Source organism: Nocardiopsis sp. CNT312, assembly GCF_000515115.1.
Classification (GTDB): Bacteria; Actinomycetota; Actinomycetes; order Streptosporangiales; family Streptosporangiaceae; genus Nocardiopsis.
The window spans coordinates 1-56,960 of record NZ_AZXF01000033.1; the positions used below are offsets into that span (position 1 = coordinate 1).

55 protein-coding genes and 1 CRISPR repeat array are annotated in these 56,960 nt (G+C 69.1%); of the genes, 34 read left to right on the forward strand and 21 right to left on the reverse strand.

All coding sequences use genetic code 11. The features are described from left to right. Positions 1-935: 935 nt before the first annotated feature. The 11 genes from B042_RS0115065 to B042_RS0115120 form a co-directional block, all read right to left on the reverse strand. Positions 936-1,520 carry a hypothetical protein gene (locus B042_RS0115065; RefSeq protein WP_028649009.1) on the reverse strand — a complete coding sequence of 195 codons (585 nt, stop codon included), beginning with the start codon at positions 1,518-1,520 and terminating at the stop codon, positions 936-938. A 70-nt stretch (positions 1,521-1,590) separates the two neighbouring features. Next, complete coding sequence (locus B042_RS25115) at positions 1,591-2,109, reverse strand: hypothetical protein (RefSeq protein ID WP_197024327.1); 519 nt, start codon at positions 2,107-2,109, stop codon at positions 1,591-1,593. A 359-nt stretch (positions 2,110-2,468) separates the two neighbouring features. Then, the gene (locus tag B042_RS23350; protein WP_036555204.1) at positions 2,469-3,566 is read right to left on the reverse strand and encodes a DNA cytosine methyltransferase; all 1,098 of its coding nucleotides are present in this window, start codon (positions 3,564-3,566) and stop codon (positions 2,469-2,471) included. An 80-nt stretch (positions 3,567-3,646) separates the two neighbouring features. Next, positions 3,647-4,666 carry a C40 family peptidase gene (locus B042_RS23355; RefSeq protein WP_051415717.1) on the reverse strand — a complete coding sequence of 340 codons (1,020 nt, stop codon included), beginning with the start codon at positions 4,664-4,666 and terminating at the stop codon, positions 3,647-3,649. 96 nt (positions 4,667-4,762) lie between these two features. Beyond that, positions 4,763-6,802: a type IV secretion system protein gene (locus B042_RS0115090; RefSeq protein ID WP_028649010.1), complete on the reverse strand. Its 2,040-nt coding sequence runs from the start codon at positions 6,800-6,802 to the stop codon at positions 4,763-4,765. 9 nt (positions 6,803-6,811) lie between these two features. Further along, complete coding sequence (locus tag B042_RS0115095; protein ID WP_028649011.1) at positions 6,812-9,316, reverse strand: ATP-binding protein; 2,505 nt, start codon at positions 9,314-9,316, stop codon at positions 6,812-6,814. Between the two features lie 2 nt (positions 9,317-9,318). Continuing rightward, entirely contained in the window at positions 9,319-9,849 is a 531-nt protein-coding gene (locus tag B042_RS0115100; RefSeq protein WP_028649012.1) for a hypothetical protein, read from the reverse strand. After that, positions 9,846-10,115, reverse strand: a complete 270-nt coding sequence (locus B042_RS0115105) for a hypothetical protein (protein WP_028649013.1) — start codon at positions 10,113-10,115, stop codon at positions 9,846-9,848. Before B042_RS0115105 ends, B042_RS0115100 begins: the two co-directional genes overlap by 4 nt. Before the next feature lie 41 nt (positions 10,116-10,156). Then, positions 10,157-11,047 (reverse strand): conjugal transfer protein, encoded by an 891-nt coding sequence (locus B042_RS0115110; protein WP_231494105.1) that lies wholly within the window; start codon positions 11,045-11,047, stop codon positions 10,157-10,159. Next, positions 11,044-11,325 carry a hypothetical protein gene (locus B042_RS23360; protein ID WP_051415718.1) on the reverse strand — a complete coding sequence of 94 codons (282 nt, stop codon included), beginning with the start codon at positions 11,323-11,325 and terminating at the stop codon, positions 11,044-11,046. Before B042_RS23360 ends, B042_RS0115110 begins: the two co-directional genes overlap by 4 nt. A 70-nt stretch (positions 11,326-11,395) precedes the next feature. Next, a complete protein-coding gene (locus B042_RS0115120) occupies positions 11,396-12,169 on the reverse strand; it encodes a hypothetical protein (protein WP_028649015.1) in 774 nt (257 codons plus the stop codon). Between the two features lie 740 nt (positions 12,170-12,909). Here B042_RS0115120 and B042_RS26595 point away from each other — a divergent pair. Together B042_RS26595 and B042_RS0115125 are read left to right on the forward strand one after the other, a co-directional pair. Continuing rightward, positions 12,910-13,152 (forward strand): hypothetical protein, encoded by a 243-nt coding sequence (locus B042_RS26595; RefSeq protein WP_231494106.1) that lies wholly within the window; start codon positions 12,910-12,912, stop codon positions 13,150-13,152. Between the two features lie 329 nt (positions 13,153-13,481). Continuing rightward, positions 13,482-14,513, forward strand: a complete 1,032-nt coding sequence (locus B042_RS0115125) for a hypothetical protein (RefSeq protein ID WP_028649016.1) — start codon at positions 13,482-13,484, stop codon at positions 14,511-14,513. Between the two features lie 40 nt (positions 14,514-14,553). Here B042_RS0115125 and B042_RS0115130 read toward each other — a convergent pair whose 3' ends face one another. Continuing rightward, positions 14,554-15,222, reverse strand: a complete 669-nt coding sequence (locus B042_RS0115130; protein WP_028649017.1) for a helix-turn-helix domain-containing protein — start codon at positions 15,220-15,222, stop codon at positions 14,554-14,556. Positions 15,223-15,231: 9 nt separating this feature from the next. After that, positions 15,232-15,516 (reverse strand): hypothetical protein, encoded by a 285-nt coding sequence (locus tag B042_RS0115135; protein WP_155989114.1) that lies wholly within the window; start codon positions 15,514-15,516, stop codon positions 15,232-15,234. A gap of 98 nt (positions 15,517-15,614) precedes the next feature. On the opposite strand from B042_RS0115135, the gene B042_RS0115140 reads away from it, so the two are divergent. Next, positions 15,615-16,376, forward strand: coding sequence for a Scr1 family TA system antitoxin-like transcriptional regulator (locus B042_RS0115140; protein ID WP_028649019.1), 762 nt, complete (start codon positions 15,615-15,617; stop codon positions 16,374-16,376). Next, positions 16,373-16,552 (forward strand): DUF397 domain-containing protein, encoded by a 180-nt coding sequence (locus B042_RS0115145; RefSeq protein ID WP_028649020.1) that lies wholly within the window; start codon positions 16,373-16,375, stop codon positions 16,550-16,552. The genes B042_RS0115140 and B042_RS0115145 overlap by 4 nt, the downstream gene beginning before the upstream one ends. 191 nt (positions 16,553-16,743) lie before the next feature. Continuing rightward, a CRISPR array of direct repeats spans positions 16,744-17,505; the repeat unit is 38 nt; unit sequence TCCTTCAACGGAGACGGCTCCTTGGGAGCCGTGGACAC. 130 nt (positions 17,506-17,635) lie between these two features. Here B042_RS0115145 and cas3u read toward each other — a convergent pair. From cas3u to cas7u, 3 genes are read right to left on the reverse strand one after another with little or no spacing between them, the layout of a single operon-like run. Beyond that, complete coding sequence (gene cas3u, locus B042_RS0115150) at positions 17,636-21,709, reverse strand: type I-U CRISPR-associated helicase/endonuclease Cas3 (protein ID WP_028649021.1); 4,074 nt, start codon at positions 21,707-21,709, stop codon at positions 17,636-17,638. Next, positions 21,696-23,150: a type I-U CRISPR-associated protein Csb2 gene (gene csb2 / locus B042_RS0115155; protein ID WP_028649022.1), complete on the reverse strand. Its 1,455-nt coding sequence runs from the start codon at positions 23,148-23,150 to the stop codon at positions 21,696-21,698. The genes cas3u and csb2 overlap by 14 nt, the downstream gene beginning before the upstream one ends. 3 nt (positions 23,151-23,153) lie before the next feature. After that, a complete protein-coding gene (gene cas7u / locus B042_RS0115160) occupies positions 23,154-24,314 on the reverse strand; it encodes a type I-U CRISPR-associated RAMP protein Csb1/Cas7u (protein WP_028649023.1) in 1,161 nt (386 codons plus the stop codon). 1,767 nt (positions 24,315-26,081) lie between these two features. Here cas7u and B042_RS26600 point away from each other — a divergent pair. Further along, positions 26,082-26,933 carry a phosphotransferase gene (locus B042_RS26600; protein ID WP_028649024.1) on the forward strand — a complete coding sequence of 284 codons (852 nt, stop codon included), beginning with the start codon at positions 26,082-26,084 and terminating at the stop codon, positions 26,931-26,933. A 58-nt stretch (positions 26,934-26,991) separates the two neighbouring features. Here B042_RS26600 and B042_RS0115170 read toward each other — a convergent pair whose 3' ends face one another. Beyond that, positions 26,992-27,558 carry a GNAT family N-acetyltransferase gene (locus B042_RS0115170; protein WP_036555221.1) on the reverse strand — a complete coding sequence of 189 codons (567 nt, stop codon included), beginning with the start codon at positions 27,556-27,558 and terminating at the stop codon, positions 26,992-26,994. Positions 27,559-27,665: 107 nt separating this feature from the next. Between B042_RS0115170 and B042_RS0115175 the strand changes: the two genes are divergently transcribed. After that, positions 27,666-28,391 carry a hypothetical protein gene (locus tag B042_RS0115175; RefSeq protein WP_155989116.1) on the forward strand — a complete coding sequence of 242 codons (726 nt, stop codon included), beginning with the start codon at positions 27,666-27,668 and terminating at the stop codon, positions 28,389-28,391. Continuing rightward, positions 28,388-29,068, forward strand: a complete 681-nt coding sequence (locus B042_RS23365) for a hypothetical protein (protein ID WP_051415719.1) — start codon at positions 28,388-28,390, stop codon at positions 29,066-29,068. Before B042_RS0115175 ends, B042_RS23365 begins: the two co-directional genes overlap by 4 nt. A 478-nt stretch (positions 29,069-29,546) precedes the next feature. Here the strand turns inward: B042_RS23365 and B042_RS0115185 are convergent, their stop codons facing one another. Both B042_RS0115185 and B042_RS0115190 read right to left on the reverse strand, forming a co-directional pair. Then, entirely contained in the window at positions 29,547-30,452 is a 906-nt protein-coding gene (locus B042_RS0115185) for a phosphotransferase family protein (RefSeq protein ID WP_051415720.1), read from the reverse strand. A gap of 25 nt (positions 30,453-30,477) precedes the next feature. Beyond that, the gene (locus tag B042_RS0115190) at positions 30,478-31,857 is read right to left on the reverse strand and encodes a helix-turn-helix transcriptional regulator (RefSeq protein ID WP_036555210.1); all 1,380 of its coding nucleotides are present in this window, start codon (positions 31,855-31,857) and stop codon (positions 30,478-30,480) included. 246 nt (positions 31,858-32,103) lie between these two features. Between B042_RS0115190 and B042_RS0115195 the strand changes: the two genes are divergently transcribed. The 12 genes from B042_RS0115195 to B042_RS0115250 all read left to right on the forward strand — a co-directional run bounded on the left by B042_RS0115195 (position 32,104) and on the right by B042_RS0115250 (position 41,247). Next, positions 32,104-32,517: a 6-carboxytetrahydropterin synthase gene (locus tag B042_RS0115195; protein ID WP_028649029.1), complete on the forward strand. Its 414-nt coding sequence runs from the start codon at positions 32,104-32,106 to the stop codon at positions 32,515-32,517. Continuing rightward, entirely contained in the window at positions 32,514-33,236 is a 723-nt protein-coding gene (locus B042_RS0115200; RefSeq protein WP_028649030.1) for a 7-carboxy-7-deazaguanine synthase QueE, read from the forward strand. The genes B042_RS0115195 and B042_RS0115200 overlap by 4 nt, the downstream gene beginning before the upstream one ends. Positions 33,237-33,281: 45 nt before the next feature. Next, entirely contained in the window at positions 33,282-33,923 is a 642-nt protein-coding gene (gene folE / locus B042_RS0115205) for a GTP cyclohydrolase I (RefSeq protein ID WP_028649031.1), read from the forward strand. After that, a complete protein-coding gene (locus B042_RS0115210; protein WP_081748806.1) occupies positions 33,920-34,450 on the forward strand; it encodes a phosphoribosyltransferase in 531 nt (176 codons plus the stop codon). Before folE ends, B042_RS0115210 begins: the two co-directional genes overlap by 4 nt. Next, positions 34,440-35,231: a thymidylate kinase gene (locus B042_RS0115215; protein ID WP_231494107.1), complete on the forward strand. Its 792-nt coding sequence runs from the start codon at positions 34,440-34,442 to the stop codon at positions 35,229-35,231. The genes B042_RS0115210 and B042_RS0115215 overlap by 11 nt, the downstream gene beginning before the upstream one ends. Next, entirely contained in the window at positions 35,221-36,255 is a 1,035-nt protein-coding gene (locus tag B042_RS0115220) for a radical SAM protein (protein WP_028649034.1), read from the forward strand. Before B042_RS0115215 ends, B042_RS0115220 begins: the two co-directional genes overlap by 11 nt. Next, positions 36,252-37,364, forward strand: a complete 1,113-nt coding sequence (locus tag B042_RS0115225; RefSeq protein ID WP_051415722.1) for a DegT/DnrJ/EryC1/StrS aminotransferase family protein — start codon at positions 36,252-36,254, stop codon at positions 37,362-37,364. The genes B042_RS0115220 and B042_RS0115225 overlap by 4 nt, the downstream gene beginning before the upstream one ends. A gap of 36 nt (positions 37,365-37,400) precedes the next feature. Next, positions 37,401-38,174, forward strand: a complete 774-nt coding sequence (locus tag B042_RS0115230; RefSeq protein ID WP_028649036.1) for a thymidylate kinase — start codon at positions 37,401-37,403, stop codon at positions 38,172-38,174. Next, the gene (locus B042_RS24420; protein ID WP_197024328.1) at positions 38,171-38,836 is read left to right on the forward strand and encodes an HAD family phosphatase; all 666 of its coding nucleotides are present in this window, start codon (positions 38,171-38,173) and stop codon (positions 38,834-38,836) included. The genes B042_RS0115230 and B042_RS24420 overlap by 4 nt, the downstream gene beginning before the upstream one ends. A gap of 34 nt (positions 38,837-38,870) precedes the next feature. Then, on the forward strand, positions 38,871-39,836 hold the full coding sequence (locus B042_RS0115240) for a phosphoribosylaminoimidazolesuccinocarboxamide synthase (RefSeq protein ID WP_028649037.1): 966 nt from the start codon (positions 38,871-38,873) through the stop codon (positions 39,834-39,836). A gap of 76 nt (positions 39,837-39,912) precedes the next feature. Next, positions 39,913-40,575: a PolC-type DNA polymerase III gene (locus B042_RS0115245; RefSeq protein WP_028649038.1), complete on the forward strand. Its 663-nt coding sequence runs from the start codon at positions 39,913-39,915 to the stop codon at positions 40,573-40,575. Positions 40,576-40,614: 39 nt separating this feature from the next. Next, positions 40,615-41,247, forward strand: coding sequence for a DSBA oxidoreductase (locus tag B042_RS0115250; protein WP_028649039.1), 633 nt, complete (start codon positions 40,615-40,617; stop codon positions 41,245-41,247). Between the two features lie 36 nt (positions 41,248-41,283). On the opposite strand, the gene B042_RS0115255 is transcribed toward B042_RS0115250, so the two are convergent. Next, entirely contained in the window at positions 41,284-41,847 is a 564-nt protein-coding gene (locus B042_RS0115255) for an NUDIX hydrolase (protein ID WP_028649040.1), read from the reverse strand. A 256-nt stretch (positions 41,848-42,103) separates the two neighbouring features. Between B042_RS0115255 and B042_RS0115260 the strand changes: the two genes are divergently transcribed. The 15 genes from B042_RS0115260 to B042_RS0115330 all read left to right on the forward strand — a co-directional run bounded on the left by B042_RS0115260 (position 42,104) and on the right by B042_RS0115330 (position 55,652). After that, entirely contained in the window at positions 42,104-42,949 is an 846-nt protein-coding gene (locus tag B042_RS0115260; protein ID WP_028649041.1) for a class I SAM-dependent methyltransferase, read from the forward strand. 631 nt (positions 42,950-43,580) lie between these two features. Continuing rightward, positions 43,581-44,138, forward strand: coding sequence for a hypothetical protein (locus B042_RS0115265; protein WP_051415726.1), 558 nt, complete (start codon positions 43,581-43,583; stop codon positions 44,136-44,138). Beyond that, the gene (locus B042_RS0115270; RefSeq protein WP_028649043.1) at positions 44,132-44,848 is read left to right on the forward strand and encodes a hypothetical protein; all 717 of its coding nucleotides are present in this window, start codon (positions 44,132-44,134) and stop codon (positions 44,846-44,848) included. Before B042_RS0115265 ends, B042_RS0115270 begins: the two co-directional genes overlap by 7 nt. A gap of 55 nt (positions 44,849-44,903) precedes the next feature. Continuing rightward, complete coding sequence (locus B042_RS0115275; protein WP_231494108.1) at positions 44,904-45,593, forward strand: SAF domain-containing protein; 690 nt, start codon at positions 44,904-44,906, stop codon at positions 45,591-45,593. Beyond that, positions 45,593-46,360 carry a hypothetical protein gene (locus tag B042_RS23375; protein WP_051415723.1) on the forward strand — a complete coding sequence of 256 codons (768 nt, stop codon included), beginning with the start codon at positions 45,593-45,595 and terminating at the stop codon, positions 46,358-46,360. Before B042_RS0115275 ends, B042_RS23375 begins: the two co-directional genes overlap by 1 nt. Beyond that, positions 46,353-47,693 (forward strand): CpaF family protein, encoded by a 1,341-nt coding sequence (locus B042_RS0115285; RefSeq protein WP_028649045.1) that lies wholly within the window; start codon positions 46,353-46,355, stop codon positions 47,691-47,693. Before B042_RS23375 ends, B042_RS0115285 begins: the two co-directional genes overlap by 8 nt. After that, positions 47,690-48,529, forward strand: a complete 840-nt coding sequence (locus B042_RS0115290) for a type II secretion system F family protein (protein ID WP_028649046.1) — start codon at positions 47,690-47,692, stop codon at positions 48,527-48,529. Before B042_RS0115285 ends, B042_RS0115290 begins: the two co-directional genes overlap by 4 nt. Then, a complete protein-coding gene (locus B042_RS0115295; RefSeq protein WP_036555213.1) occupies positions 48,529-49,401 on the forward strand; it encodes a type II secretion system F family protein in 873 nt (290 codons plus the stop codon). Before B042_RS0115290 ends, B042_RS0115295 begins: the two co-directional genes overlap by 1 nt. A 13-nt stretch (positions 49,402-49,414) precedes the next feature. Next, positions 49,415-49,615, forward strand: a complete 201-nt coding sequence (locus B042_RS0115300; RefSeq protein ID WP_028649048.1) for a hypothetical protein — start codon at positions 49,415-49,417, stop codon at positions 49,613-49,615. Further along, positions 49,615-50,007 (forward strand): TadE family protein, encoded by a 393-nt coding sequence (locus B042_RS0115305; protein WP_028649049.1) that lies wholly within the window; start codon positions 49,615-49,617, stop codon positions 50,005-50,007. The genes B042_RS0115300 and B042_RS0115305 overlap by 1 nt, the downstream gene beginning before the upstream one ends. Further along, positions 50,004-50,432, forward strand: coding sequence for a TadE/TadG family type IV pilus assembly protein (locus B042_RS0115310; RefSeq protein ID WP_036555215.1), 429 nt, complete (start codon positions 50,004-50,006; stop codon positions 50,430-50,432). Before B042_RS0115305 ends, B042_RS0115310 begins: the two co-directional genes overlap by 4 nt. After that, entirely contained in the window at positions 50,429-50,833 is a 405-nt protein-coding gene (locus B042_RS0115315) for a TadE/TadG family type IV pilus assembly protein (RefSeq protein ID WP_028649050.1), read from the forward strand. Before B042_RS0115310 ends, B042_RS0115315 begins: the two co-directional genes overlap by 4 nt. Further along, entirely contained in the window at positions 50,830-53,928 is a 3,099-nt protein-coding gene (locus B042_RS0115320) for a BTAD domain-containing putative transcriptional regulator (protein ID WP_028649051.1), read from the forward strand. Before B042_RS0115315 ends, B042_RS0115320 begins: the two co-directional genes overlap by 4 nt. 135 nt (positions 53,929-54,063) lie before the next feature. After that, positions 54,064-54,399 carry an Lsr2 family protein gene (locus tag B042_RS0115325; RefSeq protein WP_028649052.1) on the forward strand — a complete coding sequence of 112 codons (336 nt, stop codon included), beginning with the start codon at positions 54,064-54,066 and terminating at the stop codon, positions 54,397-54,399. 263 nt (positions 54,400-54,662) lie between these two features. Then, positions 54,663-55,652: a hypothetical protein gene (locus B042_RS0115330; RefSeq protein ID WP_155989118.1), complete on the forward strand. Its 990-nt coding sequence runs from the start codon at positions 54,663-54,665 to the stop codon at positions 55,650-55,652. A gap of 307 nt (positions 55,653-55,959) precedes the next feature. On the opposite strand, the gene B042_RS25135 is transcribed toward B042_RS0115330, so the two are convergent. Continuing rightward, entirely contained in the window at positions 55,960-56,529 is a 570-nt protein-coding gene (locus tag B042_RS25135) for a DUF2637 domain-containing protein (RefSeq protein ID WP_255342349.1), read from the reverse strand. Positions 56,530-56,960 lie beyond the last annotated feature (431 nt).

Sequence of the window (56,960 nt, forward strand, 5' to 3'; positions counted from 1 at the left end):
ATGAGTCTATTGATATAAGGCAAATTCGACTGAACTTCACTCATCCGCTACGCAACGGGAAAGGATACAAATATCAACAAGTTGGAAGATTCGCGATGGAGACTGTCAGCCAACAGGGCCGCTGCATGTCCGTGTCCGACCTGTTTGATCAGGGCATTCTCCGCAGCAGCCTCAGCACTTTTCTTCAGGAGCTACATCCTACAAAAAGAGGTGGTCCACAGGCTCCCACTCACAGGCGAGAAGAGGTTCTACTTCCACGGGTTGTTACCACCAGGCCTGAGTACAGTGGTGGGGGCCTCTTCCTTGACTGGACTCTCGGAAGGCGGCACGGCGCGCGCCGCTCTCCCATACATACGGTGCGCGCCCCTTGGTTCTCATGCTGCACGAAGTGGATAGCAATCACGAGTTGCTACCCCTGACAGGGTCAATGAGGACGCGGGACGCCTGGTCCGAGGACCCCACCGCATGACGTTGCTACCCCTCGCAAGGGCGATGAGGACGGCACATGGGACCGCAAACTCGGGGTCCTGCTCATGTTGCTACCCCTCGTAGGGGCGATGAGGACCCGACGGTAAAGCCGCTGGCCACAGGCCATGTGGCGCATCGATCTGAGTCGGAACTTTCAGCGACCCTCCGGTAGTGCGGAGCACCCCGGCGTGTCGCTGAAAAACATCCTCGGACTCAACCACACCCACCATCCAACACCACTCCCCCGACAGGCCGTTGAGCTGAACAGGACCTCCGAACTGAAGTCCCTGTCGCGGTCCTCCGGTCCTTGGCAGCGTCTCGTGATCCTCGCCCTGCCTGGATCATGGTCCGCCCCCGCTGCTGGCCGCCAGGAAGCCTCACCGCCCAGGTGTTGTCTCCCTGCCTGGGAACACGGAAGAAGCGTGCCCCGCGGTGGACGACCGCGGGGCACGCTGCATCGGGGCAGGTTAGGCCAGAGCCGCCAGCTCCAGGGTCTTGCGGCTGGTGACGATCAGCCGCAGGGCGCTCCAGTCGGGGGTGCTCGGACCGCTGTCGAAGTCGAGTTCCTGCATCACCATGGTGACCAGAGCGGCCTGGGCCTCCATGAACGTGCCTGCCTTGGCCTCGACGTGCGAGGTCGGCACTCCCGACAGGATCTCCATGATGAGTCGTCGCTCCCGTTCCTCCGGGGACGCGGTGAGGTGTCCGGTGAGGGTGCGGGCGACCCACCCTTCGGCGGTGCGGTCGGCGAAGGCAGCGACCTCGATCGCCGCCCCCTGATGCGCTCCGGCGCGCGCGTGTTCGGTCACCAGGTGGGTGAACAGGCGGATCCGGTTGATCTGCACGCCGCTGGGGTCGTTGTCGACCCATTCCTGGACGGCTTGCTTCACCTGCATGGCCAGGCCGGTGCGTACCGCGGAGACGCTGGCACCGTTCGTCGTCGGGCCGTCGATTCCCAGTACGCCGTGCCAGCCTTCGGCGGTGGGTCTCACGCTGATTTCCGTTTCGGCCATGTTGGGTTCGGTGCTGGACATTTTCCAGAGGTGGTTCATGCGCTCTCCTTGATGCGAAGGACTCTCGGTTGCGCCCGAATCTCCCTTTCGGACATGAACCATTTTATCTTCACCCTGGGGATTGTCCAACCTCGGCGGAGTTTCCTCCTTCGCCTTCCTCTGGGCTCGCGTGGGGAGTTTTCTCCTCCGACCCTAATTCTCCTCCTCCGGCTTTTTCTGGGAACACTTCGACTCCGTCGAACAAACGGCCTTCGATGATCGAGCGGGCGGATTGGGGGCCTTCCAGGCGGTATGTGAGCATCCCGCCTTCCTCTGTGGCGAGCCTCACTCTTACGGCCGCCCCGGGGGCGGGGGCCGCCGCCCACAGGGCCGGGCGGGTGCGGGTGAGGCGCCGGGCGGCGCGGTGCACCTCCTCGGCGGAGGGGTCGAACTTGGTGACGGGAAGGTGGCGTGCGGATACTCGGTTTTTTAGTTGTCGTTTGATGAGTGCTTTTCTGGTGTAGAGGACCGCGATCATGGTGGTGACGCTGATGGTGGCGAGCAATGCTATGTGGATCACGGTTATGTTGGGGATGAATTCGAGCACCTTCGGTGCCAGTGTTTGTTTGATATCTCCCGGGCTGGGCATGGCTGGATCCTTAGTGTTCTTATGGGTTCAGGTGTACAGGTAGGTAAGATGTCGGAGTTTGCCGGCACCCGGGATCGCACCAGTGGCAGGGGTTGAGGGTTTCTTCGCGCGGCGTTCTTGTCAACCAGCGTGTCAACCCCTGGGTCAACCTATGTGTCAACCCATAGGTCAACCCATGTGTCAACCATTGCGTCAACCCATGTGTCAACCCCTGTTTCGGGTTTGGAGAGGTGAACTGCGGCGTTTCTTTTCTGAGGGTCGGGGCTCCCGTACTGCTTGCGGGAAAGCACTGCGGGAGCCCCGGTTCGGTCGCAACTCCTTCGGCGCTGGTGTTCCTATGCGGTGGGCGTGGTAGGGGGTTAGCGCAGGAGCGTGAACGCCGTGGCGGCCTGGGCCGGGACGACGCCGTTGCCGAGGGCGCGTAGTTGCTGGGGGCGGGTGAGGCCGCAGTCGGTGACCCACCCTTCGGGCAGGCCCATCAGCCACTCGACCCACGGTGGGCTCAGTCGGGGGCGGCCGCGCTGTCCGGTCTCGTGGGGTCGGGGTGAGGGGCGTCCGAGCACGTGTTCCCATCGGTGGATGGCTGGGGCGTAGGCGCCCCAGTCGAGGCTGGGGTGTCCGTTTCCTGGCTCGTGGCGGTGGGTTCGACACCCGGTGGAAGCGCTACCTGGCTGAGGGGCGGCTGGGATCCGGCACCGGCACGTCTTCCCGGGGTTGCGGTGTCCGAGGCTGGCGGTGTGGGCGGCAGTAGGGGTTCGCTGTCCGGCAGCGGGCGGTGCGGGGCTGCGGCGGTGGGTGCCGTGCAGGGGCTGGTAGCGCTCGTGCGCGTTGCCGGTGCGGGCCACACGGTGATGAGGTCGGTGAGGTTGACCTGCCGCCCGGCGGCGCGTCGTCGCGCGGGGTCGGTGCCGCCCCGGTCGCTGTCGCGGGCCTGGGGTGTGGGAAGCAGGTGCGGCGAGGACGAAGATCCTCTCCCTGCGGTGGGGTGCGCCGACGTCGCTGGCGCGTAGGCATGTCCATCGTGCGTCATACCCGATCGAGGCCAGGTCGCCGAGTACTTTGTCGAGTCCTCGTCCGTGCCATCGGAGGGCTTCGACGTTCTCCAGGAAGACGAGTGGGGGTTCCAGGTGGCGAACCGTCTCCAGGACGTTGGTCCAGATGCCACTGCGTGCTCCTCTCTCCACCCCTGCTCCGCGTCCCGCGCTGGAGACGTCCTGGCAGGGGAAGCCTGCGGTGATGATGTCGACGGGTTCCAGGGCGTGGGGGTGGAGGCGGGTGATGTCGCCGAGGTTGGGCGCGCTGGGGAACCGCTGGTGGAGGATGGCGGCGACGTGGGGGTCGGGGTCGGCGCACCAGGCGGTGCGCACGTGTGCCAGGGCCGTGGCCAGGCCGAGTTCGAGGCCGCCGTAGCCGGTGCACAGGGAGCCCACGGTCCAGGGCCGGTCGGGGTCGGTCATGTTCTCCTTCCAGGTGCCGCCGTGAGGCTGTGGGGCGGTACATCAGTGAGAAGTCCTGGCAGGGCAGGTGTGTGACGGGCTCAGCGCAGTCCGACAGCGCCGTAGTAGTTGATCCGGCTCCGCCAAGTGGTGATGCGCACGTTCAGGCCGGTGCGGGGGGCTTCGATCATGCGGTCGTCGTCGATGTAGAGGCCCACGTGTCCGATGCCCTGGGGTGCGTGGGTGCCGAAGAAGAGCAGGTCGCCGGGGCGCAGGTCCTGGGGCCGGTTGGGGGGGATGCGGACGAAGCGGGCGTCGGTGTCGGGCAGGAGGACTTGGTCGTAGGTGGTACGGGGCAGTTCGATGCCGGTGGCGTGCCGGTAGGCGTAGCGCGCCAGGCTGGAGCAGTCGCACCGGTCGGTGGCCGGGTCGTTGCAGGCGCCGCCGTACAAGTAGGGGGTGTCGAGCCAGTCCTCGGCAGCGGTGATGATGTCGTCCTGGCTGCCGCTGCGTGTGAGGGCCTCTGCCGGTTCGCTCATCTGGGTGTAGGTGTCGATCCATCCGATGACGTCTTCGGCATAGACGGTCGACTGGTTGTAGCGCCATAGGGCGTCTTCGAGGTCGTGGGGGCTGGACAGGTCGGTGGGCTCGGTTCCGCACAGGTAGATGGCGGCGGTCAGGGTCGCGTCGTAGGCGTTGTGCGGGTCGGGGTCCGCGTTGTCGCGGGTGGTGGTGCCGGTGGAGACCCATGTCGCGGGGATGAACTGCATGGGGCCGACCGCGGCGTCGAGGTCGTCGTCGCCATCCCACTGGCCGTCGTCAGTGTCGGTGTGCGTGGTGGTGTTGCCGCCCGCGCCAGAGCCGTCCAGGGTGGGGCCGATGATGCGTGGGGTGATGGTTCCGTCCTCGTCGACTTCGGTGCCTGCGGCGTGGTTGGATTCGACCTTGCCGATACCGGCGAGCACGGCCCAGGTCATCCCTTCGCAGTCGGGGGCGTGCTCGGTGACCTGGGTGGCTGCCTGCTGGTAGGCGTCCAAGAGCACCTCGGGGATACCATCGATGTCTGCGGGGGCGTCGGCTCGGTCGGGTGAGGCGGAGGTCATGGCGATCAGGCCGATCATGGGGGGCAGGGCGCACGAGGCGAGCAGCAGGATGGGTGCAGCGGTCGCGCAGAGGATCCACCCGGTCTTCTTCTTGGTTTCGATGGGTACCTACACCTACCTGCGGTCGCTCCTACGGTCGGTCTCTTGTCGTCGCTTGAGGTGAGCGCGGATCTGTCCGCGCAGCCGACGGTTGCCGTGGTTGCCGTCCATGGCGACAAGTTGGTCGTCGGCAAGAGGGGGCCCGGTCAAGTTGTCGAGGTCCGTCTCCGGGTTGCCGGCTCCTTGCCGGGGTGGGTTGCCGAAGTCGTGGTCGTAGCGGGTTCGCTGTGCGTGGCGTTGCCGGAGGGCGTCCCGGGTGCGGGTGGCGTCACGGTCGTCTTCGAGAGCGGTGCGTACTGCGCGCGCGGGGGCCGTCTGTTTCCAGGCGTTGGTGAGCTGCTTGCCGGTGCGGGTTGCCGAGACGACGTGTCGGGCGAGCTTGGTCTTGGTTGCGGCGGAGCGGGCTTTGGCGGCGGTCTTGACCACGGCGGTGGCCTTGGGCAGTGCGATGGGCGCGCCGATGGTGGAGCCGAGGGCGACCTTGCCGATCATGCTGGCGGCTTTGGCGGTGCCTAGAGCGAGGCGTCCGCCGCGGCTCTGGCTCAGGCGCTGGTGAAGGCGACCGGCGCCGGGCGGGGCGGGTTTGCCGGCTCTGGGGTGGCCCTTCCAGGCTTTGGTCGCCGCGGCGCTGACTCGGCGGACTGGGTCGGCGACACGGTTGAACTCGGTGCGGGCATCGCGCAGGGCGCCGGTGGCGGAGATCGGGGACAGGCCCGGGGTGCCGCGTGCGGGGCCCAGCCAGCCGGGGCCGCGTGTGCCGCCCAGGCGTGCGGTTTCGAGTCTGCGGGAAAGGCGTTGGCTGGCGCGGTTGCCGGCGTTGATGAGTTTGCGGTGGCCGATGAGTCCGCCGAGGGCGACCAGGTCTACGAGTGCGAAGCGGGCGACCAGGGGCAGGTCGGTGGAGGCGTCCATGAAGGCGCCAATGATGACGGTGAAGATCGCGATGAAGACGCAGATGGCGATGATCGCCAGCAGGGTCTTGACGACTCCGCCGATCCAGCGCCACAGCAGTTGTCGGCCGCCGCCGGGTAGGAGGGCTGCGACGAGGACCAGGGGGCACAGGACCACGTAGATGCCCATGGCGATGACCGCGATGAGCAGGACGCAGACCAGGATGAGCAGGAGCAGGTTGACGATGAGCGAGGCTGCCAGAAGCAGGACCGTGCCGAGGAGGCGGTCCATGGTGGGGGACGCGTTGTACTCGGCGAGGTCCTCGCACCCGGCGTCGTTCATCATGTCGCGGGGTGTGTCGTCGTCCCCCCACGGGCCGTCTTGGACGACCTGGCGGTAGGTGTCCCAGCAGGGGTGCGTCTCATCCAGGACTTCGCCGTAGTTGAGGGCCTGGTGGGGTTGGACGATGAGCACGTCGGTGAGGGCGTCGGTGAGGGGCTGGGCGGCCTGCTGGGGATCGGAGCTGACCGATGCGCCCTGGGTGACGGTGACCGAGGTCAGGGCCATGGCGGTGTCGCGGGTGTGCATGAGCATGCCGTCCTCGCCCAGGAGCACGTCGGCCGGGTGCGCCAGCACGGTCGTGGCCAGGGCGGAGATGAGGAGGGTGACGGCCAGTTCGCCCGCGCCCATGGCGACGCGGCCTCGCATCATCTGGACCCCGCACCAGGCTGCCCCCAGCAGAAGGAAGAACGCGGGTAGGCCGAGGCGGTCGATGACCTCGGTCTGGTAGGTCTGGCCGACGGTGTGTGCGGGTTCGGTGATCAGGCTTGCGACCTCGAACCGGAACGCCCAGTCAAGGAGCCACAGGGCTCCGCCGACGATCGTGCGGTTGGTGGCCATGACCGAGTCCGACAGCCACAGGTTGAGCTTGAGGTGCCAGTCCTGCCAGCCGCCGGTGTCAGCGGTGATGTCGTAGTGGTCGTAGGGGACGCCGTGCGGGTCGGTGAGGGTGAAGGGGGCGAGTAGCCCTTCAGGGGTGTCTGTGGTGGTGGGTTCGGTGGGGGCGGCGGTGGCCGTGCCGGAGCCCAGGAGCAGCAGCGCCGTGAGGGCGGTCAGCAGCGCGGCAGCGCGGCGCTGTGCGGGGCTCCGGCGTCGTGCGCGCATCGGGCTCTCCTAGTCGGTCGGGGTGGTCAGGATCGAGGTGGCGACGCGGTCCACGGGCGGGATCATCACGCGGATGCGGCCGATGCGGCGGCGGGTGTCGAGGTAGAGGGCTTCGCCTTTGCGGGTGGGGTCGCCGGTGGGTGAGAGGTTGGTGGTGACCAGGTCGACCATCGCCTGGTCGTCGGGGTCCAGGCCCAGGAAGTCCAGGCCGTGGCGGGCGAGGGTGGTGTCGCGGTGGCGCAGCAGGAACTTGTTGCCCAGCAGGCCGCGGACGATCTCGTCACCGAAGTCGCTGGGGTCGTGGGAGCCCAGGAGCGCTCCGGCGGCGTGTTTGCGGCCGTCGCGCACGAGTTCGAGGACGAGGTCTTGACCCTCGGTGGAGCTGGTGAGCCAGTGGCATTCGTCCAGGGCCAGAGCGGTGAAGCGGGTGTCGGCGAAGGCCAGCTCGCGGGCGATGGCCGCGATGACATAGAGGACGGCGCGCCCGATGAGCGTCTCCAGGGGCTGGCGCTGCATATGCCACTCAGAGCCGAAGATCTCCTTCTTGGGCAGGGTCAGGCCGCTGGTGTGGAAGACGGTGAAGGCGGCCTCATCGTGGCCGGAGTCCAGGCTCAGCGGGGGAAGGTCGCCGAAGATCAGATGGCCGAGCTTGTCTTGGGCGACCGCGGTGAGCAGACCGGCCAACTGCCGTGCCTCTTCTGCTCGCGCTGGTGTTGACGTCTCAGCGGTGTTCTCCAGTTCGGTGATGACGGCGTTCATGTTGGGGTTGGCGGTGGCGGTGACGGTGTCGACGGCTTGGGCCAGGGCCAGGCCGCCGGGGGACATGGGGGCCACGCCCAGTTGCAGGGACAGGTAGGACTTGGCGTAGCGGGCGCCCACCTGTGGGGGGAAGACGCGCAGCGGGTCCAGGCACACCTGGGCGTCGGTGTCGGCGCGGATGATCTGGTGGCGGTCGGGGGCTGCCTGGGCGGCGAAGCGTGCCCACTCCCCCATGGGGGTGCGGTCGATGGCGATGACGCGTTCACCGCGGTCGACCAGCCCGATTTGGAGGGCTTTGAGTAGGACGGACTTGCCGGCGCCGAGTTCTCCGACCACGCCGAGGGAGGCGCTGGCGTCCTGGCGGGGCGCTTGGGCCAGGTCGAGTAGGACGGGGCGGGCGGTGCCCCCGTCCATGGACACCCCGAGCAGGGCGCCGGTGGGGTCGCCCACGTCGGTGCTGGCCCAGGGCATGGCCATGGCGTAGTCGGCGGCGAGCTGGTGTTGGGTGCATTCGGTCAGGACCGACGGGGTGGGGGTGCCCGGGAGCATGGCGGTGAACAGGGCGAGTTGGCCGCCGGTGGGGCGCACGAGCTGGTAGTCGGCGGCCGAGAGGGTGGTGCGCACCAGTTCGGCGTGCCGGTCGGCTTCTTCGGGGGTCTCACCCCATACGCACAGGGCGGTGGCGGACTGGATCTCCACTTCGGTGCGTGAGGACTGCAGGCGGCCCCGCTGGTCGTCGAGGTCGGCGGCGGCTTCGAGTAGCGATTGGGGGACGCCGGCGCTCTCCCCGTCGTACTCGTCGACTTGGGCGGTGAGTTCGCGGGCTTTGCGGCGGGCTTTGGAGTCGGCTTCGGCGTTGGGGACGATGCGCAGCCGCGAGCACCAGTCGACGGGGACGGGGAAGGCGTCCAGGGAGGCCAGGAATTCGCTGCCGGGGAAGGCGAAGGCGGTGGGCATCTCGGCCAGGGTGAGGAAGGCCTGGTAGGCGGTGCCGTGGTCGGCGGTCTCCACCTGCAGCCAGCGGCGGCGCAGCGGTGAGGGGCCGGGGGTCGTGTCCTGGGGGGTGCCGCCTTCGGTGAGGCGGGCCTCGCCGAGCCCGGCCAGGCAGGGGCCGCGCAGGCGGCCCGTGCCGGAGCCGGTGAGGGAGCGGTCGGCGTGTGCGGTGTCGCTGAGCAGGGGTTCGGGCAGTCCTCGGCGCAGGGAGTGGGCGAGGATCCACACGAGCTCGGCGGGGGTGGCCGGACGCAGGGCGGGCTGTCCGTCGAGTTGGCGCATCAGGCGGGCGGCCTTGGTCGCGTAGGCCTGGGCCTGGTGCGGGGTGGGCGGGGCGGGGGGCAGTCCCAGCAGTGCGCCCAGTGCGGCGGCGGCGCTGACGGCCAGGGACCGCAGCTGCAGGGCGGGCCGGTCGGTGGGCAGGGGGAGGGCGAGCCAGTGGGTGCGCTCGCTCATGTCCAGGTCGTCGAGCCAGTCCAGGGTGGCGTCGGCGACCTCGGCCCATTCGGGGTGGGCGTCCAGGTCGACGCCGGTGATCATCGCGTCGATGGTGTCGGCGGCGTGGGTGCGGGCGCACAGGGACAGCAGCATCGGTTCGCCGGTGAGGCGTTTGAGCAGGGCTGTGGTCTGGGCGTGCTGGTCGGCGCGCGAGCGGGGGCTGGAGTGCAGGTAGGGGGTGGGGGTGACCTTCCACAGCGCCCACACGCGGCCACTGGCGGTCCAGGCCAGGTTGCCGACGATGCTGGTGATCGGGAGACGCATGGCTACTCCTGTTCCTGGTCGTCAGAGGTGAGCAGGTCGCGCAGGGTGGTGGGGCGGGGCCGGGGTGCTGGGCGCAGGCCCGGGTCAGGGGGCGGTGGCTCGTGTTCGGGTCGGGGGCTGGTGGCGGGTTCGATGGTGAGGGCTCCGGTGAGTCGGGTGGGGCGCGGGTTGAGGGCGGTGGCGGGTCGGCCGCCGATGGTGCCCTGGCGGGGTGCGGTGAGCAGCGACAGGTATCCGGCCAGGGCGTGCAGCGGCGGGCGGCCTTCGATGTGGGCGTGGCGCACCGCCCAGGTGGCGGCGATGGGCAGGCACAGGGGGAGCACGGCCAGGGGGCCGAGCCCGCTCCACAGGCGGGCGGTCTGCACCAGCAGCCACAGTGAGGTGACCAGGACGCCGATTTGCAGGCCGGTGAAGGGGCCCAGCGGCAGGGTCCAGCCCTGGATCTTGCCGATCATCCACGGGTAGCGGCGGGCCTTGGTGTAGGAGCGTCCGAGCAGGCCGTGCTGCTCGGACGCCCCTTGGGGCGGTGTCACGCCCGCTGGTGGTGCTCGGTGGGCGCGCCGGTGGCGAACTCGCCTTCGACCATGTCGGACAGTCCGGTGACCGAGTTGACGATGGCGATGACGATGGCCATGCCCAGGCCGGCGATGGCGGCCTTCTTCCAGCTGCGGTACATCAGGTAGGCGACCAGGACGACGAAGACGCCGATGATCCACAGGGTGGGGGTGACCAGCGCGGTGACCTCGGACAGTTTGGTGTCGTACCACTCCAGCACACTGGCGTGGGCGGTGTCGGGCACGGTGGGGCTCCGTTCGTTGCGGGGACGGTGCGAGGTGGTGGTCAGGTCAGGGGCGGGTGGGTGAGGGCGCTGACCTCCCACCGCTGGCCGCGCGAGGTCAGCTCCAGGGCGTAGGACATGGGCCAGGTGAGACCGTTGTGGTCGGTGGCGACCAGGTCGGCGCGCACCGACACGGTGGCGCCTTCACCGGGCGGTGCGGCGGCCCGTTCCTGGTCGTGTTCGGCGGCGTGGACCCCGGTGACCTCCACCCGGGCATAGGGCGCCACGGGCGGGTGGGCGGTGTCGGGGGCCAGGTAGCGGTCGAGTTCGCCCTGGCCGGTGAGGTAGGCCGCCGCCCACCCTGCGACGGTCTCGGTCAGGGGCGAGTCGGCTAGCCGCCCCGGCGCGTAGGGCGGGGCGGGCAGCTCGCCGACCGTCCAGGTGCCCGCTTCGGCGGGAAGGTCCAGCGCGGCCCAGGTGGTGCCCTGGCCGTGGGCGGTCAGGGTCAGGTAGCGGACCGCGGTGGCGGCGGGGTCTGTTCGCGGCGGGTAGAGGGCGACGGTGGCCTGCCACCACTGCTCGCCCAGGCGTTCGACGGCCACGGTGCCGACCCGCACCGGGGCGTCGGGGGATGCGGGCAGCTCGTCGAGCTGGCGGTCGGTGACGGTCGGGTACAGGACGCGGACGGTGTCGAGGTCTCCTTCGGCGTAGGCGGCGATGGCGCGTTCGGCCCACCCCGCGACGGCGACCGCGGCGGGCCCGTGGTCGGTAGACCGTTCCGGTCCGGTAGCGGTTTCACTTGGTCCGCCCTGGTTGAGCTGGGCGAACAGTGCGGCTGGTCCGCTGAGGAGGGCGAGCCAGACGATGAGCTGGACCGTGATGGTCCGGGCGCGCCGGGGTCGGACCGGGCTGAACCAGGGTTCGGCGCGCACCTGCTCGGGGTCTGTGTTCACTGCCACTCCCCCGCCTCTGCGGCCGGGTCCAGTGCGTCGAGGCGTTCGCTGAGGTGGGTGGTGCCTGTCTCGCGGAGCCGGTTGAAGGCGTCTACGGCGTCATAGGCCGGGCCGTCGAGGTAGGCGCGCAGGTCGTCGTAGAGGCGGGCGTGGAAGGGCTGGTCCTGCAGGGCCTGGAGCAGTGGGGCTAGGCGCAGGTAGGCCAGGCCCACGGTGCGTTCGTCCTCGGTCAGCAGGTCGGCGCCGCCCAGCGTGAGCGGATCGTCGAAGTCATTCATGCGCACAAGAGGCCTTCTGTCGTGGAAACACGGTCATCAACGGCAAGCCCGATCCGGGCAGGCCCGTGACTCAGCGCATGTCGTGGTCCAGGTAGCGGGAGGAGGCTGCGGCGAGGCGGCGCGCGGCCCGACTGCAGCGCTGCCGCATGGCCGCAGGGCTGACGCCCGCCCGGTCGGCGACGGAGCGGGGGTCGGCGATGCTGACCCACGAGGGCCGTCCCGGGGACTCGTCGCCGTAGCGGTGCGCCAACAGGGTGGCCTCATCGGAGCTGAGCACGTTCTCGGCGACCGACCAGGTCAGGAGCCGCGCCAGTTCCTCGCTGGGGTGCGGTGCGGGCTCGTCCTCGGTGGTGCGCTCCACGCCCACGCCCGCCATGGGGATCTCTCTGGAGCCGACCCTGGCCAGGTTCATCGCGGTGCGGTGCGCCGTCCACGCCAGGTGGGGGGTGAGGTAGCGGTCCTTGTCTGTGGGACAGGTGCGGATGGCGTCGTACATCGCCACGACCGCGAGCTGGGTGCGCTCGTCGGCGTCACGGATGTAGCCGGTCATGGCTCGGGAGGTGTGGATGACGCGGCCGATCATCAGTTGCAGGACGGTGCGTGAGGCCAGTTCGCCCTCGGCTCCGGTGAGGGCGGCCTTGTCGAGCAGCGCGCGGAACAGTTCGTCGGTGTGTGCGGTGATGGGGCCGCGGGCCAAGTTCTCGATGTCGTGGAGGGTCTGGGCGCCGCGCAGGCGCGGGTCGGCGGCCGACCAGTTCTGCACCGTGTGCTGTGCCGGGGTGTCCTCGGTGAAGTCGTCCCACTGGTGGATGAGCCGGTCGATGATGTTGAGGGCACTACCCACGTGTTCTCCCTGGGTGAAGCGGTTGCTGTGGGTGCCACTCCAGGAGAAGGGGTTTGCCGCCTCCGGCTGCCGAAGATCACGCAGAGGCAACGATCGCGGGTGGGTTGGGATGGGGCTGTTGCTCGGTCAGTGGTGTTTGCGCAGTTCAAAGCCCGAAATCAGGTACTTCACAGGCTTTGGGGTCGGTCGTTCCCCAGTCGATGTTTCCTGACGAGAAACGCCAGCCCTTTAATGTGGACGGCCCCATCGGAGCCGTGGACACCTGCATGACCCAGTCCGCGTGGGATCGGCCGAACCTCCTTCAACGGAGATGGCTCCCAGGAAGCCGTGGACACGTGTACGCCGAGGCGGACTTCAAGTCCGCTTACGCCCTTCAACGTGGACGGCTCCCAGGAAGCCGTGGACACCACCCGTGCGCCCCCTAGTGCTGCGCGACCAGCAGCAGCCTTCAACATGGACGGCTCCTATGGAGCCGTAGACACCCGGGCGACGGTCCGCTACCTCGGCCCGGACCTCCACCTTCAACGTGGACGGCTCCTATGGAGCCGTAGACACAGCATTTGAGCTGGAGAAACGCTGAAATCTCGATGCAACTGGCCCTAAGTCGTCCTTCTTTCTGGGTGTTTTGTAGTGATTCAGAGTTAAGAACCTCCCCGGGATTCCATGGGCACTCATGGTTCGCGGTGGCAGAACCCGGCCAGTTCTCCCCGAAACCCATCGGCCCCGTGCGTCCTCAGGCGATGCTGGATGCCCAGGTGCCCCGCCTTCGCCGATTGTCACCATCGGCTTCTAAGGTGCCGCATATTGTCAGCGAACCGGGTGCAGTCTGCCACCTGGCGCCGACAACCAGCCACCTGCTCGGTGCCCAGGTCCAGTTCCTCACCGAGCTGCTGCTCGTCGAGGTCGCATCACCGCAGGTCCACCGAGTCCCAGACCCCGACCTCTACGATATTCCGCTCCTCCATTTCGGAAGCGGCGGCTGAAGTCCCTGTGTAGGACACAGGCGTATGGATCCAGACGGCACTCGAAGGGGCCTTGTCGGCCTCACCGCCTGGTCAGCCGCGACGAGGGAAACCAAGGGAACGCGGCGTGTTGGCTTGATGCTGGGCATCACCCTCCCTCATGCTCGTGCGTGGAGAGGGACTCCCGGTACTCGCGGAAACCGTCCCCGTCGGTCTTCCCGGCAAAGGCCAACCACGGGGTGAAGGGGCCTCACACCCCACCCGCACGACGCAGGACCGAGCATCGGTGATCCACGTCATGTCGGTACTTCGAACGGCGCTGGCCGGGCAGCGCGAGAGTCGGAGACGTCATGGCCAAGAACAGGCTCGCCAGGCGCCGGAAACGCTACACTCACCAGGCCCACGCGCACGCACTGGAATCGATCCGGCGAGACGGCCGTACGTGCGGCGCAATCCCTGTCGCCGTCGGTCCCCAAGCGTTCCTGGAAGCGCACGCCCTGGAACGCATCGGCGAATGGAACCCAGCATGCTGGCACCACGACATCCTGGGCTTCGGGATCACGTGGGTCGACCCTTCACCGACCAGTATCGCCCTCGGCATCCCCACCCGCTTCCTGCCGGACATCATCAGCGCGCTCATTCCCATGTCCAGTCCGGACGAGCTCGCAGACTCTGCCGATGACGGATACGTCGAAGTCTATGGGCTGCCCGGCCTGCGGTACCGAACAGTCGGTTGCACCGCCATCCTCTCCGTGCCAGGGATTCCCGGCAGGATCGAGATCCCGGTGGCCAGTCCTGAGATCTGGGAAAAGGCCGTCCTGATCGCGAAGGCGTCCTGGGACGAGGGCTCCGTCTTCTTCTGGGATGAGTGCCCCACGGACTGGCACACCGCCGAACGGGCGTTCACTGAAACCTGGCCCAGACGGTACGGGATCGGCAACAGCTACTACCGGACCAGCCGTCTTGCATCCGACGTGCTGCGCCGACTGCCAGCAATCTGCGCCCCCTTTGCCGCCCACGACATGTGGTTCAACTCCTGCAGCGAAGACGGCTATGCGATCGAGTTCGAATGGCAGAACAGCGGCCCGCCCCGCAAGATCCTCGACCTCCTCCTCGACCGCAAGGACGGCTTGCGCGTCCAGCTCAAGACTTGCTGGGATGAGCAGCCGATCAGCCACTTCTACAGCGATGACTGCACCTACGTTGATCTGGTCAGCGACTTGGGCGGTCGCCTCGACTTGCGGCATCTCAGGTACCCGCAACGCCTGAGTAACAACACGAGGCCTACCGTGTTTGATGTCGTACGGCAGCACCGACTCGAATTGGAGCGCCAGTACGGTTACCCGTCTTCGGAGAAGTTCCTCAGCTCCTCAGCCATGTAACACAGAGCGGGGGGTGTTCGGCGACACATGAATACTGGATTCACCCCGCCGTCGTGTCGGTCTGTGGCTGGGGCTCAGGGCTGGAAGAACCGGACTCTAGTGCGGGTGTGGCGGAAGGGTCCAGGGCGAACCAGGCGGTGGCACCGCTGGGGGTGCTGTTCACGCCCCAGGTGGTGTCGCGGGTGAGGATCAGCCGCGGACCGGCCTCATCGGCCACGAAGGCGATCTCGCCCCGGTGCCGCGGCGGCTGGGCCCCGGGGTCGGTGCTCGGGTCGACCACCTGCACGTAGACGGGGACGGGGCAGGTGATGACCACGCACGGCACCCCCGGATCCGAAGACGGCGCCTGCGGGTGCGCGGGCCGGCGGTTGCCGCGCGGTCCGGGCCGGTCCTCATCGGCCGCCCTCGGTGCGCCCAGCGCCTCCAGTGCCTCGACGCAGCGGCGGATGTTGGTGGCGTGCCCGCCGCTCTCCAGACGCGAGACGACCGATGGAGACAGGCCGCTGATGTTGGCCAGAGCCGACTGCGGCAGGTGCTCGGTGTCCGGGTGGCGGCGCAGGAAGCGGATCACCGCCGACAGGTTCAGCGTGCGCACGGCCTGGGCCATTCCGGGGTCCTCCCACACGTGGGAGGGGATGCAGGTGCATCGGTAGGCGGGCGACCCGCCCTGGCGCGGGCTGCCGCAGTGCCTGCACAGGAAGAACGTCATCCCCACTCCTCACACGGGCCTGGCCACGCGCCCGGCGCGCTCGGTGATCAGTCGGTTAACGCACTCGCCGGGCCGGTTGACGGGCACCCTCACCCGGGACGTGGTGACGCCGAGGAATGTGAACTGGTCGTCCTCGACCCGGACGGCGACCTGGCCCAGGTAGGGGTCGCAGCACAGGGTGGGGGTCAACTCGCCCTGATAAAGGGTCTGGGCGAGCTTGCTGCCCAACTGCCGGGCGGTCAGGGCGTTCTGGAGGTCGCGCAGGTAGGTGACGCGCGTGTCTTCAAATTCCATGCTGCCAGCGTGGGCCGAACAGGGCATCTTACTCCAGAACTCGCACGATTCTTGTAACTTCCTGACAGGAAATGGGAGCGGCGCGTAATATTGCGCGTATGAGCGAACCCCCCTTCCATGAAGTGCTCACCACCTACCGCGAGCTTGCGGGGCTGACCCAGCAACAATTGGCGAATCACCTGGGGTGCTCGGCGGCGTCGGTGTCCCGGTGGGCGTGCGGGCATGCCCTGCCATTCCGAGAGACCGTCGAGCAGTTGGAGCAGCTCCTCAACGCCGGGGGCAAGATCATCTCGGCGTGGCGGATGGGCAAGTCGGGCAAGTCGACGCCCGAGTGGGCCCGGCCGCTGCTGAACATCGAGGCGCGGGCGCGGTACGTCCAAGCCGCCTCTCCTACGCTGGTGCCCGGGTACCTGCAGAGCCCTCTGTACGCGGGGGCGGTGTTCCGGGCGTGGCACCCCGCCGCCTCGGATAGCGAGATCGAACGTCTGGCGCAAATCCGCACGCAGCGACTGGGCCAGTTGCCCGAGCTTCGCATCACCGCCGTGTTCCCCGTGTACGGGATCACCGGCTTCGACGGCGCGGTGCGCGCCGAGCAAGCACGTCATCTGGTGGAACTGACCGAACAGGGGCGGCTCCGGGTCCATTTGGTGCCGGAGGGGGCGATCCTGCTGAGCGTGACGTCGCCGGTGCTGGTGTTCCGCCTGGATACCGGGGAGACCGTGATATCCAGCGATCACATATACGGTAACGTCGTCTACGACGCCGACCGCAATGACCAACTCGCCGCACTGGTCACGGGGGCTATGGCGGAGGCGCTTCCCGCCCGGCTCTCCCTCCAAGCCTTGAAGGAACTCGCATGAACACCGACTGGCACAAGAGCACCTACAGCAACACCGGGGGCCACTGCGTGGAGGTGCGCGAGCTGGCCACCGGGACGCTGGTACGCGACACTCAGAACCGGGCGCTCGGCCACCTGGAGTTCCCCGCCGACCAGTGGGCTGGACTTCTGGCCTCTGTGCGCACTGACCAGCTTTAGCGAGCCGACCATAGCGAGCCGCGAAAAGCCTTGTGTATGCGGTAGACACAAGGTGCTGATCCCCTAGCGCAGCCCAGTCCCGTCATCCCCTCACTCATAGGGGGTCAGCATTCGCGCGTCGCCGAGATGGATGACTCCGGCAGATTCGTGTACATCCGCCGACTGCTGCCCCTGGACACCATCCGGCTGACCCTTCAACGGAGACGGCTCCTTGAGAGCCGTGGACACCGCCTATGGCCTGGCCCTGCACGAGACCGCGGGCGGCCTTCAACGTGGACGGCTCCATCGGAGCCGTGGACACGCCGCCGTCTCTATCCGCACACGCCGCCACCGGGACCTTCAACATGGACGGCTCCATCGGAGCCGTGGACACGAGATGCCCCCGCCAGCGTCCGCTCCGGCGGCCACCCTTCAACATGGACGACTCCATCAGAGACGTAGACACGCACAATCCGGACCGCGCCGGAGGCGTGCAACACCCTTCAATGTGGACGACCCCGTCGGACCCGTAGATACACCCGCGTACCGCCTCTGGCCTCGGCGTTGTAGGACCTTCAACACGGACGGCTCCTATGAAGCCGTAGACACGGCCACCCGCCCCCACGTCTGGGGCTCCAGGATGTGCCTTCAACGGGGACCACTCCTTGAGAGCAGTGGACACAGCGACGCGAGCATGACCAGGAACATCGTGGAGCCCCTTCAACGGAGACAGCTCCTCAGGAGCCGTGGACACGGCGTCCATCGCCAGGAACGGGATGCTGCGGGTGGTCCTTCAACGGAGACGGCTCCTTGGGAGCCGTGGACACCGTTTCGGGGCGGCACGGCGAGTTGTAGCCGTCCTCCCTTCAACGGAGACGGCTCCTTGAGAGCCGTGGACACTTCCGGTGGCTGACGCGCGCGGCCTGATGACCGAGCTCCTTCAACGGAGACGGCTCCTTGGGAGCCGTGGACACAGCATTTGAACTGCGAAAACGCTGATAGTGCTTTGCGCTTGGTTGCTCGGCAGCCAGCTTCGTGGGTGTTTTGTGGTGATTCGTGGTTGGGAACCTCCCTGGGATTCGGCGTGCACTCAAGGTTCGCGCTCTAAACGACGGTGACGCCGGTAGGGGTTAGAACCCCCGCCGAAGAGCTACCGGGGATGGGGCGCCGGTGTGCCGCCCCGGCGGTCAGCACCCCCAACGGGGACAACCTGGCCCGGCTCACCCTCAGCCCCACAGACCCATCTTCCTCCGCGACAGACTCAGGCACCAGAGCCGGGTGGTCAAGCAGGGCACGTACCGCGTCGATTCCCAGCTCATTGCGCCACACCGGCCAGAGCATCACCTGTCTGCGGCCACGGCGGTGCCAGAGCACGGACCGTGCCCGACACCCGTCGCCGCCCAGGAACAGCAGCGGCAGGGCGTGGGTGGCCAGCCATGTCGCGCCGGGAACGCCCCAGGGCCGGGAACCGCCGTCGCCGATGTAGGCGGCGGTGTGGATCGCCCGGTGATCCAGGTTCTCGCCCGTGCACCCGTCTACCCGTCGCCACCGCTCCAACGCCTGCCTGATGACCGCCGGATCTTTGCGTACGAGCTCGAAGGGCTTGGAGAAGAACGTCGCGGCCTTCTGCCCACCCGCTGCTGCCATGAACGGGGTCAGCGCGACCCGCTCCTTGCGGTCGGCAGCCAGGTCGGTGGCGATCGCCAGCAGCCACGCACGGGCCTGCTCGCCGCCGAGTTCGACGGCTTCGTCCACAGCCCCGGCCAACGTCTGACGCGGGACACGCATGGGGTCCTCGCCGACACCGATCTGCGGCGGCCACTGAGCCCGTACACCGGGCAGCGTGCCGCCTTCGGGAACGTCTGCGGCGATCTCTTCCAGCGTGCGGGCGATCGCTTCCAGATCGGGCAGGGTGCTGGTGATCTGCGCGGTGGCCATCACCGGATCGAAGGACAGGCGTACCGGCCGCTCCAGGTGCTGGTCGAGCAGGCGCAGCACTCCCAGGGCCGCCAGGAACCCGAGCCCGTCGCGCCCGTCCAAGGCGGGCAAGCCAACGGTGGATTCGGGCATGCCGGCTACCGGTATGGACGGGGCTGTGGACGCGGTCGGCGGGGTGTAGGCGGGAGCGGTGACCTCGCGGCCGGCCGAACACCACATATCGGCCATGCGCACCACGGACTCCACCAGGGCGAGCCGCCACCGGCCCAACCGTTGGCTGAGACGGGCGAAACGCGCCGGGGAGTCCCAGTCCAGAAGCTGGTCGGTGGAGACCTCGGTGTCGGCACCGGGCACGTCGATTCGCTGCGGGGCCGGATCGTTGACCGCGGGCAGCAACGGCCGGGAGTGGCCGTGGTGTGAGGCGATCAGGTGCAGCACCAGCTCCCGGTCAACCCCTCGATAAGGGGGCTGGTCCAGGTAGTGGGCGGCTAGAAGGGTGGACAGGCCCTCGTGGCGCATCCCGCGCGGATAGCCCGACTGGGCCAGTACCCGGCGGCGGGCCCGGGCGTCGCCGGGGGCTTCCAACGACTTGGCCAGTGCGTGGCCCGCGGGCAGAGCCAGCGGGGTGGTGCCGTGCAGCATCGCTTGGAAGCGCGGGTCCCGTTTGCCCTCGTCGTGCCAGAGCGCGGCCAGGTAGACGGCGTGCACCAGGTCGGGGGACAGCCCGACGTTGCGGGCGAACTCCACCGCTTGGCGGGCGACCTGCTCCTGGTGCTCATCCAGCAGAACCGGCGTGGCGTTCTTGGACGTAGAGGCTTCGTCGGCGTCGCTGCCCCGAAACTCCCGGGACAGGCTCAGAACGATGAGCCGCGCCGGGCGCTCGGCCTTGGTCTGCCGCTCCTCGTCTCCTTCCGCGTTCCGGGGCAACACTGCGGGGTTCTGGTCCATCGGTAGGACTCGCACCCGCAGCTTCATGCCGTTCCCTGGAGAGGCCAGGGTGGACAGCCGTCGGGCCAGTGGGCGGCCCGGCGCGCTGCGTTCGAGCGCAGCCGTGACCCGGGCGAGAACGCGGGCGTAGGCGTCGGCCTCGGGGGGATCCTCAGCGACCGGGCTCTCCCCTTCCTCGGGAGCCGCGTCCAGGTCCACCATCTCCTGCAGGGCGGTACGCACCTCCAGAAGATCGCCGTTCGACGCGCCGTCTACGTCGGTGAAGGCTGCGCCCAGCCGCGGGTGCAGGCGGATGAGTGGCCGTCCCCGGCGTGCGGCCGCGTCAGCCACATCGGCCACGGGTGCGGCCGAGTGCGGTGCCCATCCGAACGCGTCGCACCCTCCGAAGCGCGAGGGCACGATGATCAGGTCCCCCGGGTGCACCTGGTCGATGGTGATGCGCGCCAGGTCGTCGGGGCCGCGGTAGCGCAGCACGTACTCGGTCCGGCCCGTGCGTTCGACCGTCTCGGCCGCGCCGCCTTCGAGGTCGTCGAGGCGCGCCGCCTCGTCGGGACGGTGGGCGCGCCAGCGGCGCAGGGCGGCCACCGAGATCTGGAGCTGCTCCTCGCTGCTGGGCGGCACGGCCCGCAGCAGTTCGGCCACCTGCGCCGATACTTCGCCGCTGTCCGGATCCAGGCAGGTGCCGGGGTCGATATCCTCACGCCAGACGAGCACCACGTCCGGATCGCGGGTGTCGATACCGTGCAGGAACGGGGCCACCGGCACATCGGTCGCCGGAGTGGGAGCGGTGTGCTCCCAGGTGCGCAGGATCCCCGTGTGTAGCAGCGGCGGCGCCTTGGTCTCCTCCCGTAGGGCCCGGCGTTGCTCAGCGGTGGCCGAATCCAGCAGGGACGCCAAATCCTCCGGAGAGGCATTCACTCCCTCGCCGAGGTCGTTCACCGAGCAGGTACGGCCCTTCCTGGCCGCCACGGGGGCGGCCTGCTGGGCTAGGAACTCCCAGGTGGCCTGCCGTGCGGGACCATACACCGGGTCGTCGGAGCCGACGGAGGTGTCGTGGACGACCACCGCTCTGGCCTCCCAACCTTCAGGGCGCTTGTCGGCGGCACGGGCCAGGCGCCCCAACCGCTGGACGAGCGCGGTCATGGACGCGGACTCGGTGACGAGCGCGTCGGCGTCGATGTTGGCGCCCACCTCCACCGTCTGGGTGGCCACCACGAACAGCGGTGCGCTCTCCCGAGTCTTGCGTCCGACCCTGATGCGTTCGTAGAACAGGTCCATGAGCCGTTCACGGTCCACGGGGCGGCTGCGGCCGGTCAACAGCACACGCTGGTCGGCGTCCACCCCGCGGCGGGCCAGCAGGTCGAACACCGACCGGGCCCGGGCCACGGTGTTGCACACCGCCAGCACCACGGGCCCGGGGGCCTGCTCGTCGGCCAGCGCCAAGGCCCAGGAGACGAGCTGTTCGGGGACCACCTTGGCGGCGTTGGCGCGGGTCATCGAAGGCTGGACCAGGTACATCCGCCGTGGGGCCCGCAGCCGCGGGCCGGCCACCGGGTGCGTGCGGTCGTCCTCACTGGTGGAGTGCGTGCGCTTGTGCCCGTCGGGATCGTCCACGGTGGCCGACAGCTGCACCAGCCGCGGCCGGTGCGGCCGGTTCGCGGGCTGGTCGGCGGTGGCGGCGTCGATGCTGGTGAGCATCGCCTGAGCCAGGTGGGCCTCATCAACCAGGATGAGGCTGTCGGTGCCCACCAACGCGGCGTCGATGGGGCGCAGACGATCGGAGACCCCGTAGCCGCGCATGAACAGACGCGAACCGATCTGGTCCACGGTGCCCACGACCAGCGCACACCGGTCAGGGCGCTGCACCCACTGCCAGGACCAGGTCGTGCCGCCGCGCATCCGGGTCGCCTCGACCACGTCGCCGCCGTCTCCGGGGCTGCGCAGCCGGGATGCCACCGCTTCCAGCACGGGCGCGTGCTCCGGCTTGGCCGTGTGCGGGTTGTTGATCGCTGCGGCCAGCTCGGTGGCGTGCTCGTAGGCCTCGTCCACCACCAGGCGGCGGTCCACGACGAAGAACACGCGGCGGCGGGCGTCGACAGCCCCCGCCGCCATGGCATACAGGGCGATATCGAGCAGGCTGGTCTTGCCCAGACCGGTGGCCACGTCCACCGCCTCCGGCCACGCCTCACCGGCCATCAGGCGTTCGGCCAGCGCGTTCTGCCACGGAAACGGCCCGTAACCGTGCACGGCGGTGTAGAACTCGGCGAACGTCGGCAGATCACTGCGCTGCATGGACGACCTCCCGCCCACGCTCGGACCCAGGGGCCTGCACGTCGGCATCCGGCACAGGTTCGAACAACCCCAGCCCCAGGTAGCGCATCGACCCGGCCAGGACCGGGCCGGTGACCGGTTCGGGGAACTCGATACGTGCGTGGAGCACCTTGCGGCGCGGACGCCCCTTCGGATAGCTGCCCTGGCGGGGACGCAGCATCGCCCCTTGCGTCAACGGCGCCTGCGACACCTCGACGTCCACGGGCGCGGGATAGCCGGCGTTGACCACCGCCTCGCTCACACAGTGGGCGAGGTCGGAGTTGGGTCGGGTGTAGCGGTCCAGCATCAGCGGGGTCGCGCTCACCCACACCCGGGAGCCGCGCCACGGCATCGCCCACCGAGAGGGGTCCAGGGCCCGCGGGCCGGAAGGTTCGGCCTGGTAGTCCAGCCTGAACACGGGCCCGTGGCCGCGGTTGAGGTGGGTGAAGCGGTCCCGGACCATGGTCTGGTGGAGCGCGGCAGCCGCCTGGGGCTCCAGGTCGCGGGGCAGTACGAGGGCCAGACCGAAGAGGGTGCCGCGCGCCTGCGGGTGGCCGACATCGGGCAGCCCCACGAACGCCACATGGCGCCGCCGTTGGTCGTCGTGCCCCGACACCTGGGCGGGCACGGTCTCACCCATGCGCGCCATGACGCTCTCACGGAGTTTGCCGGTCAACGACAGCAGCTCATCCGCGCCGGGGCGCACCGTGCGCTGGGCGAAGGCGAACACCATCATCGACGCGAACGGCCCCTGCACCGTTCGGGACGCCGTGGGAGTGGTAGATGCCGCGGGAGCGGTGCGGCGGGCGGCGTAACCGATGGTGCGGCCCACCTCCCAGGCGCTCACCCCGCGTTCGAACGCCTCGTCCAAGGCATCCAGGTATCCGGGGAACGGGATACCCAGCACCGCGTCGGTGCGGCCGTCGAGCGTGGTGGGTTCGTAGACCGTCCACTCCGGCCGCATCTCGGGGCGGGTGTGCACCCGGATCGCGACCGTGCTGGTGGACCTGCCCAGGTAGGGCACCTTCCACGCCAGGTCCCCCAGCACTTGGACCACGTCTCGGCTCGGGGCGGCATCGGGCCACACGAACGCCACTTCTGAGACCGAGGGCAGCGCTGACACCCGGGTTCGGGGAGCGTTGGTCCGTCCGGGCAGGGACGTGCTGCCGCCCCCGCTGTTGGTCTTGTTGGTCACCACGAAGGTGTCCGTGCGAAACCGTCCCTCCAGTCCGGAAGCCCACACCTGGGGCGGGGGCTGCTGCTCCAGCCAGGCCAGGGCCAGGCGTTCCTCACGAGTGGGGTCGGAAGCCACCAGAGCGCAGAACAGCCGGGAGGGCGCGGGCGGCCACTCCACGGTCTCCGCCCACCCTGAGGCGGCGTCGTAGCGGCCCTCGCGCAGCCGCACGCTCATCACCAGCGCCATAGCTCACTCCCCGGAGTCGGTGGAGTGGGAGATCGAGTACTCGATCGCCTTGGCCAGCGCCGGGATCGGGGTGAGCGCGATGGTCTGCTCCGACATGGCGATCCCGGCCCGGTCGGTGCGGTCCCTCAGCTCGTGGAAGACCTCAATCGCCTGCCCGGCGGTCAGGGACACCTCTTCGGCCTTGCCGTCCTCGCCCTCGAAGGCCAGACGGTGGCCCGTGCGCACCAGGTCACAGCCCGAACGCAGCCACACCGAGGGACCGCCGAACGCCAGCCGGTCCCCGGCCAGCGCCAACGCCGCCAGCGTGGCCCGTGCCAGGCGCGCTGCCTCATGAGAGGCGTCACCGAAGCGCAGCCGGGCCAGCGCGGCCAGCGACAGCCACGCCGACCGCTGAGCGCCGGTGATGGCTACTCCGCCGTGCGCGTAGTTGGGAGCGATGTTGCCGTGGCCCAACTCGCTCAGCCTCTGCCCCTTGGTCTTCTTCTCACCCGGGGGTGCGTACTCCCAGTCGGCTTGGCTGGAGTCGGCGACTGCCCCGGTGAGGTTCGTCGGGTCCATGCGCCCACCACGGCGCTCGCCGATCTCCGGATCGAAGCCGACCATGGAAGAGGAGTAAGTGCGCGGGAACTTGGCCTGGCGGCCCTTGCGGTGGGAGTCCCAGGCGCCGAGCACCAGTGATTCGGGGGAGAACTCGAACAGCGCGCGCACATCGCGAACAGTGGCCTCGCGAAGGCGTCGGCCCGTGTCGGTTTTGTCGAAGCGCACCCCGTCCCATTCGCTGTCACGCAGGTAGGCGTCGGCGAACCGGTGCGGCATCTCCAGGGACGTGATCCGCTCAGCCCCGCGCGATGTGGTGGCGGTCAACTCGAACAACGGCAACCGGATACGGTCTTCGTCACGGGCTTCCAACAGCGCGGTCTCGACACGGTTGGCCTGGCTGGGGACCTGGTCCAGCACCACCACATCTTTGGGTGAGCTCTCACCAGCCATCCACCGCTTCTCCATCAGGTACGGGCTTTCCGAGGAGTTCTTGTCGACGGGGTAGGTCGGGGGGAACACCTTGTCGCCTGCGGCGGGCCGGTAGTCGGCGTGCATGGACACCCCGGCCCAAGGCCGATCGGGTCCGACAGCGGCCAACAGGTGGTTGAGGACGTTCTGGGACATCGTTGTCTCCGTTCTGTCGCCTGCAGAGGTGGCTGGTTGTCGGCGCCAGGTGGCAGACTGCACCCGGTTCGCTGACAATGTGCGGCACCTTAGAAGCCGATGGTGACAATCGGCGAAGGCGGGGTATCTGGGTATCCAGCATCGCCTGAGGGCACCCGGGGCCGATGGGTTTCGGGGAGAATTGGCCGAGTCCGGCCACCGCGAACCATGAGTGCCCACCGAATCCCGGGGAGGTTCTCAGCCCTGAATCACCACAAAACACCCAAAAAGAAGGCCGTCGTGGGGCCAGTTGCATCGATATTTCAGCGTTTCCCCAGCTCAAATTCTGTGTCCACGGCTCCATAGGAACCGTCCCCGTTGAAGGTCGGTGAGTGACCGCCCCTGCCGTATCCACCCCGACAGTGTCCACGGCTCCATAGGAGCCGTCCCCGTTGAAGGGTCGTGTCCGGGCACGAGAAAAGCCCGGCGCGGGGTGTGTCCACGGCTCCATAGGAGCCGTCCATGTTGAAGGACCGGGCAGGCCACCGTCGCCTACATCCCCCACCAGAACGTGTCCACGGCTCCGATGGAGCCGTCCATGTTGAAGGCGCTACGAACTCCTCGACAGCGCGAACACGGTCCTGCGGTGTCCACGGCTCCGATGGAGCCGTCCATGTTGAAGGCACGATTGGGAGGAGTGCAACCCCACCGGCGCCGAGGTGTCCACGGCTCCATAGGAGCCGTCCACGTTGAAGGAGCCAGTGCGCGGGCGAGTCGGGGTTGGTGGTCGCGTGTCCACGGCTTCCTGGGAGCCGTCTACGTTGAAGGGACGCGCTGGGCTCCCACACGGTCACCCACCTCGGGTGTTCACGGCTTCCTGGGAGCCGTCCACGTTGAAGGGCCGTCCACTCGTGGCGGCCGTTGGTGTCGCGGCCGAGTGTCCACGGCTCCATAGGAGCCGTCCACGTTGAAGGTACGCGACCGGGATGTGCGTGTTCGGGATAGCCGGAGTGTCCACGGCTCCTGAGGAGCCGTCCCCGTTGAAGGAAGCTCACGGCGAACAGCGGCACCGTCACCTAGAGCTGTCTACGGCTCCCAAGGGGGCCGTCCACATTAAATATAGGAATTTACCGCAGCCAAACTGACCACGCCTATCGCAATCCATGCCTTCTTTGCAGAGAAATGCCACATGATCCATCAAACATTAATTAGCACCACAACTAGGACAATCACCATCCCCCAGGTAGCCGCGAGCGCACCGACGCAAACCGGGAGCGCCCATCCGCCAAACGAACCAGGACGATGGACACATATGCGAAGCGCGCGATCCATGATCCCCCTCACATGCAACAGCGGAATCAGCCGTGCAATTTTTACTGGTACTCATAATCATAACCAGTCGAGATCCCTCCTACCCCTTGACACCAGGAGCAATGAACTTCCTGATATAACCTGACAACAGGGCCTCTCCTGTCCGCATTGAAGATGATTCTGAGTTCCAGTTGACTGGAAAACTTCCAAAACCACCACAGGAGAGGCCCAAGTGATTTCCACATAGAGAAGATCCCAAAATATCCCGAAGTGCTAAATAAGAAAATATGCCTCAAACCATCACGTCACCAAAGATACCTCTTTCATTTCCAGAAAGAATCTGGGAAATCTTGGGCTGCTCCGCTGGTGACCGCTTCAGCCCCCGGGCCGAACGGAATACTGGTCATCACGTCGAGTGCAAAGCACTCAACGGGCGGGGCGGCCTGTCCCTGACCAAGCACCAGCTCAAGGACCCCAGTGACCCCCTCCTCCCCCTCACCCACCCCTGACCTACACCAGGCGTGGCACCACGCGGCCGCGTTCTTGAACCTGACCGCGCCCGTGACGGTGGCGTGGCACCACGGAGTGGGTGGCCGGACCCTCAGTGGCCCGGCCGCCACCGCCGAGGGCGCACCCGTGTGGCTGCGCGTCATGTCCGCGCCTCAGCCAGGCGGGAAGGTGTGGGAGGGCCCGGCACTGGCCGACGCACTGCTGGGCGGAGCCGTCCCCCGGCCACGCCTGCTCGCCGAGCACACCTGGGGTACGGGGCCCGTGTTCCAGGCGCTGTTGTGGGAGCGCCTTCCGGGAACAGCAGTGTCCCAGACCCCCGATCTGGCCGGTCCTGTGGAGAACGACACCCGGTGGTGGCACGACCTGCGCCGCGCCCTGGCCGCTCTGCGGGCTACTCCAGTGCCCGAGGGCCGACAGGTGTTCTCCCAGGCGTTCGTCCACCGCATCCCCCGCTACATCCCCGAGATCGCTGATGCCGAGGTGGACCTGAACGTACGGACGTGGACGGCCGCGCACGGGGATCTGCACTGGGCGAACCTGACTCGGGACCCGTTGATGCTCTTGGATTGGGAGGGGTGGGGCCTGGCTCCGCTGGGCTATGACGCCGCCGTTCTGCATGCCTACGCCCTTCCCGAACCCGAGACCGCCGCCGAGGTCCGCTCGCCCTTCGCCGACCTTCTGGAGAGCGACGAAGGGCGGCTGGCGCATCTGATCATCTGCGCCGAGATCGTCCAAGCGGCCGAACGCGATCCACTGCACGCACGCCTGGCACCCCACGCCCGCAGCTTCGCCTTGCGGTTGCTGGCAACACCCCGATAGCTGCGCCAAGGGAGCCCGATGGTGCGAGAACACCCGTGAATCCGCTCCTTTCACGTCGTCACGATTCGCCCTGCTGAAGCTTGCGTGCTCGGGCGAAGGCGTCTTCCTGGGTGGGCGCGCACATGGCCCTGATGTGCGGCAGAGCCTCCGGAACCGCCCCCAGCAGGGCGAGGATCCGCTCCGCTGTGGCTTCCTCGTCGTCGAGGGCGAGTTGCCGCTGCTCTGCCCCGATTGCTTCGCCGCGGCTGGTGAAGGGACCGTTGAGCTGTTCCAACGGGGCATCGATACCGAGCCCGTAGAACATCCACGCCTCTCCCAGCGCGGTCCGCAGTGGTGCCCGGTCCAGTGGCAGTTCGGAGATCTCTCGGGCCTTCTTCCATAGGGCCGTCGCGATGCCTTGGCGACGCCACTGCGGCACGACACCGACCAGGTACAGCACGCCGGCATCGCTCCAGAGCAGGGTCCCGTAGGCCGCGCCTCCTTCCGGCTCTCCCTCGGAACGAACGGTGGCTCCTGGGCCGGGTGTGGACGGATCACAGGGAAGCGCGAAGAGCGCCTGCTGAGTGTCTCCCAGCGCGCTCGTGACCTGGGTCTGGACGTAGTAGAACTCGGGTCCTGTCGCCATGGTCATAGTCCTCCTTCGAGTGGGTGGAACCTCCACCCATTGACAACTTTAGAATACTTTCTAATCTATAGTTGACACATGTGCAAAGCGACCATGAGGAGGACACGGTGACTACAACCGAACACGACGACGGGTACGTCGACGTCAACGCACGGCTGACCCGGTTCCTGCGCGAGTACCCCGACGGCGCCCTCGGGCCGCTGAACCCCGCGGAGCCTTACCGCATCCAGCACATCGAGGGCACCGACGAGCAGGGCCGAGCGGTCAAACGGACGTTCCTCGTCTACACCGCCGCCGCCTACCGGTCCGCGGACGATCCCCTGCCCGGTATCGGGACCGCCTGGACCCCCTTCCCCGGGCGCACCGAGTACACCCAGGACGCGGAACTGCAGAACGCCGAGACGGCCGCCTGGGGGCGTGCCATCCGGGCCGTCATGCCCAGCGAGCGCCGTAAGGGGCCGCTCGCTCACACGCCCCGGCAGCCCTCTGATCTGTCACCGCGCCACATCCACGAGCTCCGAACACGGATCGAGAGAGCACGCAACGCCCTGGCTCTGAAGGTCGTGGTGGCCGAGGTCGACGAAGCCCGTGCCCATGGCCAATTGCCCGAGGACACCGTCACCGAACTGATGGAGCAGGCACGGCAGCGCGAGGCACAGCTCACCGAACGTTCGGCCCCCAGGAAGCCGACGGACCTGGCGGTGGTCCCGTCGGCGAAGGAGGACACATCAGAGACAGCCGCTTCCACGGTGAAGTCCCAGAACCGGAGTCTGGCCGAGCAGATCGCTTCCCGCCACGGGATGCCACCGGCCCCGAAACAGGAGGACAAGTGAGCGAACCGGCCCCGCTCGGCCCCGGGCAGATGGCCGCTGAGGTGCTCAACGTCGCCTCGCGGCGAGCCGTCCGTGACGAGGCCAACGAGCAGTTCAACAGCGCACGCGACCACGCCCAGACGGCCCTGTCCCCCTATGCCCGGGCCGGGGTGCAGAACCTGGTGGCGCGCCTGCCCGACGGCGTGACGCTGGGCAGGCTCAGCTTCGAACAGCCCAAGCCCCGCATCACGTGGGACAACTCGGCGGTGACGGCCTACGTGGAGCGCACGGCTCCCACAGAGGTTGTCAAGGACATCGATCCATCGATCCTGGCCAACCCGGATGTGGTCGAGTGGATCCTCGAACACCATCCGGAAGCCCTACGCACCCATGTTCGGCCCGCCTACCTGGACCTGTTGGCGGAACGTCTGGACAGCGACGGCCATCTGGTCGACCTGGACACCGGTGAATCCGTTCCGGTGGCCACCGTGACCGTCCCGGAGCCGAGCGGACGGTTCCAGTGGAAGCCGGACAGGAGCCACCACGCGTGGCTGCTCACCGCTCTGCGCAAAGGCGAACTCGACGTCGACACGGATGCCGACCTGTTGGAGATCCTTGTCGACGGCGGCAACAGTCAGCCCGAAACAGCAGTCGGTCAGGAACCACCGTTGGAGCAGAAACGGGCGGCTGCGGGCTGAGAACGGGGGGTGCACGACGTAAGCGGGGGACGGCTGCGAGCCGTCCCCCTCCATCCGCACTCGCATCACACGCTTCGGCATCTACGCCACCGATATGTCGGGGATCGAACCGGAAACGCTCGGCCCCGTCTTGAACGAGATTGACTTCCTCGTCCTGGAAGCAGGCGTGGGGGCAGTGCTCATCACAGGATCGATCTGACGTGGCCCGAGGTCGGCTTCGGCGTTCTCAGAGAGCTGTCGTGAGCTCGCGGGCAGCCTGGCGCTGAGAAGGCCGCCCAGAGGCGCCGTCCAGCAGGCGGCCCGCCTGGCGATGTTCGCCTGGATCGGCCGGTACAGCACCCGCAGGCGGCACTCGGCGAACGGCTACCTGAGCCCGCTCGTCTACGAGCAGAGAGCGGTTGGTCTAGAGCTCACTGCCTGATCATCAGGTGTCCACACTCATGGGGGAACGCCCAGCGAGGCCCGGTGGCTGCGTTTGCTAGAGAATGTTCCATTCCAGGTCTTCGTCTTGCTGACGCAGCCCGATGATCCTGCGGCGCACCTCGGTAATGCTGCCCGGGGTGTGGCTCGCCTTGCGGGCGTTCGTGGTAACCATGCGCAGCTCTCGGATACCGCGCAGGACGCGGTACCCCGGCCAGGCGGTCACGTCGAATCCGTAGGCGTCAGCGAACTTGCAGTAGTGGGCGCGGCCGTACCCGAATCGGCGGCAGTGGATCTCCAAGGTCACCAGATCCCACTCCGGTTGTCCCCAGGCCAGGGTGTCCCAGTCGCACAGCACCGTGCGCCCCCTCTCGTGCAGGGCGTTGCGGTGCTGGGGGTCGCCCTGAAGCACGGTCGCCTCCAGCGCAAAGTCCACCCCTGCCAACGCGGCCTGCAGCTGATCGGCCCGCTCGCGCAGGAACTCCAGGTCGCCAGCGGGCAGGGTGGTGATCGCCGTCAGGGAAGTACGAATCGCGGCAAGGTTGTCCAGACCCCGCAGCCCCACCGGCGGGGGCGGGAGCTGGTGTAGTGCCCGCAGGGGGACGGCAAGGTCGACGGCGTCGATGGTGACGCCGTGCTGGGGCAGGTAGGTCCACACCGTCACGGGATGGTCGTCGATGACCAGCGGCTGGTTGATTCCTGGGTGCAGGGGCACCGTGGGGAAGCGCTGGTCCATGAGCCAGCGCACGCACGCCACGGTGGTGGCTACCGAGGCGGCCGAAGTGCCTTTCCGAGCGATTTTGACGACGACGGGCGCCGCTTTCAGGCGCACGACCGCGTTGGTGTGGCCACGCAAGAGCTCGGCACCGCTGTCCTCCACCCCCAGGGCAGCGCAGACCCGGGTCAGGACGCGGTGCATCTCGGATGCGGCGAAACCGCCGTGCAGGGGGGCCGGTGCTCTCAACAGTCTCTCCGATCGGCGGTGACCGTCACCTCGTGGCGGCCGGAAGGCACAGGGCGTCGCTGAGTTGGCGGGCCGCTCGGGCAGATCTCATCGCCGATGGTAGGACCTCCAGGACATCGCGGGCGCGGGCGGCCAAGAGCGGTGTGCGGTGCTCATCGGCCACCGACAAGAAGGTGTCCTGGGCCAGGTCGCAGGCCTCAGTGAGGTGGCGGTCCCGGGCCAGGCAGATGGCCTCTTCCAGACGGATCAGGGCGGGGTCGATGCCGCGCTGGTTCGGGTACAGGGCCAGCGCCCGGTGTTGGACCTGCTGGGCCTGCTGGCTCTGGCCCAGGTAGGTGTAGGCGCCGCTCAGGTACAGCAGCAGGCGCCGTTCAGGGAAAGCGAAGGCGTCATCGGTGGGGCCGGGCGTGCATCGCTCGAACATCGTGCGCGCCAGGGCGATGGCCTCTTGGGCTCTGGCACGGTCACCGCGCCGGGCCAGTGCGCGTGCCTCGGCGGCTGCGGCGAAGGCGCCGGTGGCTGTGGGCTTTTCTCGGGAGAGCATCCGGGCGTCACGGGCCAGGGTGATGGCCGTGTCCAGGGGCCCGTAGTAGTAGGGCAGCATTGCGGCCTGGGCGCGCACGCGTGCCCGGAGCTCGGTGGTGGTGCTCTCGTCGGCGGCGGTCCGGGCGGTGGTGAACCAGGCCACGGCCTGACGCAGGCAGCCGAGCTTCATCAACGCATCGGCGACCAGGGTGGCTTGTAAGGCGGTGATCTCCGCCAGGTGTGCCTGGACGGTGGCCGGTTGGCGCTGGGTGAGCAGGGTGTGGACCTCGTCGATGTCGGCCAGGAGGATGTCCAGCATGGGCGCGGGCGGCTCATGCAGATACTGGAATCGCACCCACGCCAGGCGTTCGTCGAGCAGGTCCAGTTGGACCGGGGTGAGGCTGGCCTGGGCCAGGGTGCGGTCCAAGCCCCGGCGTGCCCGATCGGCTCGCTGCTCGGCCGCCGCCAGTGCCGACCCGGACGGCTCTGCGGAAGCCGGTCCGGGCGTCAGCCACGCGGGCTGGCGCGTCGATTCAGGGGCGCTGGTGCGGTAGTCGCCAGCCATTCCCAGTTCGTGGGCGTTGGTGTCATAGAGCCGGCACAGCAGGTCGATGGTCCGGGCCCGGGGCCTGTAGGCACCAGTCTCCCACCGGCTGAGTTGGTCGGCGTCCATCTTGGCGGCTCCGGGGACCTGTGCTGCCAACCGCCGGTACTGCTCGACGGCTTGTGCCTGCGTCCAACCACGGGCCAGCCGGTGCGCGCGCAGACGGCTCACGTGGCAGCACTGGTGGATGCTCTGCGCTGTGGCCGCGAGGTCGAGCCCTTGGTCTTGGGCGCGCTCGCGTAACCGCTTGGCGCAGGAGGGATGGTGTTGGCTCATGCCCACCTCCGGGGTAGCTCGGTCGCACCGAGCGTAGTGACCCACGCAGTGCCTTGGGGGCGAATCCGTGAGACGTCACGGCTGCTGGGAGAGGTGTGACGGATGAGCTCCGGCCCGTGGATTCTCACGGTTGTCCGAGAGGTGGGAACGGGCTCAGGCTGTCTGCCACGTGACCGCCCCCGCGCTCCGAGGACCGGTGGAAGACCCCGCCCCAGACGCGCCCCTCCCAGATCCGAAGGACGCCACATGCTCGACGAGGCCGTGGTCCCGCTCCCCGCGGGAACCTTCACCATCGGCAAGACCTTCACCTTTGAGGCCGGGCATCGCCTGCCGAGTCTCCCGCCCGACCACAAGTGCTCACGCCAGCACGGGCACAGCTACCAGGTCGAAGTTATCCTCAACGCCCCCGCCCTGACCGGCCCCGGTTTCGTCGCCGACTTCGGTGACCTCGCACCGTTCAAGACGTTCCTGGACACCGAGCTCGACCACCACAACCTGCACGAGATCCTGCCCGTCGAGCCGACCTCCGAGAACCTGGCCCGCTTCCTGGCCGGATGGTTCATCCACCACCTCGAGCCACAGATCCCCGGCCGACTGGTCGCCATCCGAGTCCGCGAGACCGCCCGTAGCTGGGCGCGCTTCGATGTGGAGCCCCAGTGAGTCCCGCGGGCGCAGAGCAACCGCCCCGGCTGCTCGTGGCCGAGACGTTCGGCGTCGAGCAGCCCACGTTCCAGGGGGAAGGTCCGAGCTGCGGCGTGCCGGCTCTGTTCATCCGCCTGTCACGGTGCAACCTGACCTGCTCCTGGTGCGACACCCCCTACACCTGGGACTGGGCCCGCTTCGACCCGCATGCCGAGTCGTCGCGGCAGACGGTGCGGGAGCTGCTGGAGTGGGCGCGTTCCTCGGACGTGGAGCTGGTCGTCATCACCGGCGGCGAGCCGCTGATCCAACAGCAGCCCCTGGCGGTGTTGGTGCGCGGGCTGTTGGACGGGGACAAGCGGGTCGAGTTCGAGACGAACGGCACCATCGCCCCCGGCCCCGACCTGCTGGTCGAGGGTGTCCGGTTCAACGTGAGCCCCAAACTTGCCAACTCCGGTGTCGCCGAGAGCAAACGGCTCGCCCCCACGGCGCTGGTTGCGTTCGCGGCCAGCGGCAGGGCGGTGTTCAAGTTCGTCGCCCGTACCGAGGCGGACCTGGAAGAGATCGCTGGCCTCGCTGACCGGTACGGGCTGGCCCCGATCTGGGTGATGCCCGAGGGCACCACCCCGCAGGAGTTGATCGCTACCACCCGTGTACTCGCCGACGCCGTCGCGGCCCGCCGCTGGAACCTGGCCCAGCGCCTACACGTGATGGCGTTCGCCGAGCTACGCGGGCGCTGACCCCCTGATCGTTCGCCCGCACCCTAGGAAGCGAGGCCCCAGCCCATGACGCATACCCTCAGCCCGCCCCCCGGACAGAGCGCACCCCCTTCCTGTTCTACCGGTCCCGGTGGGCGGACACCGGTCGACGTCGACCGCATCGCTGACCTGGTCGGCCAGCTCCTGGCCGCGCTCGGGGAAGACCCCCACCGGGAGGGTCTGGCCGACACCCCGGGCCGGGTCGCGGCCTGGTACCGCGACTTCCTGTCCCCGGAGGCCGTCCCTGCGGCGAGGTGCTTCGCCGAGTCCCAGGTGAGCGACCAGCTGGTCGTGGTCTCCGGTATGAGTGTGTGGTCGCTGTGCGAGCACCACCTGCTGCCGATGCACCTGCAGGTCACGGCCGGATACCGGCCCGATGCCACAGTGCTGGGCCTGTCCAAGTTCGGGCGGATCGCCCGCGCGCACGCGGGGCGCCTGCAGGTGCAGGAGCGGTTCACCCGCCAGGTCGCCGACGCGATCACCCACGCCCTGGGCCACCAGGACGTGGCCGTCGCCGTGTGCGGCACCCACCTGTGCATGAGCATGCGGGGCGTGCGGATGGAAGCGGCCCGCACCACCACGCTGGAGCACCGCGGCCGTTTGGAAGAGGACCCGGCGCTCGCCCAGCGCTTCCTGACCCTGGCCACAAGCCAGTGGGGGCTCTCGTGACGACGCACCTCACCTCGGCACTCGACACTCAGGGCCGTGCGATCGTGCACCTGACGTGGCAGCGGATCGGGGAGAGCGTCGACCGGATCGCCCAGGCGGCCGGGCACGACGGCACCCCCCAGACGCTGGTGGCCGTGCTGCGCGGCGGTGCGGTACCCGCCGTGTGGCTCTCCCACCGCCTCCAGGTCAGGGACGTGCGCGCCATCGAGGTCACCCACACCGCCGACGACAGCCACCACGCCGCCAAGACGGACCAGCCGGTGGTGGTCAACCCGGCATCGCTGGGCGACCTGGTCGGCCGGGACGTACTCATCGTGGATGACGTCGCCGGCACCGGGCACACCCTGGCCGTCGCGGCGCGCCTGGTGGCCCAGGCGGGCGCCGGGCGGGTGCGGACCGCGGTGTGCGCGGTCAACACCGACAACTGGACCCAGGCGCAGCCCGCGGAGACGGCCATCACCTACATCGGCCAGACCACCTGCGGGTGGGTGGTCTTCCCCTGGGAGGGCGGCATCCGTGAGCGCTGAAGCAGAGCCCCCGCCCCTGCACCGCCGGGGACGGCCCGGCGACCGGCCAGATCCCTATGCGTGGAAGGACACCATGACCGCTCCCCCGCCCCGCACCGATCCGTCCCCGCGCCCGCTTTGGGTGAGCGTCGAGGGCATCAACGGCGTCGGCAAGTCCACCGCCGCCCGAGCCGCGGCCGCCGCGCTCGGCGATCGGTGCCTGCTGCTGGACGAGCTCACCGACCAAGCCGGGGACACCCTGCCCGGTCGGGTCATCGCCGCGCTCGCGGCCGACGGGGACGTGTGCCTGCGCACCGGCCACCCCGTCGTGGAGACCCTGGCCCTGCTCGCGCTCAAGGTCCGCGAAGCCGAACGTCTCGCCGACCGGTACCCGGCCGGGGTCGATGTGGTCCTGGAGGACCGCGGCCTGGACTCGGTCGCCGTGTGCCAGGCCGCGATCCTGGCCGACCACTACGGGGAGACCGACCCGGCGGCGCTGGCCCGGTACGTGCTCTCCACGGCCCGCGCGTGGTCTCGCCTGCCCGACGCCACGGTGTGGCTCACCGGCGACCGAACGGTGTGCACCGACCGGTTCGCCGCCCGGATCGGCCGCACGCTCGCACCCAGGAACCTGGAGGTGATCCACCGGACCGACGACCTCTACCATGTGCTGGCCTCTGACGAGCCCGACCGCTACACGACCATCGACACCACCGGGTGGCCACCGCACGAGACCGCCAGCGCCGTCGAACACAGGGTCCGCGAGCTGCTCCGGGAGCGGGAGGTGGCCCGTGTCGCGTGACGTCACCCTGCTGTGGGGGCTGCGCTCCCCGTGCGCGTTCGCCTGCCCGCACTGCTACTTCGGGACCATCGACGAGCACAAGGCCGCACCGCCGAACCAGATCGGGGTCCTGTCGCACCTGTCGCGCACCGACCTGCCCGCCCAGGCGATCGAGGACTTCGTTCGCACCCTGCCCGACTCCCCGGTCGAGCGGGTGGTCATCGCCGGCGGCGAGCCGCTGGACTGGCCCGGCGCCCTGGAGGTGATCGCGCTCATCAAACAGGCCGGCTGCCAGGTCGTCATCGCCACCAACGGCATCCCGCTCACCCGCCCCCACGTGGTCGAGCGCCTCGTCGGCCTCGGTGTGGACGGGGTGTCGGTGTCCCTGGACAGCGCCGACGCCTCCACCAACGACCGGCTACGGCCCTCCCGATCGGGCCGGTTCGGCTACGACCAGGTCCTGGAGGGCATCGAGGCCCTACTCCGGGCCCGAGGGACCGGTCCGGTACCGCGGGTGGGCATCTACACCGTGGTGATGCGCCCCCGCCCCCAGGAGATCACCGGCATGGCACGGCTGGCCGCCGACCTGGGCGTGGACTACTACGTGCCCCAGCCCATCTCCCTGGCGCCCGGCCACGCCCTGTTCGAGGAGCTGGCCCACCGGCCGGAAGATGTAGCGGCCGTGGCCGATGAGCTCGACCGCCTCTACGCCGAACCGGCCGGCCTGGCCCTGCCGGACACCTCCTACGCGCGGCGGTTCGTGGAGGCGATCTCCACCCACGACAGCGGGCATGTACCCGGCTGCTTCGGCGGGGCGCGCCTGTTCTTCATCCAGCCCGACGGGTCGGTGTGGGACTGCCCCTCCGACCGGCGTATCGCCGCCACCCCGCCCGAGGCGCGGCGCACCATCCGCGGCGCCGACGCGCGCACGCTGTTCGCCGACCGACCCGCGTGCACGGACTGCGACCTGTTCAGCCGGGACTGCGTGAACATGTGGCCCCTCATGGACCTGCCGCGGATGCTGAACGGGGAGGCCACCCAGTGACGCTCCCACCCATCCCCGACCGCGCGCCGCTGATCGCTGACCGGCTCGCCCCCGTCCTGGACCAGATGCCCGACCCCAGCGGCGGCACGGCCGCCGCGGACCTGGAGCACACGCTCGCCCAGGCACTGGGGGTCGCGCACGTGGTGGCGGTCTCCTCCGGCACCACGGCCCTGCACGCCGCGCTGGCGGCGTGCGGTATCGGGCCGGGCGACGAGGTCCTGGTGCCGGCGCTGAGCGTCGCCATGAGCGCGGCCCCCGTGGTGGCCCTGGGGGCGCGCCCGGTGTTCGTCGACTCCGACACGGCCACGTGGGACGTGGACTACGACGACGCCGCCCGCAAGGTCACCGGGAGCACCCGCGCGATCGTCCCGGTGCACCTGTGGGGGCGGATGGGGGATCCGGCCGCCCTGGCGGGCTTCGCCTCCGAGCACGGGCTCATCGTCGTGGAGGACGCCGCGCAGGCCATCGGCACCACCCGAGACGGCCACCGGGCGGGCACCGTCGGCGCCGCGGGCTGCTTCAGCATGAAGGACGGCAAGATCCTGTGGAGCAGCGAGGGCGGGTTCCTGGCCACCGGCCGCCCAGAGGTCGCCGAGCACGCCCGTGCGTGGCGCAGCCACTGGCAGCCGCCCCCACAGGGCCAGGTCCCACAGTCCCGTGCGGCCACCAACGCCCGCCTGGCCGCCCCACTGGCCGCGATCGCCTCGGCCAACCTCCACCACCTAGACGAGCTGGTCCAGCTGCGCCGCGCCCAGACGCGCCACCTGCTCAACGCCCTGGAACACGCACTCGGCCTGCGCCGCCTGGCCCCGGCCCGGGGGGAGGAGTGGAACGCCTACGCCCCGCTGCTGCACCTGGACCTGCCCCGCCCCCGGGCGTTCGCCGAGCACCTCGCCTCGCGGGGGGTACCCAGCTCCACCGGCACCTTCCGCCTCGTGCCCTGCGACACCAGGCCCGCCTTCACCGACCCGGGGCGGGCGCCGTGCCGCGGAGCCGCCCAGATCCTGGACCGCACGCTCGCCGTGGTCCTGACCGAACACGACAGGGCCCCGGACCTGGACCGCTACGCCGCTGTCATTATCCGCGAGGCCACCGCCTGGGCCAGGTGATCAGCGCCCCACCGCCGACCGAGGGAGACGAAACCCATGACCACCACCGTGCACCCCACATGCGACCGGGGCCCGCTGATCTCCGCCGAGGGCATCAACGGTGTCGGCAAGACCTACCTGACCAACCGCGCCGTCGAGACCCTGCCCGCTCCGGACCAGCCGTTGATGCTCGACGAGTTCTCCGAACGCGAGCACGGCCGCCACGGACTCGGCGAGAACCTGCTGGGGGCGCTGCGCGAGGCCAGCGCCGGCGACCCGTTCCTGCGCTCGGGCACCCCCATGGCCGAAGCCCTGCTCCTGCTGGCCATCAAACGCCACGACCTGGACACCGTTCTGCCCGACCTGACCCGCGGGCGCGCCGTCGTGGAGGGGCGCAGCATCGACACCACAGCCGTATGCCAGGCCCTTCTCCTGCACCCAGGCGATGCGGACGCCGCCCTGGCCACGGCCACCGCGCTGGTAGAACTCGCCTCCTCCTACCGGCCCCTGCCCGACCTGACGATCCTGGTCACCGACGACGCCGACCAGGCCGTCGTGCGCGCCCAGCGGCGCGACCAGCGCACCTTCACCCCCGAACAGGCCGACTTCATGCGCTCCGCGTGCGCCCTGTATGAGCGGCTCGCCGCCACCGACCCGGCGCGCTACCGCATCATCGACCGGCGCCTCGTCGACGAGTACGAGGCGGCCGAGCGCATCCAGTCCTGGATCCTCGGCACCGGGACTGGCCTGGGGTGTATGCGCGAACCCTTCCAAGGCGCGCAGGCGCCCTGCCTGTGCTGCGGGCAGCGCACGGAACCGGTCTCCGCGTGAGCGCGGCCCACGCAGGGGCCTGCCCGGGCGCAGACAGCTGCGCCCCTCAACTCCCCGCCGGTATCGGGGCCCTGGTCCTGGACTTCGACGGCACCGTCGCTGACAACACCTACGGCCGTGAGCAGGCCCTGCGGGCGGCGCTGCGCCCGCACGGTGTGCACCTGGACGCGGGGTGGTACCGCCGCCACGCGGGACTGTCCATCCACGACCTGCTCACCGCCCTCCCCGGTGGAGGGCAGCTGCCCCACGAGGAGATCATCCACGCCAGCCGCACCCACTTGCTGGCCGCCGTGCACACCATCATCCCCATCGCGTGCGTCGTGGCGCTCCTGCACGCCGCACACCGCGACCGCCTGCCCTGCGCCGTGGCCTCAGGTGCCAGCCGCTTCCTGGTCGAGCCCGGGATCGACGCGCTGGGCCTGGCGCCGCTGTTCGCCGCGGTGGTCACGCGCGAGGACGCTCCGCACGGCAAACCCGCCCCCGGCTTGTACCTGGAGGCCGCCCGACGGCTCGACGTCCCCCCGCACGCCTGTCTGGCTGTCGACGACGCCCCCGACGGCATCGCCTCCGCCCACGCCGCTGGCATGCAGGTGCTCACCGTCGTGGACGGCCACCTGGCACCCGCGACCGCGACGCGACAACCGACCCAGTCCGCCCGATGACGGCCCCCGGCCGCCGCCTCCAGAGAGCCCGCTGATGCCTGTCCTGCACTCCACCAAGAACCTGCACGTCGTCGAGCCGCCCACGCCCAACCGCACCGGCATCGGCGTCTTCACCTACACCGACCACTACACGGTGTTCCACTACGGTCGGATGCCCGACGCGATCCCCGGCAAGGGCGAAGCGACGTGCCGGATGGCCGCCTTCAACTTCGCTCTGCTGGAGGAGGCGGGGATCTCCACACACTTTCGCCGGTTCATTCCCCCGAACCGGATCGAGTTCGACCTCGGCCGCCTCCCGGCCCCCGGAACCAGCCCGCCGCCGACCGACGAGGCCAACCGCCTGATCCCGGTTCAGGTCCTGTTCCGCAACGAGCTCCCCCAGGGCAGCTCCGTGCACCGACGGCTCTCCTCCGGTGCGCTGACCTTGGCTGACCTGAGCCTGGACACCGCTCCCGCAGTCGGTGAGAAGCTCCCGCGCCCGATCATCGAATATGCGACGATGCTCGACGACACCAACCGGTTCGTCACCGCATCCCAGGCCCAGCGGCTGGCCGCCTTGGACGATGACCAGTTCCAGACCATGTGCGCAAGGGCGGTCGCGGTCAACGAGGCGTTGAGCGCCCACGCTCGCAAGCGCGGACTGGACCACTGCGACGGCAAGGTCGAGTTCCTGCTCTCCGACCAGCGCCGCCTGGTGGTCGCCGACAGCCCCGGTACCCCGGACGAGAGCCGCCTGCTGTATCAGGGAGTGCACTGCGGCAAGCAGGTGCTACGGAACTGGTATGTGGATAGCGGGCTGGAGGTGCCGACCAGCAGGCTGATCGCCCAAGGCGTGCCCCGCAGCCAGTGGCCGACCCCGGCGCCGCTGCCGTCGGAGTTCGTGCCAGTGATGTCGGACCTGTACCGGTCTCTGAGCCAGACCTGGACGGGCCAGGCCCTGTGGGACGTCCCGGACCTGGCCTGCGCCACCCGGGCCGTCACCCATCTCATCGGACGCTGATCTCCCGCGACACGGCAGGACCGACCGGCCCCACGGCACCTGGATGCCACGGAACCTACGACAGAACGGCAGGGAAATGGGCGCTCTGACACGCGACCCCGCCTTCCAGGCGACGACCTTCGTGATCATCGACTTCGAGGCCACCACCCCCGCAGGCCACCCGGCCCAGCCTATCGAGGTTGCCGCCCTGGCACTGCGCCACGAGCAGGGCGAGTGGAGGGAGGCCGGCCGGAGCACATCCCTGATCCGGCCGCCCGCGTTCGCCCCGGTCACGTCCGCCAACACCATCCAGAACGGCCTGACACCGGAGCACTTCACGACGGCGCCCACCCCCGCCGAGGCCCTGGGGGCACTGGACCGGCGCTTCACCGCGGACTCGCGGTACCTGCTGGTGGCCCAGCACGCCACCACCGAGGCCAACATCATCCACCACCAGCGCGAGCACTGCCCGACACTGGCGCGCATCGATCTCCTCGACACCATCCCGCTCGCCCGGCACCTCCTCCCGGGCCTGGACAACTACAAGCTCGACACCCTGCTGGCGCACTACAGCATCCCGTTCCCGGCCGACCGCCACCGGGCCTACGCCGACGTCGACGTCACCGCGCAGGTGTTCATGCGGCTCATCGACGCCGCCGACCGCGCAGGCGAACTCCACGACCTCGCGGACCTGGTGAAGGTCGCCGGTCGCACCGCCAAGGCCAACCTGCCCACCCAGCAAGAACTCTTCGACCTGTGACCGCGGATGCGGCACCCGTCTGCTGAAGGGAAAGCACCCATGCCGACGACCAACGCAGCACCTGTAGAGGTGCCGTTCTGGTTCGACCCGCTGTGCCCCTGGGCGTGGATCACCTCGCGCTGGCTCCTGGAGGTGGAACAGGTCCGGCCGGTGCGCGCCCAGTGGCGGATCATGTCGCTGGCCTACCTCAACCTCGTCCAGCGCGGAGGCGAAGGGCTCAGTGCCGACTACCGGGCTCTCATGGACACGGCGTGGGGGCCGGTGCGTGTGTGCGCGGCCGCCGCCGAGCACCGCGGCGACGGCGTCCTCGGGCTGCTGTACACCGCTATCGGCACCCGGCTGCACAACCAGCGGCGGCGCGAGGACCCCACCGTCATCACCGAGGCCCTCGCCGAGGTCGGCCTACCCGAGGCCCTGGCCGCAGCCGCCACGAGCACGGAGTTCGACCAGCGCATCAAGACCTCACACCACGAGGCCTTCGACGAGGTCGGCCTGGACGTGGGAACGCCGGTGCTGCGCATCGCCGGTACAGCGCTGTTCGGGCCCGTGGTCACCCCGGCCCCGCGCGGGGAGGCTGCCGGGCGCCTGTGGGACGGCCTGACTCTGATCGCCGAGGCCGACGGGTTCTTCGAGCTCAAGCGGACCCGGGACCGCAAGGCCTCCTTCGAGTGAACGTGAGCCCTCCGGCCCGGCGACGGCCGAGTCCGGTCAGCCGATGCTGGCCGGCCCTCGGACCGCTCGGGCGATGCGGTGCCCCACCAGGCGCTCGGCCTCAGCAAGCGGGTACCAGTCGGCCCCTGTCACCTCCGACTCCTGGATACAGCCCACATCCACATGCGCCAGCCCGGCGAACGAGAAGCCGATGTCCAGGTGGTAGTGCTCGGGCTCGCCCTTCGCCGGCCGGGCCGGGACCAGCCCGTACTCGACGTAGACGGGGGTGTGCGAAGCGGGGACGACCTGGCTGGGGTCGACGTCGGCCTCCTCGACCAGCTCGCGCACCGCAGCGTCGATCAGCGTGACGTCATCCGGCTCCAGGTGGCCGCCGGGCTGCAAAAGGATCCCGCCGTAGGCGCGGTGGTTGATCAACAGCACCTCATCACCGCGGACCAGCAGCGCACCCACGGTCACGTGCATCGGAAACGTGTGCCGTGAAGCGAAGCCCTCCCCCGCGGTGAGTTGCCGCACCGGTTCGGCCAGCAGATCCGTCTCCTCTGGGTAACGCTCCAGGTAATCGGCCACGACCGCCCTGATCTCGGTGTCACTGATCGCCACGGCGCACCCCCGCACCAACCGGAGAGCCAGGCTCTCCACAACCCGATGTTCGGAAGGCCACGATGCGCGACACGATCAGCTCCATGAGAGACGGCGGCGGAGGAGTTCGCAGCCTACCGACGGAACCGGGCCTGTGTAGGGCCAACGCGTCATCCCACCATCGCCAAGGTGTCCTCGCGGCGCCCGTCTGCCTTTCACTGGTAGGAAGACGCGTGCCAGACCCGCACCGGTCGACCTGCGAAGCAAGGTGGCCGTCGTGACGCCGGATGCCCTCACTGGCTGGGATGAGGACGCCAACGCCGAGGCCTACGCCGCGTTCGCCCGCGCCTTCCCCATGTACAGCGCCACCAGCCGCGACCTCGCCGACCGCGCCCGCCTCACCGACAGCCGCCTGATCGTGGACCTGTGCGGTGGCACCGGCGTGACCGCCCAGGCGATTCTCGACCTCGCCCCGGCCCGTGCCGCAGTCATCTCCCTTGACAACGCCGCCGCCATGCAACGCGTCGGCCAGCGCATCGTGCACGACCCACGCCTGTCCTGGGTCACCGCCCCCGCCGAGCACTTGGCCGAGCACGCGCCGCCCCACCAGGTCGATGCCGTGGTGTGCAACTCCGCCATCTGGAAGACCGACGTGTCAGCCGTGGCCGCCGCGGTCCACGGCGTCCTGCGGCCCGGCGGCCGGTTCGTGTTCAACATCGGCGCCGGCTTTGCCGGCCTCACCCAGCCAAACGGGCAGGGGCGTACCGGGCCTTCACTGGACTCATTGATCCACCGCATCGCCGCCCGGGACTACGGCTACACCCCGCCACCCACGCTCGACACCGGACCGAAGCTTCCCTTGGCAGCCGTCACGCACTTTCTGACAGAAGCAGGACTGACGGTGGTGCACACCGAAGTCACAACCCAACACACCGCCATGGCGGAGCGGAAGGCGTGGCTGTCCATCCCCATCTTCGCCCGCCCCAACGGCGATTTCACCCACGCACAGAGGTTGGACATGCTGGAGAAGGCCTACGCCCGGACCAACCCCGAGGAGACGACGATGACGAACTGGCTGGTCGTCGTGGCTCAGCGAGATGAACCTGGGAGTCCAGCCTTCTAGGATCGCGGCGCCGACGCACGACATTAGTGGGGCAAACTTCCCAAAACGTGCATCAGCTGTGCGTGCGCTGAGCAGGTGGCGGCCCAGGTAGCCGATGTAGACCCGGTTGGCCATGCCCGGCCCAGGTCCGGATGGAAACACAGCCGGGGGCAGCTCCCGTACTCGATGTCCAGCTTGATGTGCGCGTACATCGGCACCCGCCCACTCGGCTCCGCCTCGGAAGGCACGCGGAACAGCCGCCTCTCGTTGAGCTGCCCCGGTTGCGCACGTAGTCCAACTCCTGAGACTCCAGATATAGCGCTCCCCTGCTGACCGGCCAGCCCATCGCTGCTTCCGGCGTACTTGGGCCACCCGCCCTTGCAATGCCCTGACCAGGCCCCGGCCAGCCTTGATAACGGCGACCGTGATGCCTTCGATCTCTGATCGTGACCTTTGCCCGTCGGGCTCGAATCGACCACCCGGCGACTCCAGAAACTCCGTCCTGCAAGGGACTCCGCATCGCCAACAGCCCTCCCGAGTGGGGTTTTGCCCTTGCTTGTCCTTTACTTTCCGATTCCTAGAATCTTGCTCCGTACCCTGTCCGACCAGGTGAGCAGCCCTCAGAGCTCCCGTGATCCTGCACGGAGGTGCCGTGCACGTCCCCCAGTCCTCTCGCTTCCCCTGGCGAGCGGCCACGGCTGCCGCGCTGCTCACCCTCACCGCGTGCAGCACACCAACGGGTCCCGAAGCGACGGACGAACCTGACGCGAGCAGCACCGCGACCGTCGACCCGGTTCAGGCCGAAGCCGCGCTGGAGGCCTACCGGTCGGCTCATGACATCTACATCGACATGCTGCAAGGCCAGCGCAGCCCAGATGACGCCCAGGTCGAACTCGAACAGCTCAGCAGCGGCCAGGCCCTTGAGTCCTTCACCAACGACGCCCGGAACTTCGCGGAGGCCGGGGTGACCTTCGAAGGCGACCCCACCTCGGACCCCGAGGTCACCGGGTTGGATCTCGACGCCGATCCCCCGGTTGCGACCATCACCGACTGCTGGGACGACACGTCCTGGCAGCCGGTCAACGGGGACGGACAGCCCTTGGAACACGTTGACGGGCCTTCCCGGCGAGTCATCAACGCGCGCGCCGAACGGCACGACGACGGCTGGGTGCTGACCCTGATGAGCCCGGAGGAGGGGCGCACATGCTGACACGGTCGTCTCTCACAGCCGCTCTGGTCGGTGTGCTCCTGCCCTTCGTGCTCGCTGTTCCGCCAGCCGCGGCCGATGGCCACGTGATCTGCTCAGACACAAAGGGAGAATGCATCATCGTCGCCGAGGACGGCGACTCCGAAGCGGGCAACGACAGCCCCACCACAGACGAGACGGACGCCGAAGACGAACCCGCCTGCGAGATCGTGGACAGCGGAACCGCCACCTGCTCAGTCACGGTCGGCGGAGGCGGCGGCACGTCCCCGGTCCAGGTGGCCGCCCAAGCCATCGAGATGCTGCCGCTGCCCGTACCCGAGATCGGCCTGGCCCCGGACCCGTCCACGACAGCGCTCGCGGGGATGCCCGTGTGGCTGTGGGTCGAGAACCAGACCTGGACGACGGTGAGCCGCACCGCGACAGCCGGGTCGATCAGCGTGACCGCCACCGCCACCCCCGACCGCGTGGAGTGGGACATGGGAGACGGCTCATCGGTCACCTGCTACAACGCCGGACGGCCCTACACCAGCGGCGCGTCCTCCTCGTGCACCCACACCTATGAGAGCCCCAGCCGGTCGGGCCCGTACACAATCACCGCGACGGTCTACTGGCGGATCACCTGGGCGGGCAGCGGCGTTTCCGGCGGCCAGACCCTGTCCCAGACCTCGACGGCGACGCTGCCCGTCAGCGAGGCACAGGCCCTCGTCCAATAGGCCCCCTGCTCTCCCCGCCCTCCTGTCCCACCCGTTCTCCTGGAGAGGTACCGCGATGCCGGCCGCGCCGACGCGTTCCCCGCAGCACCGGACCGGGGCCAGCGATGACCAGCACATCGCCTCGGCCCCCTCGATCGCCCCGCCCGCACGCCGCCGCCCCTGGCTGATCGTGCTGGGGGTCCTGCTCATCACCACATGTGCGCTGGCAGGGGCGGCGCTGGTGCAGTCGGCGGGGGCCCGATCGCAGGTGCTCGTGGTGGCGCGGGACGTGCCCATGGGCCAGGTCGTGACCGGTGAGGATCTGGCGTTCGCCCAGGTGTCCGCCGACGCGTCGGTGGAGACGGTCCCGGCCGAACAGGCCGATGCGGTGATCGGACAGACCGCACTCGCCGACCTGGTGCCGGGCGAGCTGGTGACACTGTCGAAGGTGGATGCGTCTGCCCTGCCCGAGCCGGGGCACCAGCTGGTCGCGATCGCGTTGCGCCCCTCGCAGCTGCCCGCCCAGGGGTTGCGCGCCGGTGATGTGGTGCAGGTGGTCAGCACGCCCGGTGAGGGCGCGGAGGTGCCCACGGAGCTTCCGGCGTCGGTGAGCGCAACCGTGCTGCGCGTGGGCGAGCCCGACATGGACGGTATGACGGTGGTGGACGTGCAGACGCCCGACACCGACGGCGCGGTGTTGGCCGCGCGGGTGGCCACGGGCCGTATCGCGCTGGTCGTGGAGTCCCCGGCTGGGGGTGGGCGCTGATGCTGGTCTGTGTCGCTTCCGCCAAGGGCTCGCCCGGTGTGTCGACCGCGGCCCTGGCGATGGCCCTGGCCTGGCTGAGCCCGGTGCTGTTGGCCGAACTCGATCCGGCGGGCGGGGACCTGCGGCCGCGGATCATGCCGTCGCTGACCGGCAGCCACCAGCTGCTCAATCTCGCCTCGGCGGACACGCTGACGTCGAAGGACGTGGCCGCCCAGGTGGTTTCGCTCGACCCTCCCGGCCACACCAAGGTGGTGCTGCCGGGCTTGTCGGATCCGACCACGGCGGGGGCGCTCTCCCAGACCTGGCCCGACCTGGCCGAGGTGCTGTGCGGGTTCCAGTTGCGGGAGGGCCAGCCGTCGTTGGACGTGGTCGCCGACTGCGGACGGTTGGGCGTCGAAACCCCTCAGCCGGTGCTCGCCCGTGCCGACGCGGTACTCGTGCTGCTGCGGGCACGCCTGGATTCGGTGGCCGTGACGGCGCCGGTCATCGCCCGGCTGAAGAAGTCCTGCGCCGCGCCCGTGCTGCCGGTGCTCGTCCAGGACGGCCCCTACGGGGCTCGCGACATCGAACGGACCCTCGGGCAGCGGTGCGCACGGCTGCCCTACGACCCGGCGGGGGCGGGGGCCCTGGAGTCGGGCCGGTGGGGACGCAGGTTGGACCGGTCCGCGTTGTTGCGGGGCGTGCGCGCCCTGGTCGGCGATCTGGTCCAGGCGCACACGCGCACTGGCGGGGAGGACCTCGTGGCGTTGGAGGCCCGCCGTGGTTGAGCTCGACGTCCTGCCCGGTGCGGCGCTGGAGCTGGACTGGGCCGTGGTCCGCCAGTTGCGCGACGTGGTGGTGGACCGGCTCAGTTCCCACCGGGTACCTGAGGCGCACCAGCGCGAGCACGGGCGCGACATCATCCGCCGCACGGTCACCTCGTGGGTGCAGGAGCAGGTCAGTACAGGTTTCCGTCCCGCCAGCGCGTACACGGCCCAGTTGCAGCAGGCGATCTTCGACGCGGTGTTCGGGCTGGGGCGGCTGCAGCCGCTGCTGCGCGCCGATGTGGAGAACATCGAGATCCACGGCTCGGACACCACCTGGCTGCGGTTGCAGTCCGGGCAGCTGGTGCGCGGCCCGGCGGTGGCCGACTCCGATGAGGAGCTGGTAGCCGAGCTGCAGTTCCTCGCCTCGCGTGCCGGGCGCAGCCTGTCGGCGTCCCACCCGCGGCTGCACATGGAGCTGCCCGACGGTTCGCGGCTGGCGGCGGTCATCGCGACCACGCGCCGCCCCCAGGTCGTGATCCGGCGGCACCTGCTGCAGAGCGCGACGGTGGAGGAGCTGGTCGCCAAGAAGGCGATGACGCCGGGGCTGGCCCAGTTCTTGGGTGGTGCGGTGCGGGCGCGGCGCAACATCGTCGTCTGCGGGGGCCAGAACAGTGGGAAGACCACACTGATCCGGTCGCTGGCCGGGCTGATCCCCGCCCACGAGCGGTGGGCCACGGCCGAGCAGGAGTACGAGCTGCACCTGGACAAGCTGGGCCGGCATCCGCACCTGGTGGCCTTCCAGGCCCGTGAGGGCGGCTCCGAGATCGGGGTGGACGGGCGTGCGGCCGGTGAGGTGAGCCTGCAGGAGATCGTGCGCGACAGCCTGCGGATGAACCTGTCGCGGATCGTGGTGGGCGAGGTGCGCGGCTCCGAGGTCGTGCCGATGCTGGACGCGATGTCCACCGGTGACGGCGGGTCCATGTGCACGCTGCACGCGCGTTCGGCCCACGACGCCGTCGAGCGTCTGGTGGTGCTGTGCGGACGCTACGGGGTCGCACCCGAGGTGGCCTACCGGTGGATCGCCGGGTCGGTGGACCTGATCGTGCACCTGCAGATGTGGGATGAGACGGCTGTGGGCGGCGCCAGGACGCGGTTCGTGGGCCATGTCGCCGAGGTCGTGGGGATGGGTGAGGGCGGCCGTCCCGCGCTCAACGACCTGTTCCACACCCCGGGCGGCACCGGTGAGGCCGTGCCCACCGGCATCGTCCCGCAGTGCGCCGAGGAGTTGCGGCGTGCCGGTTTCGACCTGGGCTGGCTCCAGGTGTCCCCGTCGGCGAACGGGGGTCTGTGGTGACCCCGATAGGCGTGCTCGCCTCGGTGTGCGGCGCAGGGTTGGCGTTGGGCGTGGTGCTCGTGGTGGCCGGGCTGGCCCGCAGCACCCCCTCCCGCAGACGGGGGCGGGTGCGGGTTCCTGTGAGCCGCAGGCAGCTCGCGCTCGGCGCGGCGGGAGTGGTGCTGGGGGCTGCCGGGTGGGCCCTGACCGGGTGGGTGCTGGCCATCGTGATCGCCCCGGCCGCGGTCGTGGGTCTGCCCTACCTGTTGGGCGGCGGCAAGCAGGCCCAGCTCGGCATCGCCCGTTTGGAGGCCGTCGAGGAGTGGGTGCGGCTGCTGGCCACGCGGTTGAGCGCGGGGATCTGGGTCGAGCAGGCGCTGATCTCCAGCGCGGGGTCGGCCCCGGGTCCGATCAAGGCCGAGCTCGCGCGGCTGAGTGCGCGTATCCGCTCCGGGATGGCCACCCCTGACGCCTTGCAGGCCCTGGCCGCCGAACTGGCCTCCCCGGTGGGGGACCTGGTGTGCGCGGAGCTGCAGCAGGCCAGCCGCAACCGCGGCCAGGGGGTGGCCCACGCGCTGACCCAGTTGGCCGAACTGGTCTCGGCCGAGGTGGCGATGCACCGCCAGATCGAGGCCGAGCGCTCCAAGCCCCGCACGACGGCGCGGCTGGTCATCCTGCTCACGGTGGGGGCCGGTGCGGTGCTGGCGGTGTTCGGTGACTTCATGGACCCCTACGCCACGGCCACCGGTCAGGTGGCGCTGGCCGCGGTGGTGGCGTGCTTCGTGCTGGCCATGGTGTGGATGCGCCGCCTGACGCACCCCCAGCCGGCGCCGCGGTTCCTGGTCGAGGAGGGGTGATGGCTGTTCTTCCCCTGGCGCTCGGTGCCCTGTTGGGGTGGGGGCTCACCCTGCTCGTCGCCGGTCTGGTGCCCGTCCATCCCGACCTGCGGACGGTGGTGCACGCCCCCGCCGCCCAGCAGGGTGCGCCGGGTGAGGGGTGGCGGGCGCGGGCCCGGGTGCACCTGGAGCGCCTGGCCGCCTCTTCCCTGATCCGTGCCCCGCGCCAGCGCCTGGCGCTGGCGCGCATCAGCCCGGCCCGCTATGCCGCCTACAAGCTCGGTGCTCTGGTGGCCGGGGCGGCGGTGCCCATGCTGGTCTCGGCCGTGGCGCTGCTGACCGGTGCGGCGCTGCCGGTCGCGGTGCCCGCCGGGTTCACTGCGGCGTCGGCGGCCATCGGTTTCGTGCTGCCCGATGCCCTCATCCGTCAGCGCGCGGACCGCGCCAAGGCGCAGGTGCGCGAGGCCGTGACCGCCTACCTGACGTTGACGGCGCTGTCGCTGCGCGCCGGGCTGGGGTTGGACGCGGCACTGATGGAGGCGGCGCGGGTGGCCGACAGCTGGATCTGGCGCACCATCCACCAGGCCCTGGACCACGCCGTGCTGGCGCGCCAGCCCGCGTGGGAGGGGCTGCGTGCGTTGAGCCGGGACCTGGACGTGCCCGAGCTGGTGGATGTCGCCGATATCGCGATGACCGGTTCGGAGGGCACCGCGGTCGCCGACGCGCTCATGGCGCGCGCCCGGTCCCTGCGCCACCAGATTCTGGCCGAGCAGCGCGGCCAGGCCAACGAGATCAACGAGAAGTTGGTCGTCCCCATCGCGCTGATGGGGCTGACGTTCCTGGCGATGCTGTTCTACCCCGTCATCAGCCGACTGCTGGACACCACGATCTGAACTGGAGTTGCCCATGGTTCCCGTGCTCTTCACCGCCCTGCGCCAGCGCGTGTCGGACCTGCGCCGTGCGCTGTCCACACCGCGGCGCACCGACGACGCTGGTCTGGGCACGCTGGAGACGGCGATCATCGCGCTGGGGGTGATGGGTCTGGCGATCGCCCTGGTCGCGGCCATCACCTCGGCGGTCAACGCCCGCCTGGAAGGCATCCAGTAGTGCGGCGGCCCCGGGCCGCCGAGCGGGACCGCGGTTCCAACACCCTGGAGACGGCCATCCTCTTCCCCGCCGTCCTGCTGCTGGTCATGGCGGCCATCCAGGCCGGTCTGTGGTACTACGGGCGGTCGGTGGCCCTGGCCGCGGCCCAGGAGGGGGTGTCGGCCGGGCGCGCGGAAGGGGCCTCGCTGGCCCAGGCCTCCCAAGCCGCCTCGGCGTTCGCCGCCGACCAGGGGCGCGGCATGCTCGGCCAGACGAGTGTGTCCACCGCCGGTTCGACGGCCGCCCGGGTCCACGTGAGCGTCTCCGGGCAGATCGTCTCGCTGGTGCCGGGGGTGCCCATCGCGGTGTCCCAAGAGGCGTCGGGGGCCGTGGAGCGCTGGACCGGGCCATGAGCGGACGGCGTAGCGACGAGGGCAGTTCCACGCTGGAGCTGGCCGTGCTCTCGGTGGGGCTGCTGCTGGTGCTGTCGGCGATCATCGCCATCGGCCGGATCCAGATCGCCTCGCACGGGGTGGAGGAGGCGGCGCGGGCGGCGGCCCGCGAAGCCAGCATCACCCGCACCGCGTCCGAGGCGCGCGGTGCCGCCCTGGGCTCGGCGCAGGCGACGCTGGCCGAGCAGGGTCTGACCTGCCAGGGCGTGAGCGTGGAGGTCGACCTGTCCGACTTCGGCAAGCGGGCCGGAACGCGGGGTTCGGTCACCGCCCACGTGTCCTGCCACGTCCCGCTGTCGGATGTGCTGCTGCCCGGCTTCCCCGGGCGGATGCGTATCGACGCCCACTTCGACAGCCCCATCGACACCTACCGGGAGAGCAGTTGACCAAAGACGACCGGGGGCAGCTGACGCTGTTCTTCGCGATCGCCGTCGTGGGCCTGCTGCTGGTCGCGGGGCTGGTGGTGGACGGCGGCGCCCAGATCCGTGCGGCCCAGAGGTCGCAGGCCGTGGCCGAGGAAGCGGCGCGCGCCGGCGTGCAGGCCGTGGATCTGGACGCGCTCATGCGCGGGGAAGGCGCCCGCGTGGACCCCCAGCAGGCCCGTCTGGCCGCCGAGTCCTACCTGCGCGCTTCCGGTGCCGACGGCACTGTGGCCGCGGGAACCGAGGCGGTCACCGTCGAGGTGACCTTGAGCGAGCCCACCCTGTTCCTGTCCCTGATCGGTGTCGGTGAACTCTCCGTATCCGGATCCGCCACCGCCCGTCTCGCTGTGGAGGGCACTCCATGACACACCCCGTCCGCTCCATCCTGACCGGCGCGGCCGCGACCGTAGGGATCGCGTTGATCGTCGTCGGCTTCCCGTTGCTGCTCTCAGCGGTGGGGCATCCACCCGAGCTGGGCGGCTGGTCGGTCCAGGCCGCCGTGGACGCCCTCACCCGCCCCGATGACGGCACCCTGTTCCTGACCGCGTTGACCGTGGCGGCCTGGGCCAGCTGGGCGGTCTTCACCGCGCTCATCGCTCTGGAGGCGGTGGCGCAGGTGCGCCGCCGTCCGGTGCTGCGCGTTCCCGGGCTGGGGTGGGCCCAGGCCCTGGCCGCGGGCCTGGTCTCCACCGCGGTGGTGGGCCTGTCCGGGCAGAGCGCGATCGCCGCCACCCCCGACGTCGTACCGGTGCAGACCGTGCAGGCCCCCACCGGTGAGGCCGCCGTGTCCGAGACCGTCCCCGATGCCGAAGCCGCGGGTCTCAGTGAACAGGGCGCGCAGGATCCGGTGGGCCGCTACGTGGTGCGCGACGGCGACACCTACTGGAGCATCGCCGAGTCCGAGCTGGGGGCCGGGCAGCGCTACACCGACATCGTCGAGTTGAACGCGGGCCGGACCATGGGCGACGGTGTCGTCCTGACCGGCGACGAGTTTCCCACGCCGGGCTGGGAGCTGGTGCTGCCCGTCGGCGCGTCCCGGGACGCGCCGGTGCTGGAGGAGAGCGCGGAGGGGACCGTGCACACGGTCCAGGCCGGTGAGACGCTCTCGCACATCGCGTTGGAGCACCTGGGTGACGCCAACGCCTACCCTGAGGTCTTCGACGCCAACGAGGGCCGTCCACAGGCTGTGGGCGGATCACTGACTGACCCCGACCTCATCCACCCGGGATGGAACCTGGCCATCCCCACCGCAGGCCAGGCCGCTGAGTCCCCGGCCGAGGACAGCCACGGCGCTGAGGACACAGAACCCGACCGCCGCACCGAAGCCGAGGAGCCCTCTTCGGCGCAAGAGACGCCCGCGGGCGGTGAAGGCGCCGAGGAAGAGACGGGTTCGACCGAAGAGGACAGCGATCCACAGCCTGTGGACGAATCCCCCGCGCCCTCCCCTGCTTCCGCTGCACCGGTCTGGGAGGCGCCGCAGGCCGAGGCCGCAACCGACGACATCGTCATCGACGCCACCCTGGCCGCCGACGACGCCGACACCCCCGTCTCCCTGGCCCCCATCGCGGGCATCAGCGCCCTGGCCGCCGCCGGCCTGGCCGGGGTCCTGCTCAGGCGCAGACGCGTCCAGCAGCGCGACCGCCGCCCCGGGCACCGCATCGTCCAGAGCACCGACCCCGACATCGTCCAGGCCGAAGAGGACCTGCACACCGCGGCCGACCCCGCCTCGGTCGAACTCCTGGACCGGGCCCTGCGCAGTCTGTCGGCCAAGTGCGCCTCCACACGCACCCCGCTGCCGCACATCCTGGGCGCACGCCTGGACTCGGAGTGCGAACTGCTGGTCTCCGAAGGCCAGGGCATCCCCGTGACACCCTTCCGGCGGGTCGACGACCGCACCTGGCGGGTGGAGACCGCCTCAGCGGCGCTCCTGGACGAGGAGACCGCACGCCAGATCCCCGCCCCCTACCCGGGCCTGGCCACGATCGGACACGACAGCTCGGGCACCCAGATTCTGCTGGACCTCCCCCAGGCCGGCGCGATCGGCCTGACCGGAGAGGACACTGCGGTCACCGAGGTGCTCACGTCGCTGGCCGTGGAGCTGAGCACCTCACCGGCGGCCGACCACGCCATGGTGACCTGTATCGGGCAGGATGTGGCGCCGGGACTGGCCCAGATGGTCAAAACCCAGCGGGTGCGCGCCTTCCACAGCATGGACGAGTGCCTCAAGGAGCTCGAACTCCAGACACTGGAGTACGCCTCCACCGGGCCGAGCGAGGACACCGCACCCGAGGTCGTGCTCTCCGACCAGCCGCTGAGCAGGCAGCACCTGGACCGGCTGAGCCGGATCCTGGGCTCGTCGGCCGCACCGCCCATCGCGCTCATCGCACGCGAAACAGCGGCCGACCGGCTTCCCGGCCCCTGGCACCTGCACGCCGACGGCGAGCAGGCCCTCACCGTGCTCGGCGGGACCGCCGTCACGCTCCAGCGCGTCTCCCGCGCCGCCTACGCCGAGATCAGCACACTGCTGCGCACCGCCGAGGTCTCCGCCAGCGTTCCCGCGCCCGGCTGGGAGCAGGTCCCCCAGGAACAGCACCTGGTCGCCTCGACCGCAGTGACACCGCAGAGCCAGGCGGCGTCCCTGGACGCGCTGATCGGCCTGTCCACACCGGCCGCCGCGGCACCGTCGTTCACGGACCCGACCTACCGGCCCGCGCCCCTGCACGAGTACGAAGTCCAGCTCCGTGTCCTGGGCAAGGTGGAGATCACCGGCCCCGACACCTCGACCGTGGAACCGGGCCGCCAGCGCTCCCTGACCGAGCTGGCGTGCTACCTGATGCTGCGCCCCGACCGCACACCCGACCAGATCTCCCGCAGCATGGGCGGCCCGCGCGGGCCCTGGACCGCCTCCACACGCAGCGGCCACCTGAGCAGGCTCCGCGCCTGGCTGGGCCGCGACAGCACCGGATCGCCGCACTTCCCCACCCAAAAGAACGGCACCTACGCCCTGGCCCCGAGCGTGGGCTGTGACTGGGACCTATTCCAGAAGCTGGCCGGGCTCGGGCTGGCCGAGGACAGCCAGCGCGCCACGACCCTGCTGGAAGAGGCCCTGGAGCTGGTGCGGGGCGAGCCCTTCACCGGTGTGGGCCTGGACCGCTACGGGTGGGCCGAACCGCTCAAGCCGGAGATGAACGCGGCCATGGTCGATGTCGCCCACACCATCGCTGCCCGCCACCTGAGGGACGGCTTCCTGGAAGCGGCGCGCACCGCGCTGCTCAAGGCGCTGGAGGTCGACCCGGCGTGCGAACTGCTCTACCGGGACCTGTTCCGCGTCGAGTACAAGGCCGGCCACCCCGAGGCGATCTCACGGGCCCTACAGCGGCTCCACATCGCCTTGGACCGGCTGGATCTGGAGATGTCGGAGGAAACCGAGAAGCTGCTCCACCACCTTCACATTCCCTAGTCCAATTACTCGAAGAAGCCGGAGAGCCTTCTTTTTGAGGAGGAGCAGGAAGATCAGACTTTCAGTTTGACTTTTCCCGATACGCATATGCTAGGTTTCCCTCAAACGTCCATACGGCTTCTGGGGGTAGTCTCAATGGCACAGAAAGTTCAGGTTCTCCTCGTCGATGACATCGAGGGCGGAGATGCCGAGGAAACAGTCTCGTTCGGGCTCGACGGAACCGTCTACGAGATCGATCTGAACGGTTCCAACGCCTCCAAGCTGCGCGAGGCGCTCTCACCGTTCGTGCAGGCAGGGCGCAAGGCTCCGATCAAGCGGACCAAGTCGGCGGGCAAGGGAGGCCGAGCGGCGTCCAGCCGTGAGCGCAGCGCGGAGATTCGCGCGTGGGCCAAGGCCCAGGGCAAGTCCGTCAACGAGCGGGGCCGCATCCCGGCGTCGATCGTCGCCGAATACGAGGCGGTCAGCCAGTAGCAGAGATTCCGGTGCTGCCAGGGCGATGGGATCGCTCTGGCAGCACCGTCTGTTTTCAAGACGAAGACAGAGAACCAGCCGCAATAAATGTACTGGCCGCCACATAGACAGCTCTCTCCACGCTATTGCCGACCAGTGAAGTCAGCGTGCTTACGGTCCTTGACTGAAACCTGAATCTCCGCAAAGAGGCAGTCCCAAGGGCGGGTCTTCGATACGATCCACCTCCAAGCTGACCTGACGACCGGTCGATGAGAGAGCAGGCCATGGCGAAGTCGAAGAAGGATGCGAAGCGGGAACGTCGTGCCAAGCGGCTCGCCGAGCGTGAGAAGCGGTTCGAACGCCATGCCGTCCTGACCCGGAAACGGCAAGGTGATCCCCGGTTTGCACAGGTCACACACCACGACGACGGTAGTCGAACCGTCTCAGTCCCTCCGCATGTGAGCGAGCTGCTCCACGAGCAGTTGGACAGGTTTCGTGAACGGTTCGGGCGCGACCCTCATCCTGACGAGCCCGTCTTCTTCGATCCGGATGTTTCCGGGGACTCACCTGTACCCTTCCCGGCCGACGCCATGGAAGAGACGATGCGCGCGGCAGCGGAGAGCTTCGAGGGCGACCCTCACATGCAGTCGTTGGCTCTTGCCACTGCCGACGTCGGCTACATGGTGACCTCAGAGAACGCTCACATGTTCTCGGCACATGAGGTCGAAGCCTTCGAAGAGGCGGCCCGGGAACACCTGGACAGGCTGAACGCAGATGAGAAGCCAGAGGTCCCGGACAGCATCACAGGAGTGGCACGGCAGCATCTGCTTGACTGCGCCACGGCGATGCTCACCGAGCAAGGATCCGGGGATGTTCCACGCAAGGTCTTGAACCAGCTTCTCAAGGACGAGTCAGGGCTTGGTGACGAGGAGACCGGTGTACTGGTCAGCAGTCTCGTCGCGACCGCTCTTGGCTGGCTCGTCACCGCCAAGGAGTACGGGGTCGGCGAGGAGGACTTGAACGAGGCCGTGAACTGGGTCGCCGAGCATTTCGGCGGCATCGACTACGCGGGACCGGCAGCAGCCGTCGCGACAGCCCTGTGGAACGGTTCTCTCCCGCAGCGGTTCGTACAGAATCCTCAGCAGGGAGCGACGTTCAACGACCTGCACCAACTGCTCGGCCAAGACCTGATGCCAGCCATGCTGTGGCTGTGCACCGGTTTGGTCGCCACGTTCGCAGATGGTGACGTGGAGTGGTTGGCGTCCTTGGGCTGAGTCCCGGGTCGCTCCACTCGAACGACGCTTCCCTGGTAGCTCGTGGCAACCGAAGCACCCCTGTTCACCTGACATGCATGAGGCCGGTCGTGCCCGAGTCTCTGCCTGAACTCAGTGGTACGCCCCGGGCCACGTCTGTACCAGCATGTACCAGATCGGTCCACGCTCTCTTCAACCACATGTATGACACGTGCGACGGTGTGCGGACAGTGCTCACCCCTCGACATGAACGCCCGGTGCATGCACCAGCCCGTGCCAGAGCCGTACCACGCACCGGGCAGTGTATGCCGCTCTCATTCTCAACTATTCATCGGGATTCTGATCCTTCAGGAAGGCTCTCCTCGGATGCTGCTCTTTCCATGATCGAACGCGCCCATCTCCGTGACTTGCCGAAGCGCTCGGCAAGCCTTCTTTCCGAGAGTGGACTGGCTACCCGAACACTCTCTTTGTAGGCGTGAACTGCCTGCTGGTCGATATCGGCAATCTCATGACGGCTCGTCGGATTCTCCCGAGCGTTTGAGCGCACCAACCACATCAGCATCTCGTAGCAACCGACCAGGGCCACGGCCGGCCAAGCCGCGACGATGGATCCGACCATCCCGTTCCGCCAGCCATGGGCGACGTTCGCTGCGAGGGTTGCGGCGATCCCCACCCACAATAGGAGCCAGGCTAGCCAGGGTGCCTTGATTCCCACTCTGGCGGAATGCAAGATAACCATCGATGCCGCGTAAACCAAACCGTCGATGGTCAGAGGAATCATGATCGCTGTTATTCCGCTCTCACCGTATTCAGTGACCACAGCGTACGCATGCCGGTAGGAGACGATCGCGGCGATGATCGCCACGCCACAGACAACGAGCTTTGTGGTTCCACGGATGAAGCGATCTGTTGTGTGCCCTTCTACCTTCTCGGCTTCCAGAAGCCACCTCGCCTTCTTCTCACCTGCAACCGAGAAGAAGGGCCAGGCGTGCGCTTGTGACGAGGAGGGGATCTGGAGGATGCATCGCTCACAGCAGAAGCAGACCGGAGCTCCGTGGACATGTGCCCCTGCAGACGCCTTCAGCACTGGCGCATGGCATCGTTCCCAACGAGAGTTGAGTCCAGATCTGTGGTTTCTGTGCTCAGGTCTGTCATGAGCCGATCACGATGTCGAGGAGCACATCGCCACCGACCATCTGACCCAGTGATCTGCGCTGGGGCACCGCAAATCATGGAAGCATCTATGCCCAGCGAGAAGGTCCGGAACAGCTTGATGGCCGCATCTCGACCACGCGACACATTCGCGGCAAAATTTCTGCTAAGACCAGC

Excerpts from the sequence above, each read along its gene's own strand:
- B042_RS23360 (WP_051415718.1), bottom strand. The coding sequence starts at position 11,325 with ATGAATGACTTCGACGATCCGCTCACGCTGGGCGGCGCCGACCTGCTG.
- B042_RS0115325 (WP_028649052.1), top strand. The coding sequence starts at position 54,064 with ATGGCACAGAAAGTTCAGGTTCTCCTCGTCGATGACATCGAGGGCGGA.
- B042_RS0115240 (WP_028649037.1), top strand. The coding sequence starts at position 38,871 with ATGCCTGTCCTGCACTCCACCAAGAACCTGCACGTCGTCGAGCCGCCC.
- B042_RS0115300 (WP_028649048.1), top strand. The coding sequence starts at position 49,415 with ATGGTTCCCGTGCTCTTCACCGCCCTGCGCCAGCGCGTGTCGGACCTG.
- B042_RS0115095 (WP_028649011.1), bottom strand. The coding sequence starts at position 9,316 with ATGCGTCTCCCGATCACCAGCATCGTCGGCAACCTGGCCTGGACCGCC.
- B042_RS0115295 (WP_036555213.1), top strand. The coding sequence starts at position 48,529 with ATGGCTGTTCTTCCCCTGGCGCTCGGTGCCCTGTTGGGGTGGGGGCTC.
- B042_RS0115125 (WP_028649016.1), top strand. The coding sequence starts at position 13,482 with ATGGCCAAGAACAGGCTCGCCAGGCGCCGGAAACGCTACACTCACCAG.
- B042_RS0115065 (WP_028649009.1), bottom strand. The coding sequence starts at position 1,520 with ATGAACCACCTCTGGAAAATGTCCAGCACCGAACCCAACATGGCCGAA.
- cas3u (WP_028649021.1), bottom strand. The coding sequence starts at position 21,709 with ATGCAGCGCAGTGATCTGCCGACGTTCGCCGAGTTCTACACCGCCGTG.
- B042_RS0115090 (WP_028649010.1), bottom strand. The coding sequence starts at position 6,802 with ATGCGCGCACGACGCCGGAGCCCCGCACAGCGCCGCGCTGCCGCGCTG.
- B042_RS23375 (WP_051415723.1), top strand. The coding sequence starts at position 45,593 with ATGCTGGTCTGTGTCGCTTCCGCCAAGGGCTCGCCCGGTGTGTCGACC.
- B042_RS0115245 (WP_028649038.1), top strand. The coding sequence starts at position 39,913 with ATGGGCGCTCTGACACGCGACCCCGCCTTCCAGGCGACGACCTTCGTG.
- cas7u (WP_028649023.1), bottom strand. The coding sequence starts at position 24,314 with ATGTCCCAGAACGTCCTCAACCACCTGTTGGCCGCTGTCGGACCCGAT.
- B042_RS0115310 (WP_036555215.1), top strand. The coding sequence starts at position 50,004 with ATGAGCGGACGGCGTAGCGACGAGGGCAGTTCCACGCTGGAGCTGGCC.
- B042_RS0115135 (WP_155989114.1), bottom strand. The coding sequence starts at position 15,516 with ATGGAATTTGAAGACACGCGCGTCACCTACCTGCGCGACCTCCAGAAC.
- B042_RS0115130 (WP_028649017.1), bottom strand. The coding sequence starts at position 15,222 with ATGACGTTCTTCCTGTGCAGGCACTGCGGCAGCCCGCGCCAGGGCGGG.
- B042_RS0115170 (WP_036555221.1), bottom strand. The coding sequence starts at position 27,558 with ATGGCGACAGGACCCGAGTTCTACTACGTCCAGACCCAGGTCACGAGC.
- B042_RS23350 (WP_036555204.1), bottom strand. The coding sequence starts at position 3,566 with ATGACCGACCCCGACCGGCCCTGGACCGTGGGCTCCCTGTGCACCGGC.
- folE (WP_028649031.1), top strand. The coding sequence starts at position 33,282 with ATGACGCATACCCTCAGCCCGCCCCCCGGACAGAGCGCACCCCCTTCC.
- csb2 (WP_028649022.1), bottom strand. The coding sequence starts at position 23,150 with ATGGCGCTGGTGATGAGCGTGCGGCTGCGCGAGGGCCGCTACGACGCC.
- B042_RS0115145 (WP_028649020.1), top strand. The coding sequence starts at position 16,373 with ATGAACACCGACTGGCACAAGAGCACCTACAGCAACACCGGGGGCCAC.
- B042_RS0115330 (WP_155989118.1), top strand. The coding sequence starts at position 54,663 with ATGGCGAAGTCGAAGAAGGATGCGAAGCGGGAACGTCGTGCCAAGCGG.
- B042_RS26595 (WP_231494106.1), top strand. The coding sequence starts at position 12,910 with ATGCTGGATGCCCAGGTGCCCCGCCTTCGCCGATTGTCACCATCGGCT.
- B042_RS0115190 (WP_036555210.1), bottom strand. The coding sequence starts at position 31,857 with ATGAGCCAACACCATCCCTCCTGCGCCAAGCGGTTACGCGAGCGCGCC.
- B042_RS23355 (WP_051415717.1), bottom strand. The coding sequence starts at position 4,666 with ATGATCGGCCTGATCGCCATGACCTCCGCCTCACCCGACCGAGCCGAC.
- B042_RS25115 (WP_197024327.1), bottom strand. The coding sequence starts at position 2,109 with ATGCCCAGCCCGGGAGATATCAAACAAACACTGGCACCGAAGGTGCTC.
- B042_RS0115140 (WP_028649019.1), top strand. The coding sequence starts at position 15,615 with ATGAGCGAACCCCCCTTCCATGAAGTGCTCACCACCTACCGCGAGCTT.
- B042_RS0115230 (WP_028649036.1), top strand. The coding sequence starts at position 37,401 with ATGACCACCACCGTGCACCCCACATGCGACCGGGGCCCGCTGATCTCC.
- B042_RS0115320 (WP_028649051.1), top strand. The coding sequence starts at position 50,830 with ATGACACACCCCGTCCGCTCCATCCTGACCGGCGCGGCCGCGACCGTA.
- B042_RS0115270 (WP_028649043.1), top strand. The coding sequence starts at position 44,132 with ATGCTGACACGGTCGTCTCTCACAGCCGCTCTGGTCGGTGTGCTCCTG.
- B042_RS0115195 (WP_028649029.1), top strand. The coding sequence starts at position 32,104 with ATGCTCGACGAGGCCGTGGTCCCGCTCCCCGCGGGAACCTTCACCATC.
- B042_RS0115275 (WP_231494108.1), top strand. The coding sequence starts at position 44,904 with ATGCCGGCCGCGCCGACGCGTTCCCCGCAGCACCGGACCGGGGCCAGC.
- B042_RS0115250 (WP_028649039.1), top strand. The coding sequence starts at position 40,615 with ATGCCGACGACCAACGCAGCACCTGTAGAGGTGCCGTTCTGGTTCGAC.